This is a genomic window from Alteromonas sp. KUL42 (assembly GCF_006538325.1).
Taxonomy (GTDB): Bacteria; Pseudomonadota; Gammaproteobacteria; order Enterobacterales; family Alteromonadaceae; genus Alteromonas.
This window is the reverse complement of record NZ_BJKK01000021.1, coordinates 1-57671: the sequence shown is the minus strand read 5'-3', so window position 1 is coordinate 57671 and position 57671 is coordinate 1. Positions and strand designations below refer to the sequence as shown.

Annotated in this window: 63 protein-coding genes; 6 read left to right on the top strand and 57 right to left on the bottom strand. The window is 39.5% G+C overall.

Translation table 11 applies throughout. The annotated features are described in order from the left end of the window. The first annotated feature begins 129 nt into the window (after nt 1-129). Both EYR97_RS19445 and EYR97_RS19440 read left to right on the top strand, forming a co-directional pair. Complete coding sequence (locus EYR97_RS19445; protein WP_131095492.1) at nt 130-1104, top strand: DNA-binding protein; 975 nt, start codon at nt 130-132, stop codon at nt 1102-1104. A 53-nt stretch (nt 1105-1157) separates the two neighbouring features. Continuing rightward, on the top strand, nt 1158-1658 hold the full coding sequence (locus EYR97_RS19440; RefSeq protein WP_131095491.1) for an HNH endonuclease: 501 nt from the start codon (nt 1158-1160) through the stop codon (nt 1656-1658). A gap of 105 nt (nt 1659-1763) precedes the next feature. Here EYR97_RS19440 and EYR97_RS19435 read toward each other — a convergent pair whose 3' ends face one another. The 7 genes from EYR97_RS19435 to EYR97_RS19410 all read right to left on the bottom strand — a co-directional run bounded on the left by EYR97_RS19435 (nt 1764) and on the right by EYR97_RS19410 (nt 4743). Next, nucleotides 1764-2174 (bottom strand): hypothetical protein, encoded by a 411-nt coding sequence (locus EYR97_RS19435; protein ID WP_131095490.1) that lies wholly within the window; start codon nt 2172-2174, stop codon nt 1764-1766. 125 nt (nt 2175-2299) lie between these two features. Continuing rightward, nucleotides 2300-2740, bottom strand: coding sequence for a hypothetical protein (locus tag EYR97_RS19430; RefSeq protein ID WP_131095489.1), 441 nt, complete (start codon nt 2738-2740; stop codon nt 2300-2302). 169 nt (nt 2741-2909) lie between these two features. Further along, complete coding sequence (locus tag EYR97_RS19425; RefSeq protein ID WP_131095488.1) at nt 2910-3344, bottom strand: hypothetical protein; 435 nt, start codon at nt 3342-3344, stop codon at nt 2910-2912. A gap of 238 nt (nt 3345-3582) precedes the next feature. Then, the gene (locus tag EYR97_RS21975; RefSeq protein ID WP_165478113.1) at nt 3583-3723 is read right to left on the bottom strand and encodes a hypothetical protein; all 141 of its coding nucleotides are present in this window, start codon (nt 3721-3723) and stop codon (nt 3583-3585) included. Further along, nucleotides 3720-3923 (bottom strand): hypothetical protein, encoded by a 204-nt coding sequence (locus EYR97_RS19420; RefSeq protein WP_131095487.1) that lies wholly within the window; start codon nt 3921-3923, stop codon nt 3720-3722. The genes EYR97_RS21975 and EYR97_RS19420 overlap by 4 nt, the downstream gene beginning before the upstream one ends. A 33-nt stretch (nt 3924-3956) precedes the next feature. Then, nucleotides 3957-4187, bottom strand: coding sequence for a hypothetical protein (locus tag EYR97_RS19415; RefSeq protein ID WP_131095486.1), 231 nt, complete (start codon nt 4185-4187; stop codon nt 3957-3959). Nucleotides 4188-4260: 73 nt separating this feature from the next. Further along, entirely contained in the window at nt 4261-4743 is a 483-nt protein-coding gene (locus tag EYR97_RS19410; RefSeq protein WP_131095485.1) for a hypothetical protein, read from the bottom strand. 277 nt (nt 4744-5020) lie between these two features. Here EYR97_RS19410 and EYR97_RS19405 point away from each other — a divergent pair, with 277 nt between their 5' ends. Beyond that, the gene (locus tag EYR97_RS19405) at nt 5021-5641 is read left to right on the top strand and encodes a recombinase family protein (RefSeq protein ID WP_131095484.1); all 621 of its coding nucleotides are present in this window, start codon (nt 5021-5023) and stop codon (nt 5639-5641) included. A gap of 755 nt (nt 5642-6396) precedes the next feature. Here EYR97_RS19405 and EYR97_RS19400 read toward each other — a convergent pair. The 7 genes from EYR97_RS19400 to EYR97_RS19370 form a co-directional block, all read right to left on the bottom strand. Next, entirely contained in the window at nt 6397-7620 is a 1224-nt protein-coding gene (locus EYR97_RS19400; RefSeq protein ID WP_131095483.1) for a hypothetical protein, read from the bottom strand. Between the two features lie 179 nt (nt 7621-7799). Next, entirely contained in the window at nt 7800-8009 is a 210-nt protein-coding gene (locus tag EYR97_RS19395) for a hypothetical protein (RefSeq protein WP_131095482.1), read from the bottom strand. Beyond that, nucleotides 8010-8294: a hypothetical protein gene (locus EYR97_RS19390; protein WP_131095481.1), complete on the bottom strand. Its 285-nt coding sequence runs from the start codon at nt 8292-8294 to the stop codon at nt 8010-8012. Nucleotides 8295-8356: 62 nt separating this feature from the next. Then, nucleotides 8357-8773, bottom strand: coding sequence for a hypothetical protein (locus tag EYR97_RS19385; RefSeq protein ID WP_131095480.1), 417 nt, complete (start codon nt 8771-8773; stop codon nt 8357-8359). A 108-nt stretch (nt 8774-8881) separates the two neighbouring features. Then, nucleotides 8882-9478, bottom strand: coding sequence for a methyltransferase (locus tag EYR97_RS19380; protein WP_165478112.1), 597 nt, complete (start codon nt 9476-9478; stop codon nt 8882-8884). Continuing rightward, nucleotides 9478-10824, bottom strand: a complete 1347-nt coding sequence (locus tag EYR97_RS19375; protein ID WP_207308073.1) for a DUF3560 domain-containing protein — start codon at nt 10822-10824, stop codon at nt 9478-9480. The genes EYR97_RS19380 and EYR97_RS19375 overlap by 1 nt, the downstream gene beginning before the upstream one ends. Before the next feature lie 139 nt (nt 10825-10963). After that, nucleotides 10964-12076 carry a hypothetical protein gene (locus tag EYR97_RS19370; protein WP_131095478.1) on the bottom strand — a complete coding sequence of 371 codons (1113 nt, stop codon included), beginning with the start codon at nt 12074-12076 and terminating at the stop codon, nt 10964-10966. A 118-nt stretch (nt 12077-12194) separates the two neighbouring features. Here EYR97_RS19370 and EYR97_RS19365 point away from each other — a divergent pair, with 118 nt between their 5' ends. After that, complete coding sequence (locus tag EYR97_RS19365) at nt 12195-12782, top strand: super-infection exclusion protein B (protein WP_131095477.1); 588 nt, start codon at nt 12195-12197, stop codon at nt 12780-12782. On the opposite strand, the gene EYR97_RS19360 is transcribed toward EYR97_RS19365, so the two are convergent. Both EYR97_RS19360 and EYR97_RS19355 read right to left on the bottom strand, forming a co-directional pair. Then, nucleotides 12779-13060 carry a hypothetical protein gene (locus EYR97_RS19360; protein ID WP_131095476.1) on the bottom strand — a complete coding sequence of 94 codons (282 nt, stop codon included), beginning with the start codon at nt 13058-13060 and terminating at the stop codon, nt 12779-12781. The genes EYR97_RS19365 and EYR97_RS19360 overlap by 4 nt on opposite strands. 53 nt (nt 13061-13113) lie before the next feature. Continuing rightward, nucleotides 13114-13569 carry a hypothetical protein gene (locus EYR97_RS19355; RefSeq protein WP_131095475.1) on the bottom strand — a complete coding sequence of 152 codons (456 nt, stop codon included), beginning with the start codon at nt 13567-13569 and terminating at the stop codon, nt 13114-13116. A gap of 528 nt (nt 13570-14097) precedes the next feature. Between EYR97_RS19355 and EYR97_RS19350 the strand changes: the two genes are divergently transcribed. Beyond that, nucleotides 14098-14280, top strand: a complete 183-nt coding sequence (locus EYR97_RS19350; RefSeq protein WP_131095474.1) for a hypothetical protein — start codon at nt 14098-14100, stop codon at nt 14278-14280. A gap of 55 nt (nt 14281-14335) precedes the next feature. Here the strand turns inward: EYR97_RS19350 and EYR97_RS19345 are convergent, their stop codons facing one another. The 41 genes from EYR97_RS19345 to EYR97_RS19140 all read right to left on the bottom strand — a co-directional run bounded on the left by EYR97_RS19345 (nt 14336) and on the right by EYR97_RS19140 (nt 55424). After that, nucleotides 14336-16027 carry a conjugal transfer protein TraG N-terminal domain-containing protein gene (locus EYR97_RS19345; RefSeq protein ID WP_131095473.1) on the bottom strand — a complete coding sequence of 564 codons (1692 nt, stop codon included), beginning with the start codon at nt 16025-16027 and terminating at the stop codon, nt 14336-14338. Further along, nucleotides 16024-16383: a hypothetical protein gene (locus EYR97_RS19340; protein WP_131095472.1), complete on the bottom strand. Its 360-nt coding sequence runs from the start codon at nt 16381-16383 to the stop codon at nt 16024-16026. Before EYR97_RS19340 ends, EYR97_RS19345 begins: the two co-directional genes overlap by 4 nt. 2 nt (nt 16384-16385) lie before the next feature. Beyond that, on the bottom strand, nt 16386-17735 hold the full coding sequence (locus tag EYR97_RS19335) for a hypothetical protein (protein ID WP_131095471.1): 1350 nt from the start codon (nt 17733-17735) through the stop codon (nt 16386-16388). A gap of 16 nt (nt 17736-17751) precedes the next feature. Continuing rightward, entirely contained in the window at nt 17752-18804 is a 1053-nt protein-coding gene (locus EYR97_RS19330; protein WP_258313270.1) for a TIGR03756 family integrating conjugative element protein, read from the bottom strand. Beyond that, nucleotides 18716-19180: a DUF1525 domain-containing protein gene (locus EYR97_RS19325; protein ID WP_131095469.1), complete on the bottom strand. Its 465-nt coding sequence runs from the start codon at nt 19178-19180 to the stop codon at nt 18716-18718. Before EYR97_RS19325 ends, EYR97_RS19330 begins: the two co-directional genes overlap by 89 nt. After that, nucleotides 19170-19655, bottom strand: coding sequence for a hypothetical protein (locus EYR97_RS19320; RefSeq protein WP_141354805.1), 486 nt, complete (start codon nt 19653-19655; stop codon nt 19170-19172). Before EYR97_RS19320 ends, EYR97_RS19325 begins: the two co-directional genes overlap by 11 nt. Before the next feature lie 143 nt (nt 19656-19798). After that, nucleotides 19799-22795 (bottom strand): hypothetical protein, encoded by a 2997-nt coding sequence (locus EYR97_RS19315; RefSeq protein WP_131095467.1) that lies wholly within the window; start codon nt 22793-22795, stop codon nt 19799-19801. Continuing rightward, nucleotides 22789-24750, bottom strand: coding sequence for a prepilin-type N-terminal cleavage/methylation domain-containing protein (locus tag EYR97_RS19310; protein ID WP_131095466.1), 1962 nt, complete (start codon nt 24748-24750; stop codon nt 22789-22791). The genes EYR97_RS19315 and EYR97_RS19310 overlap by 7 nt, the downstream gene beginning before the upstream one ends. A gap of 24 nt (nt 24751-24774) precedes the next feature. After that, nucleotides 24775-25272, bottom strand: coding sequence for a hypothetical protein (locus tag EYR97_RS19305; protein WP_131095465.1), 498 nt, complete (start codon nt 25270-25272; stop codon nt 24775-24777). Then, nucleotides 25273-25743 (bottom strand): type II secretion system protein, encoded by a 471-nt coding sequence (locus EYR97_RS19300; RefSeq protein ID WP_131095519.1) that lies wholly within the window; start codon nt 25741-25743, stop codon nt 25273-25275. Between the two features lie 11 nt (nt 25744-25754). After that, on the bottom strand, nt 25755-26933 hold the full coding sequence (locus EYR97_RS19295; RefSeq protein WP_131095464.1) for a hypothetical protein: 1179 nt from the start codon (nt 26931-26933) through the stop codon (nt 25755-25757). After that, entirely contained in the window at nt 26920-28557 is a 1638-nt protein-coding gene (locus EYR97_RS19290) for a GspE/PulE family protein (protein WP_131095463.1), read from the bottom strand. Before EYR97_RS19290 ends, EYR97_RS19295 begins: the two co-directional genes overlap by 14 nt. Nucleotides 28558-28570: 13 nt before the next feature. Continuing rightward, nucleotides 28571-29275, bottom strand: coding sequence for a hypothetical protein (locus tag EYR97_RS19285; RefSeq protein WP_131095462.1), 705 nt, complete (start codon nt 29273-29275; stop codon nt 28571-28573). After that, complete coding sequence (locus tag EYR97_RS19280; RefSeq protein WP_131095461.1) at nt 29276-30574, bottom strand: hypothetical protein; 1299 nt, start codon at nt 30572-30574, stop codon at nt 29276-29278. 5 nt (nt 30575-30579) lie between these two features. After that, nucleotides 30580-32136 (bottom strand): FecR domain-containing protein, encoded by a 1557-nt coding sequence (locus EYR97_RS19275; RefSeq protein WP_165478109.1) that lies wholly within the window; start codon nt 32134-32136, stop codon nt 30580-30582. Nucleotides 32137-32143: 7 nt separating this feature from the next. Continuing rightward, complete coding sequence (locus tag EYR97_RS19270; RefSeq protein WP_131095459.1) at nt 32144-32581, bottom strand: hypothetical protein; 438 nt, start codon at nt 32579-32581, stop codon at nt 32144-32146. Then, complete coding sequence (locus EYR97_RS19265) at nt 32578-33312, bottom strand: hypothetical protein (protein ID WP_131095458.1); 735 nt, start codon at nt 33310-33312, stop codon at nt 32578-32580. The genes EYR97_RS19270 and EYR97_RS19265 overlap by 4 nt, the downstream gene beginning before the upstream one ends. A 344-nt stretch (nt 33313-33656) precedes the next feature. Then, nucleotides 33657-36509 carry a conjugative transfer ATPase gene (locus tag EYR97_RS19260; protein WP_131095457.1) on the bottom strand — a complete coding sequence of 951 codons (2853 nt, stop codon included), beginning with the start codon at nt 36507-36509 and terminating at the stop codon, nt 33657-33659. Beyond that, the gene (locus tag EYR97_RS19255; RefSeq protein WP_131095456.1) at nt 36509-36865 is read right to left on the bottom strand and encodes a hypothetical protein; all 357 of its coding nucleotides are present in this window, start codon (nt 36863-36865) and stop codon (nt 36509-36511) included. Before EYR97_RS19255 ends, EYR97_RS19260 begins: the two co-directional genes overlap by 1 nt. After that, nucleotides 36825-38288 (bottom strand): hypothetical protein, encoded by a 1464-nt coding sequence (locus tag EYR97_RS19250; RefSeq protein ID WP_131095455.1) that lies wholly within the window; start codon nt 38286-38288, stop codon nt 36825-36827. The genes EYR97_RS19255 and EYR97_RS19250 overlap by 41 nt, the downstream gene beginning before the upstream one ends. After that, nucleotides 38289-39065 carry a DUF3438 family protein gene (locus EYR97_RS19245; RefSeq protein WP_165478108.1) on the bottom strand — a complete coding sequence of 259 codons (777 nt, stop codon included), beginning with the start codon at nt 39063-39065 and terminating at the stop codon, nt 38289-38291. Between the two features lie 7 nt (nt 39066-39072). Beyond that, the gene (locus EYR97_RS19240; RefSeq protein WP_165478107.1) at nt 39073-39696 is read right to left on the bottom strand and encodes a DUF2895 family protein; all 624 of its coding nucleotides are present in this window, start codon (nt 39694-39696) and stop codon (nt 39073-39075) included. After that, nucleotides 39686-40099 (bottom strand): DUF3487 family protein, encoded by a 414-nt coding sequence (locus EYR97_RS19235; protein WP_131095452.1) that lies wholly within the window; start codon nt 40097-40099, stop codon nt 39686-39688. The genes EYR97_RS19240 and EYR97_RS19235 overlap by 11 nt, the downstream gene beginning before the upstream one ends. Nucleotides 40100-40112: 13 nt before the next feature. Further along, complete coding sequence (locus tag EYR97_RS19230) at nt 40113-40478, bottom strand: hypothetical protein (RefSeq protein ID WP_131095451.1); 366 nt, start codon at nt 40476-40478, stop codon at nt 40113-40115. A 258-nt stretch (nt 40479-40736) separates the two neighbouring features. Then, nucleotides 40737-41030, bottom strand: coding sequence for an RAQPRD family integrative conjugative element protein (locus EYR97_RS19220; RefSeq protein ID WP_131095449.1), 294 nt, complete (start codon nt 41028-41030; stop codon nt 40737-40739). A 127-nt stretch (nt 41031-41157) separates the two neighbouring features. Next, a complete protein-coding gene (locus tag EYR97_RS19215; RefSeq protein WP_165478106.1) occupies nt 41158-41865 on the bottom strand; it encodes a DUF4400 domain-containing protein in 708 nt (235 codons plus the stop codon). Between the two features lies 1 nt (nt 41866). Continuing rightward, nucleotides 41867-43969, bottom strand: a complete 2103-nt coding sequence (traD, locus tag EYR97_RS19210) for a type IV conjugative transfer system coupling protein TraD (protein ID WP_131095447.1) — start codon at nt 43967-43969, stop codon at nt 41867-41869. Continuing rightward, on the bottom strand, nt 43966-44472 hold the full coding sequence (locus EYR97_RS19205; RefSeq protein ID WP_131095446.1) for a DUF2859 domain-containing protein: 507 nt from the start codon (nt 44470-44472) through the stop codon (nt 43966-43968). Before EYR97_RS19205 ends, traD begins: the two co-directional genes overlap by 4 nt. After that, a complete protein-coding gene (locus EYR97_RS19200; protein ID WP_131095445.1) occupies nt 44447-44947 on the bottom strand; it encodes a lytic transglycosylase domain-containing protein in 501 nt (166 codons plus the stop codon). The genes EYR97_RS19205 and EYR97_RS19200 overlap by 26 nt, the downstream gene beginning before the upstream one ends. Continuing rightward, nucleotides 44901-45653: a hypothetical protein gene (locus tag EYR97_RS19195; RefSeq protein WP_131095444.1), complete on the bottom strand. Its 753-nt coding sequence runs from the start codon at nt 45651-45653 to the stop codon at nt 44901-44903. The genes EYR97_RS19200 and EYR97_RS19195 overlap by 47 nt, the downstream gene beginning before the upstream one ends. Then, nucleotides 45635-45892 carry a hypothetical protein gene (locus tag EYR97_RS19190; RefSeq protein WP_131095443.1) on the bottom strand — a complete coding sequence of 86 codons (258 nt, stop codon included), beginning with the start codon at nt 45890-45892 and terminating at the stop codon, nt 45635-45637. The genes EYR97_RS19195 and EYR97_RS19190 overlap by 19 nt, the downstream gene beginning before the upstream one ends. Further along, on the bottom strand, nt 45892-46785 hold the full coding sequence (locus EYR97_RS19185; protein WP_131095442.1) for a hypothetical protein: 894 nt from the start codon (nt 46783-46785) through the stop codon (nt 45892-45894). The genes EYR97_RS19190 and EYR97_RS19185 overlap by 1 nt, the downstream gene beginning before the upstream one ends. Further along, nucleotides 46778-47212 carry a hypothetical protein gene (locus EYR97_RS19180; RefSeq protein WP_131095441.1) on the bottom strand — a complete coding sequence of 145 codons (435 nt, stop codon included), beginning with the start codon at nt 47210-47212 and terminating at the stop codon, nt 46778-46780. The genes EYR97_RS19185 and EYR97_RS19180 overlap by 8 nt, the downstream gene beginning before the upstream one ends. A gap of 2 nt (nt 47213-47214) precedes the next feature. Next, nucleotides 47215-49053, bottom strand: a complete 1839-nt coding sequence (locus tag EYR97_RS19175) for a DNA topoisomerase (protein WP_131095440.1) — start codon at nt 49051-49053, stop codon at nt 47215-47217. Between the two features lie 78 nt (nt 49054-49131). Beyond that, entirely contained in the window at nt 49132-50082 is a 951-nt protein-coding gene (locus tag EYR97_RS19170; RefSeq protein ID WP_131095439.1) for a hypothetical protein, read from the bottom strand. A 76-nt stretch (nt 50083-50158) separates the two neighbouring features. Then, nucleotides 50159-50965: a hypothetical protein gene (locus tag EYR97_RS19165; protein ID WP_131095438.1), complete on the bottom strand. Its 807-nt coding sequence runs from the start codon at nt 50963-50965 to the stop codon at nt 50159-50161. Then, nucleotides 50952-51365 (bottom strand): hypothetical protein, encoded by a 414-nt coding sequence (locus EYR97_RS19160; RefSeq protein WP_131095437.1) that lies wholly within the window; start codon nt 51363-51365, stop codon nt 50952-50954. The genes EYR97_RS19165 and EYR97_RS19160 overlap by 14 nt, the downstream gene beginning before the upstream one ends. Nucleotides 51366-51445: 80 nt before the next feature. Next, nucleotides 51446-52663, bottom strand: coding sequence for a ParB N-terminal domain-containing protein (locus EYR97_RS19155; RefSeq protein WP_131095436.1), 1218 nt, complete (start codon nt 52661-52663; stop codon nt 51446-51448). Between the two features lie 6 nt (nt 52664-52669). Then, nucleotides 52670-53509, bottom strand: a complete 840-nt coding sequence (locus tag EYR97_RS19150; protein WP_165478103.1) for a ParA family protein — start codon at nt 53507-53509, stop codon at nt 52670-52672. Between the two features lie 75 nt (nt 53510-53584). Further along, nucleotides 53585-54688, bottom strand: a complete 1104-nt coding sequence (locus tag EYR97_RS19145) for a hypothetical protein (protein ID WP_131095434.1) — start codon at nt 54686-54688, stop codon at nt 53585-53587. Then, entirely contained in the window at nt 54681-55424 is a 744-nt protein-coding gene (locus EYR97_RS19140; protein ID WP_131095433.1) for an EAL domain-containing protein, read from the bottom strand. Before EYR97_RS19140 ends, EYR97_RS19145 begins: the two co-directional genes overlap by 8 nt. Before the next feature lie 897 nt (nt 55425-56321). On the opposite strand from EYR97_RS19140, the gene EYR97_RS19135 reads away from it, so the two are divergent. After that, complete coding sequence (locus EYR97_RS19135; RefSeq protein ID WP_131095432.1) at nt 56322-57452, top strand: hypothetical protein; 1131 nt, start codon at nt 56322-56324, stop codon at nt 57450-57452. Nucleotides 57453-57671: the final 219 nt, after the last annotated feature.

Here is a 57671-nt window from a genome sequence, read left to right as displayed (position 1 = left end):
GATAGGAAATGAAACATTAGAGCATGCATCAAATAATATCGAACAAACGAACAGCGTTCGTTCGCTTATTTGTGTTCGTTCTAAAATTGGTATATTATTTTTTCACTGGTTAATTTTGAGCTGACGATTATGACAACAACATCCATCCAAAACAGCATCCAAGAAAGAGTTAATAGCATTTGCAACGACCTTTATTCGAAAGGAACAAAGCCAAGTGTAAGACTGGTTTTATCAATGCTTCCGGATGTCAGTAGCACTAGTACAGTTCATAAATATTTCGCTAACTGGAAGAAAGAACTAGAAGCAAACCAACAGTCTCTTTACGACAAGCTTGGATTTTCTTCTGAATTCACACAAAGCTTTATGAAAGAAATCACACGCTTCGGAGTGGAAGCTGAGCAACGCTACAAAGAGCAGGCACAAGATGCTAACGAACAGCGGGATTTGGCTCTCGATGACCTAGAGCGATCAGAAGACAGGTTACATAAACAAAATTCATTAGTAAGTCAGCTAGAAAGAGAAGTGGCCGAACTGCAACAAGAACTTGCTACCGTTAAAGCAGAAGCAAAATCTGAATTGCAAAAGACCAACGAGCTAAATAGAGCAGCATTAGATAAAGAGAACGAAACACACACCGCGATTGTCACCGAGCTTAGACAACAATTAACCCAGTCTACCCAAGAAGCGAAATCCCTCCATCAGACGAATGAGGAATTACGTACTGAAATAGCAAAGGCAGAATTGAAGCTGGAAGGTAATCAGCAATATGTCGATGAGGTCAAAGCCCAAAATGCGGCATTGGTAGACGACAACAAATTATTGAACAAAGAACTTGCCGCTATCAATAAAACACTAGCTAGCCAAGAGACGGAGTTGACAGTCAACAGCAAGCTTATAAACAGTTTAGAATCTTCTACCAATGAATATAAAAAGTATATGGCATCAGCAGAAAGTGAATTATCTTCACTTAAACTGACCAATCAACATTTATCAAAACAGTTAGAAACTGTTACTGAGAAACTTGATAGAGCTAACACTAGTAACACAGAGCTACGTAAAACTCTTGAAGAGCAGTCGTCTGTTATAGCCAAGTTAACCAAATAATTATTATGCTATATAATTGCATTTAACCGTATTCTTGAAGAAGAGTTATAGTTATGGCAATGCATCATGTTACATTTCGCGCAGGTAGCAAAACTACTAGAAAAAAGTATAAAAAAGAGTCTGGAGCGCTCAATGCAACAAGCAAATTCTTAAAAACACATGAAAATACACCAATATCTGTAGTAACTATTTTTTCACCCCACCAATCAGTTCGTGTTTTTCGTTGCCATTCAGAACTAGAAGAAGGGAATTCTCAGAGCATACCTTTTTACAGCACAAAACGTTGGTTAGCACTTCGTTTTAAAGCTATAGAAAAATATGGGCCGCATTGTATGTGTTGTAATCGCAGTGCTAATGATGGAGTTCGCATCGATGTTGACCACGTATATCCAAGAAGCAAGTTTCCTGAGCTTGAACATGAGTTAGCTAATCTTCAGATTCTGTGTAACTTGTGTAATATTGGGAAATCCAACATTGTGATTAAAGACTTTCGAGGTCATGACGAGCAAACTGCATTGGCCAAGAAAATTTCAGAGCTCAATATACAAACGTAGAGTTTATCTTAACCATGTATCATAAGCGCCTTTGGGCTATGTAGGAAACGTAGATTGGACAGAAGCTGTAGCGAATGGCGGTAAACAAACAAAAAGAAAGCCACATTATTGTGGCTTTTCTGTCAGTTTAGCTAAGCACTCTTTATGCCCAAATGTCGAGCTTCTGCATCCATGATGTGTAACACTATTCTTCTTTTTTACCGGATTCCAAAACCTCACCATTTCAACAAGCATATACATAGTGTCAGCGTATTTTCCACATACCTCACATGGGCCATACTTCGCGCTACCCGCGTTAGTTCTGGATAGACGGTATGCAAAGCCCTTAACAAAATCCTGATTAGTAAAATACTTATCAGGTTCTTTCTCTATCATCGATAGCATTTTTTCTTGGGCTTCAATGGAAATTTCTACATCAACCAACTCTTCACCAGATTCCAGTTCTTGGACAACGAACCATGACTTATTGTTGAAGTGGTCAATTCTCTCTTTAACAGCTAACTCGTAAATACTCATATACGTGGTTTCCTCTTTCATAAAAAAAGGCAAACCACCGCCCCTAAAGGACAATGATATTGCCCTTTAGGGTTCGTGTTGTCGGCAGCTCATCGAGCGCCGGTTTTATTCAGTAGTGCGATAGCTTAAACTAGTGTTGGCTGAACTACCTCTGAAGAATTAATAGTTTCAATGAAACCTTCATCTTCGTCAGTGAAGCCCAACTGAAACCCCCTAATGACAACTTCATCATCAGAGCAGAATATCTCATCTTCAACGTTTAGCGATTTCAACCTCTCTGCCAACACAAACAGACTGTGCTCTCCCATATCAGCCTCATACTTTCCAGTACAATCAAAAAATGGGGCTACGCTACACTCACCGGCCAGAAGAGAAAAAGATTTAGCATGTTCACCTTTGTTTCGAATAAACAGTCTTCTGTTCCCATAAAGTACGATTTGTGATTGAACGATATCTTCTAACGTTTCAACAGTTAATATTGCACCATTCATAGTGGTTTCCTCTTTAATAAAAAAGGGGCATACCACTTCCCAATCGGGACAATGATATTGCCCCTTTGGGTTCATGCTGTCGGCAGCTCATCGAGCGCCTAATTTCTTTAATGCGATAGCACAATGCTTCGCTGTTTTTTAAATCACGTTAACTATACCAAATCGGCAGCATAGGAAACGTTCGGGCAAGAAAAAACCCCGTCGAGCGGGGTTTTGGGTATGATTAATACTCAGAATAGAATCATTACTTCGAGATGCATTCACCAGAACGATGCCCCCTTGAATCACAATAAGAGCAAAATGGTTGCTTGAGATAGGTATCACGACTTTGTAGCAAAGCCATTACTTCCCAACTCAAATAATCATCTTCACTTAACAGGCTATCACCATTTGGTCCATACATATACCCATGATACGTGTCATGCCAACTAAGTTGACTCTCTTCAGAGAGTTCGTCGAACCAGTGACCAACAGTTTTATGGGGTGCAATTGCGTCCATGAAATCGCGTTGATTTTCGCGCTCTTCAAAATAATGATCAATCGCCTGCATTCTACAATAGTGTTCCTCTTCAGATTCAGCCAAAAGCTCGACATATCTACTATTTATTTCCGTAATAGCGTCAGCGGCTAATGCGCGGATGAAACTCATATTGTCTTCGTGAATTTTCTGAATGTTCATAGTGGTTTCCTCTTTCATAAAAAAAGGGCAAACCACTTCCCAATCGGGACAATGATATTGCCCCTTTGGGTTCATGCTGTCAGCAGCTCATCGAGCGCCTAATTTCTTTAATGCGATAGCACAATGCTTCGCTGTTTTTTAAATCACGTTCACTATACCAAATCCAACAGGATAGGAAATGGTGTCGAAAAAAAAGGCCGCATGAGCGACCTTTTCTGAATTAGATAGGATTAATGAATTATCTGTTGTTAATATGCTTCCTGCCCCATTCTTCAATTTGAGGCGCATAATAATTAAGAACAGCAACTGCTATTACTACTGTTAATATAGTAATAGGTAAAGCCCATGCAACGAAGGTTGCACCACTTATACCTGTCATTCTATCCCTCCTAGAGCAAGCGCTATAAAGCCACTGACAATAAATAACAACACACCTAATATTAATAATACCACGGCAACTGTAAGTTGTGTAGGACTCAAATCTGGAACAAACCACGCAGTACCAAACCCAAGTATAAACGAAGCAACACCTACATCGATAGTCACTTCTTTCAACCAGACAATCATGCTAGTACGCATATGTCTTTTCCTTTTCCATGATGACCATCTAAATCAAAAGTCCGTTGTTTCAATGAATTCAGTGCTATCAATTCGGCCTTCATCATCATTAATTTCGTGATCCATTTCTGCAACAAGTTCTTCTATCTCCTGCTGTGTCATTGGTTTTTTGAAATCGATGCGTATTTTAATGTATGTATGTTCTTTCAAAGTAGTTACCTCTTTAATAAAAAAGGGGCATACCACTTCCCAATCGGGACAATGATATTGCCCCTTTGGGTTCATGTTGTCGACAGCTCATCGAGCGCCGTTTTTCTTTAATGCGAAAACAATAAGCTCCGCTGCATTTCTAAAAAGACTAAGAACAAAAAAAATCAGCTGTTTGACCATCTTTGTAAACATGATTAATTTGGTAACTAGACATATTTATACAAAATTCAATATAAATATCTCGCTCACCATCCCAATCTTGCTCAACTTTAACGTGATCAAGGAAGTACTCCTTTGCTCGTTCACCGTCAATAGCGTTGACAAAGACCATAACATCATCTTCGTCGCTAACACGCCCAACCACAACATATGTGTCTATCTCGATTGACTTGGCTTTATTGTATGTGACTACATAGTCTACTGAATCACCACAACTAATTTTTTCATCAAATCGAGTTACATTGTTCGCTATACCAGAATCGACAAGATACTTTTCAACGCACTTAAAAAGTTTGCCTTCAGCATAGGGATACCATGCTTCATTTTTTAAACCAGCCAATGTTTTTTCCGTGAAATGAAACATTCGGATGGATGGCATAACTATAATTGTCATTGTTTCACGTTCAGACATAGTGTTTTCCTTCATTATTTAGTATTGAGAAAACACTACCTTCGAGGAATGTGTTTCCCCAAGGGTTAATGCGATAGCACAGAGCTTCGCTATTTTTACTTCTATTTTATGATGCCATAGCAATAGAGCTGTATACCTTTAACATGAAAATAAATTCTCACCGCAAAAACGTCTTTTAGGGTATACCTTTTTTAGACCACTTAATTTTTAGTTCTATAAACCTGTTTTAGTATGTATATTAGACTGCATTATAAATACCAATGTATAAAAGACTATCATGCGTTTTTACGGATATTTAAGAGCATCATCAAAAGAACAAGATGCAGCCAGAGCAAAAAGCTCGATATGTGAATTTTCCGAAACTTTAAATTTCTCAATAACGGCATTCTTCATAGAGAATGAGACAGGAACCAAATTAGAACGACCAGAACTCATTAGACTACTAGATATCTGCGCCCCTGGAGACGCTATCGTAATAGAATCCATAGACCGGCTAACCCGTCTTAATAATAAAGACTGGCTAAAACTAAAACAGAGGTTAAGCGAGAAAAGAATTCGTATTATTGCTGTAGATGTTCCTACAACGCATACATTAGTAGACATGAATGACGAAATTACAGCGGTTATCATGGAACTAATAAACAATCTCATCATTGATCTCATGGCTATATTTGCAAGAAAAGATTACGAACAGAGGAAAGAGAGACAGCGTCAAGGAGTGCAAAAAGCTAAAGCTATGGGCAAATACAAAGGAAGACCTAAAAACGAGGAACGAAGGGATAAAATAAGGCAGTTACTTAATGCCAAGAAGTCAGACGGAACTTCTTATTCATGGACTGAAATACAGGATTTAACAGGTTGCAGTCGTGGCCTAATAGCATCGGTAAAAAAGAATTAAAGAGGGGAAAGCATACCCCCTCTTCACTTTAATCATAACATCCCATCTTTAATGCGCGACTAATATACCGGCTTTCAGGCATTCTATATCCATTTAACAAAATGTGGGAGTGTAATAAAGATTCATACAGGGTAGCTTCTAACTCTCTGTTTTTTGGTGTTCAGAGTTAAGTTTACAAAAATAAAGTCTCATACCAGAGCGATGTTTGTAGTTTTTTGCCAACATAGTTCAAGTAATAAAGTGTCATACTCAATCACCAAGAGAGTCATTTTAGCGATGGCTCAATACCGAGAAAACTTGCAACGATTTACCATTTTTCTGCAACACGGTTGCCGATAACTCACTCAACCTTACCAATTCCTGCAACAAAAAGCTGAAATCATGCAAAAACTTACCAGTTGAAGTGTCTTATGTTTACCACTAAATGTGGTGTAGCTTGCCACCATGCGAGTATGGAACTCTATTATTCAGTATGAATCTTTAATACTCTCTGACACCACCCCGACATTGTGGAAGCCTTTCACGCTTCATTGTCATTACTCAAAGCCAGCACAAAAACAGGAAAGGCAATAAATACCGTTCGGAAGGTATACGCGGCCCTGAAGGAAAGCGCCAGCACTTAGTTTTACTAATGCATTCTCAATTAGCGCCTTTGGGCCATGTAGGAAACGTTCGGGCAAGAAAAAACCGCCACAAGGACGGTTTATATTCATAGCAATTTAATTAAATTAAAATATCCATTACTTTAAACTCTTTTATAAGCTCAATACTCCAATGATATCAACTGCGTTATCTACATTAAGGCTCTTTATACCTTCTCTAATTTTTATGTAATAACCTGGAAGACTTGGATTTTCATAAACAACAAAATACAGATCACTTTCTCTTTCAAAGCTTATATATCCATCAGGGCGAAGAGGGGTGATTTCTTCATATATTTCTACAAACAATTTCTCGATCAAAGGCATCAAGTTCTTGTTGACAGCTAGAGCAAGCTTTTCCTTCTCTAGTCTCTCAACGTCCTCTCGCTTAATACTATTTACATAACGCAATTCACTCTCTAGGTTAATGACTTTTTGCTGTACCTCATCTAGTTTCCTCTTGTTCATAGAGTGTTGTTTACGTACATCAATAGCAATTATATCGGGGAAAACTCTAGCAAATTTCTTATTCTCTGAAAGAAGAAAGCTATTTAGTGTAGAGACTGCTATTTCTTTTTGAGTATTTGAAAGATTAGCTTTGTACGCCTCCCTATTTTTTATGGGTATCCAATTGAACTCCAACACAGGGCAATATAGCTTTTCATCGTCACGCTTCCCTTCGCCTACGTAAAGTTCACGCAGCTTTTGAAGTTTAGACTTTGACTTTCCTGCATCCTCAAGTATTGCTGCTCGACAATCATTGATATCCGTTCCCTTAATTTTTATAACCTTGAAAAATGAGTTCCTTTCATAGTTCCTATCGAACTTTTTTTTAGCTCTTTTATCATCAGCATTAGGTGTAAATACACTCTTAAACCTTTCTCTTGAGTTCTCAAACTTTACTTTAGCGTTCTCTATAGCAGCCTCATTTTCCCTATCTTGCGCTTCATAATCACTGACCACTGATTTCAACGGCTCCAGCTCTTCGTTTAGGGCACTAAGGTTCTGCTTTATTCTCGACAATTTATCCTTAACACTATTGAACTCGACATCAACTAAACTATCAAAATCCTTTCGTTCTAAAGCGTGGTCAATAATAGATGTTCGAGACATTTCCCCCTGCGCTTCAAGCAACAGGTTTAGCTCGCCATTATTATTTAAATATCGCTTAACCTTCCCTCTCCATTCTTCATAATCTTCGTAATCAACACCAACCAATGATGCGTTTGACGTAAATACCTGTATATTTGCTCTTACCGAATTAAGCTGGACTTCTTCTGCTCTTACACTTGCAATCGTTAGAATGCAAAACATCAAAATGCACATTATATTTTTCACATCTCTTCCTATTATCTTTATATTCATTGGCCAGTTAGGAAAACAACAATCACGTTCAATAACGGGGATTTTTCAAGGATTGAAACCACGGATAAACTATGGATAACATACACGCCATGTTGCCCACAGCCTCTCCCATTACCCCACCGTTATCACTTAAATAACAACAAACTATTGGGCTAGATTTCATAATAAAACCGATCTATATCTGGAAAAAGTTGAAAGCAATACGCATTTTCACCTTGCATAAAAAGCACAACTTCACCATCCTCTGTGAAAGAAACTTCCCCTCCCTCGGAAAGGACAAAGTTTTTGGCAATTTCTATACCTTCAACAAACCCAACCCTACTATTTCTTAACTGCATTAGATAAATATCTAGTGCAGACATTTATTGTCCTTCACCACAGTGATTATGATCCTCAACTCTCAACAGTCCTAAGTCACCTTTGTTATGCTCTAACAAAACTAGATGATTCCCCCCTTCATAGACGCTTATCTTCTTTCCTTTGTATTTTTTTAATAAGGGGATCGAATACTCAAATGTAAGGGCAAACTCAATCATCTTCCGTAACTCAGTAATGTTCACAACAGACCAATCTAGAGACAACTCCTTTAGCAATTCCCCTCTTACGACTCGATATTTACCATTTTCTAGCTTTTCTACATGAATCATCTTGTATTCCTTATGATATAAAAAACAAAAGCACCAATATGTTGATGCTTTCATGTGTGCTTCTATTTTAAAAGTTCACGATATCGCTCTATACCTCGCTCTGTCCAACCAGCGGTACAGAAACCTAATGTTTGTGCATATCCATACATTTCAGCTTTTTGCACTAAGCTTCTCTGACCGTCATTTGGCGTATCATTCCACCGATTGTAAGCGTTGATAGCCTCCTTCAGCTCGATAAACTCTTTAATAGAAAAATCGTCACAATTAAATTCGACCGTGACACCCCATATCGCTTTGGGCCAATCCGGTGAAATAGGACTGAACTTGGCCTTACTATCGTTTACCTCATAGCAGGAGTATTTCATTCTTCCTCCTGTAGGTGAGGGATATATCACTTCTAGCCCAACCTCGATCTCACCTTTCTTTACTTTTCTCCCATCAGAATGCGTCATTCTCATTAAATTTGTGTGTACCATCATCTTCTCCTATGCGAAAGCACCAAACTTCGCTTTATTAGTTGAGTAATGACCTTATCAAATTTCTCTAATAATAATGTACGGAACAAAAAAAAGGCCTTACGGCCTTCTTTATCGGTTCAAAACCATTATCTTTGTATGAACGTTTGCTAGCGCAAAAGTGTTTTCCGGTAACTTCTCTACTTCTTCAAACAACGGATGGTTGTATGAATCAGGCACAAGAATAACCATACTACTTTCATCGCTATCATTAAGCAGAGACAAAGCTGTGTTTATATGTTGTTTACAACGTTTAAAAGGAGGGTTCATCAATATATGACTAAAGACTCCTTTATTTTTCTGTGCAAACTCCAAAAAGCACATATTGTGGATTTCTACATTACCCACAATATTTTCACGTAGGCTTACTGACAATTGGCAATGCTTTTCAACAGCAGTGATATCCAAGGGGCTTACACCACTATCTAGTAGCGCACATATCAATTTCCCAGTTCCAGCCGATGGCTCTAATACTTTTCCATAAAATGGGTTTAAGTATTCAACCATACGCTTTGCTACATCATCTGGCGTTGTGTGACATTCAGTACTCCGATCTACATACATAGGTTCGTCAACTTCATTCACGTTCGCAACAACAGTATCACGCCTTCTCTTTTTAACGACTCCGTAAAGCGGCTTATTAGGCCGCATATAAACAGAAGCATCCATTACGCAACAGTTTCTAATGGTGATGGATGTACTTTTGAGTCTGTCAAAAATACACAAACCCATTCAGCTCGCCATCCTTCAACCGCACTATTAGGGTTTTTGCAGATTTTTACGCGATACTTTCCACACTCAGAAGGTTTCACACCTCGATAGTCAGAATGAATGTCTGAATATTGAGACTTAGAAAGTTCAATTTGCCTAAGCGTTTTAGTTTCACTCCACATCATGACCTTTAGCTCATCAGCCTTGAAATTCAATATTGGCGGTTTAGCCGCTTTTTTTAATGGAACTTCATAACCAATTGAAACCATCAGATCACACCATTCACTATCTGACATCGATAAAGCTTCGCCATCACCTAAATGTACAGGTAACGGAACAGAAGAAGATAAAACCCACTGCCCCTCTACTTTTTTACATTGAGGATCATGTGTTCCATGTTCTCTAGCAAAACCTTTAATGACAGTCGCATTAACTGTGCCAGTGTATCGAGCTGTCTCACCAAGCATATAACGCTCGTATCCAAGCCTATTTAACAAATGTTGAATCGACCTTGAACAATACTCATTACAGGTAAGATTTTCTGCCCATTTTAGCGCACCACTGATCACATCGTCGGTAGTCATTCCACCTTTGCTCAATAGCGAATAGTAACCGTTAGGCGATGTGGCACCGGTTTTCAGCTGAGCGCCAACATAACTACTCACCAATAGGTCTCGCTTTTCTATGTCATCAATAGCTTCTAGCTTGCCCCAGAGAGATAAGCAGATAAACCCATGATTAATACGACGCTGATAATCACGCAAATCCTTCAATAACGTTTTAATACGTCTTTGACGTACACCCACATCATTTTTGTAGTTAGCATGCCTTTCAACACCCTCTGCGCGATAAAGCCAGTACGACACTGAAGAGGCTTTTTCATTAGCCTTTTCAATTAACCGTTTAGCCTTTTCTACATCTTTTCTCGCTTTACGTTCAGAATGATGTCCAACCAAAATTGGCTGGCCCATATTCATTCTTTCGGCAATACGATTTGATGCAAGAACAAATGCCTCAGATTCACGCTCTCTTTTTGATGCTAAAGCTTCTAACCTATCGGCCTTTGCTTCAGCACGCTCCAAAAGCGTTGTTTCTTCAGCAACGATTTCTCCAGCCAAATCACAGAGCAGATCTTCGCGACCTGGAGACCATGCCGCCCAAAATAGCTTTTGAAGCGGCGCCCAATTAAACTTGTGTTCACTCAGTTTCTCATAGGCATCATCACCAACTCTATCACCATCAATGTACAGCCTAAGTTTGTTATCTTCAGGACTGTATGTTGCTTTACTGATATTTATATTCATCTTCTTTTCCTTTTTACGATGGCACTAAGCCTCGTGATTAATAACTTCACAATCACAATAACACTTTATTTCTCTTCTATTCGGCAGATAAAAAAAAACCTCGCTGAAGCGAGGTTTTTGTGTGTTATCCCGATTGAAATTAAGAAGCTTTTAAAAAGTGAATATCACCCTTTAAATACTCTTGCTCTTCATCACTCATATCAACAATTGGATATCGATTATTGAGATCAACAATCAATGAACGTCCATCATTACGATGTGCGCCAAAATGAAGCTCAATCATGCCGTCTGCCTCGCGACTCCAAACACGCTGAGATGTGCATGTTAAAATATCACTATAACTTTCGAGGGGGTTAGAAAAATAACCTTTCCGATAGTTATCAGCTGCATCACGGCTATAGTCGTCTGTATAATAATAGTCCTGCTTATATGATCTGAATTGTCCATTGGCTAAAATCTTTCTCAAATGGACTACTGTCCATTTTTTCGGAATTTTAGCCACAGGCTTTACTCGATCTAAATCAAAAGGCGAGAACTGTTTGTTCCCTGGCACATTATCACGATACACACGCACCGTATGAGTGCCTATAGTGACCTCTGCTCTAACCCCTTGATATTGCCCTCCATCAACAAAATCCAGTGATTCAAGCCATTTCCAAACCCCTTTAGGCGTTTGAGAATTACATAGCTCGTTCAATATTTCAGAAAATGCTTCCATGAAGTGTCCATCTCCATTTCTGTCATAACAAATACGATAGCCCGTACTTTGTTTTCCAGTCTTAAAAGCATTTTCCAAGCTATAAAGGGCTAAAACATCGCCACCATAGTAATAGCGATACTCTAAATTTAAATCCTTTATAAAGGTTGAATGTTTACTCGGATTGAACCAAGTAAAATCACCGGTTTCTCCACTATCTACAATCTGCCATGCTTTCTCAGCCATCGTATCGACTGAATAAAAGCTTGGGACAGTAGCTTCATGAAGGGGATCATTCATCCAGCTATCGCTAAATGCACGATTTCTTCTTGAGACAATAGAACCTTCTATAAGTCCTAGCGCTCCTTCTAAAGATTTTGATACTAACTCCCACGCCCGATTTACATCGGTCATCGTGTAAGTAATACCATGCGCTTTAGCTCTATCAGAGTGAACTAGCAAAGCTGCTTTTTTATACAACTTCTTTAGACCTTTACCATCTTCAGCACTACCAAAAGACAATAAGCAAGTTACAGCATCATTTAACGTTTTCATTTTCTCTTTTCCTTAAATACGATGGCACAAAGCCTCGTTGTTTGATTATTCATCTTTAGATTATCATTACCGGCATATGTAATTAGCTGACTGAAAAAAACTACTTAAGGAATACGTAATGGAATGGCTGTCAAAAGTAATCGAAATGGTAAAACTACCAACAAAGTTCATAGTTTTAATATTTTTAGTATGTAGTGCATTATTATCGCTCCCTGCAACGTATTTAGAACGATTCAAATTAGCCGAGTTTTCAAAAGAATATGACTTATATATCGGTTTTGTTGCTTTAGTTACAGGTGTCTTAATTGGACTTGAAACGATAATTTTAGTTTGGAAAAAATCTGGGGCTTATTTATACAAGAAAAAATATACGAAAATTATTAAAGAACGAGTGCATTACTTAGACCCACATGAGCAAAGTGTGCTTCGTGAGTTCATGCTGCAACAAAAACGTTCAATACGTTTACCAATAGATGATCCAACAGTATCAGGTCTGATAGAAGCAGGAATACTGCGTACAGTAGGGAATTACGGCTACCAAAGTCACGTTGGAAAGGTTTTTAGCCTTGCAATTACAAATATTGCCAACAAAACCTTAACACTTGAGAATATCGAAATGCCTGATGATTTAGATAATCCCGATTCTCTTGTGTTTTTAAAGAATAATAGACCTCCATACATACAAGAAGTACTCTCAGAGCACTAATGCATATCAATACATTCAAAATCTCTCTCTATTAAAAATACTTGCTCTTTGTCTATCTTAGAATAAAGCGCTTTGTCATTGGCTAACTGTACATTAAATACGAAATCCTCCCATGCCTCGCGAGGTGTATCTGATACCCCTTTAATAACATTTGGTTGAACTGCTATTGATGCGCCATGTAGATTATAATCTTCTTTTTTACACACACAGTAGCAACGCATTGATTTACCTTTCAGCGTAAACGGGAATCTAATAATATCTTGTATATCTGAACACATATATTTTTGTCCTACATATAAAAGAAGCCTCAAAAGAGGCTCTTCGTTTACCTTTACTGGGTTTGTATTATATCGTGCCACATGGGAGCCAGCTGACAATCAGATAATTTTAACCCCTCGATGTCATGAACATTATCGTTACCGTAATGCTCCCTGATAGATTTTTCCGCTTCATTAAAGTCACTAGCAATGATAACGGGTGATCGTCTCATCAATTTAGAATTAATATAGCCATTGTCCGATTTGGAAATAGTTACAGAAGCACAGTAAATAAAGCGCTCCCTATTACCGCCCAAATTCTTCCATTCTTGAATAGTTTCTGTGTCTATTGTCTCTTCAGACTCCACCCAGTTACTATTCATAGCCAAAGCTTTTGCAGGTATTTCGTTAAACCATCGTCCATCTTCAAATACCACATCAACCAAAGGTCTCTGGCCAATGTAATACCGTTTAGTTACTGCTCCTTTTAATACACCTTTACCACCACACCATAAGATAGTGTTATGCATACATCTTCTCCTTAATACGATGGCACAAAGCCTCGTGTTATTTAGTTCTCCATTAGCTTAACAAGTGGTGCAGACAATATTTCGCAGCAAAAAAAAAACGAAGTCCCTTGGACTTCTTTTTCTATGTCGTAAGAAAAAACTACAAAAGTAGCTCACGTGCAAGCACGATTAGTATTTTAAGACACTTCAGTCCCACCCCTCGGTGCAAAATCCATTTAGTAAAAACATCCTAGCCATATAAAACGAATACATTATATCGCTTGTAAACCATTTTCGTACATCTGAAAAATATTAATCCCAGAACAGTTTCAGTCTATTTTACATATACATCTTGTTTTTTAGACTCAATATGTAATATTCTACATGTAGAACCATTAATACGTTTATATCATCTCCCCTGCCTTATATGAGGTAGGTAGTCTGTGTTCAGCCATAAATATATAGAAGAAATGCTGCTACGCATTGCTTCTTTCCATATATTTATGGCTGAACATAATAAAGTGATAATAAAGGCAGAGAGGTAACATAATGAATACATTACTAATTTTTTTACTTAAACTTCCATTTAAAGTATTTTTCTTCTTAATCGAGGTTAGCTGTAAAACCTCTTTTGAAGATAGCGACCAGTATGAAAGAAAATGGGCTTTTGAGCCACGAGGCGAAAATGGCGATATGATTGCAGTCGTTAGAAAACACATAAATAAAATGTGAAGTCGACATTATCATTAATGACGACCTCGCATTAGTCAGCTAAAGAGATATACCCTTATTTCGCTTTACCCTTAGTAGCATCAACTTTATCTGGTTTTTTCCCCTTACTCATAACTTCTTTTTGGGTTTTACTACCGGCTTTATTAGCGGCACTACCTGCACTTCCACCAGGGTCACTTGCAACATTCCCCAATTGAGCACCAACTTGCATGCCAGCTGCTGTAAGAAGAGCTGTGAAAATTGTTGGAAATCCTAAAAAAAGGCCGTCTGTCAAATATTGGCCCAGTAACATAGTATTAGGCCGCGTGATATCCCCCACCCACAAGTCACCGCTTCGCATCGTACTTTCTATCAAGCTTTGTTGGAGAAGCAATGATATTTCCCAAAGAAATGGCCAAAACATTACTGAACCAATAAAAAAATGAATACCTACGGTAAACTTAAGTCCAAACTGTGACACTATCAGTGCTAAAGGAAGGCAAGCAACAATCGCAAAGATCAATGCACCTTTCGCTATCGGGGCTGCTAACTGAATCATACTAGCTCCGGCAAAATTACCGAGAACAGCACCAAATGTTCCAACAGTTCCAACAATACGAGAAGCTGTAGCAACTAATCCATTCGACTCACTCTCCCAACCATAATCTTTTACTTCCGCACCTCGTATTCTATTTATAGATACCGGATTAAAATAGGCTAAGCGCAGCATTTTATCTTCTGTACTTTCTGACATTAACCAATCTGGACCATCGAGGATACCAGCCAAACGTTGAACAATCGGATTGTTCTCACCAAGTGCAACTGGAAGATGGTCGACCAATCTAGATCTAAGCGATAAATCATTCGTAGTTACACTAACCCCTGAAAATCCAGAGCCAATACCCTGCCACCATTCACGACAACTAGGAAATCCACCTATTTCGTGTATGCATGCTCCACCACAATCACCTTCCATCTCACTCATTACCCACTTAGACACATTTTGGTTGTTTCTCGCTCCTTGCCAACCTTCCAACAGAACATGAGAATAAAATCCCCTACCTACATTTCCATAATACGCATCATTCATAAACCCTGCATGACCTGGCCAAGGTTGGTCTGACGTATCTGGATCTTCAATCCACGGCATACCTCTATCGCCCTGTCGAACTACCAACGATTTTGCAGGAACAAAGCATTGCCGAATAAACTCTTTTGTCTCAACAAGTAAAAAAGGATCTTTTATTCGAGTATTAAGTAACTCCTGACTCACTGCCGTTACATTAATTGAACAAGGCAATCGATTGATAGCTTCAACTGAGTACCCCGTCATATATGACATCACCATTTGCAGACCAACTGGCATTCTTAACGTACTACCCGATACTTCAACCAGTATATCGTTTGGGTTTAGCTGTATACGATAAGGGCTCGCAAGGCTGATATCTTCTTCTATATATACTGCCTCAGTGTCTTCACATTGCTTTGTATATTGAGTCATATTGTCAACTTTGAAAGGAACAAGAGGCCACGCAAAAAACAATATAGAAAACATCGCCAAATAAATCTTTACTTCTAATCTTTTCAACATAAAACCAGAGTCAGAAAACGCTTTTCCAGACTCCGATGTATCTTTCATCACTTCTAAAAATATGAATATCAACGGCAATAAAAGAAGCTGAGAATCGACTATGATTCCCCATAAAATATTGAGGGTATATACCCCTACGCTGATAAAATAGAGGTCTGACACACTCGTAAATGTCATAACCCACCTCGTGAAACAATGCCTACAATCTCTATAAATAAAACCATCGTTAAGAAGGTTGGCCACCGAGCTACAAGCTGTTCAGTGAACTCTGCAATTTGTTCATCATTACCGCTAAACTTCTTTCTTGCCACATACTGGCAACATAAACGCCAACGAAAACCTATATAAATAAATGCTCCATATTTCAGAAATCTTAGATAGCTATACAAACTCGTCCACGCACTATCCATACTTCCCAACGTTCTTGTCCATTTGGCTACATCAAGACTAGCAATCCCTACCAAAACTATTAGAGCAATTGTTATTAGGATAAGAAATTTAAGCGAATATTTACCAACTACTCCTAATTTCATATTTAACCTCTACCAGACTCTTTTAGCCCTTGTGTAAAGCGGTACTCGCTAACTCCCGAACCACTATCCTCACCACTTCTAATCGCTTTTCTCGTCTCATAACGTCCAAGCAATGTAGCAACTGCATCGCCTCTAGCAACACGTTTTAGTTCAAGCTCTTCTTTGATCATCATGACTTCATCCGAAACCATATTTATTTTGGCATCGATGATTTCATTATTTTTTGGAACAGAAGAAAAATTTGCATCGCCTCTACCAGCGATAAGTATTCGTCTTGCAGCAAGGAGCTGATCTACCACTCTCAAAAGCGCTACATCTTGGGAAACTCTATCAACGAAAAGCCCACGCATGACCGTTTCATCTCTGAGCGCCATGATTACACCTTCTCCAATAAGGACATCGTTAGAGCTTACACTTTTTAGATCATCAATAGATGGCGTTGCGTCACTTTCGACAATTTGAATAAGCAGCTCTCTTACTGTGGATGCCTCATCAGCAATATATCCATAAACACCATAACCTGGTATTTCCGAAAGCTTCGTACATTCCTGACATGTTGCGTATTTAACATCGCCCACTACACTCACAATCCAGTCTTGCGCATCACGCGCAGAGGCCCATATCTGCTCTACCCATCCGATCATCGGTTCACCAGAATTACTCTGCGTCCCTCCACTACTATTTCGCGCATAACCTTCTTGGATAACATCAATAACAGGAGTACACATTTTTATGCCGAACGCCCCACACATTTCGCCGCCCATTTCAACAACACCGGCTTCGCCTTTGTTCTCGTCAGCACTGTCGACCTCTTCAACCAAATCAAGGTCTTCCTTGCCATCCTCCTCTTTTTTCGCGAATTCCATCCATGCGCTCGCATCCAGAAGCTCACCAAGACCATCTGAACTATCCATATAACGCTTAGACATATCCCTGCAGTGCGCAGCACTGACATCAAATATGTCCTCTCCACTCAAAATGCTATGATTTAGCATTTCATACAAACCTGGATCTTCTCTTTGTATAAGTAACATAGGGTAGTTAATAATAAATCCTGTAACACTGCTAACTACATCACGATACAATTTCCCAAACTTACTTTTGGCATCATTCATCATCCCTGAAACTGAAATACTCGCATCCCAACCGCTGCAACTCGCACCTACATTCCATCCAAATTCTGGAGCATTAATATCAACAGTAGGCCGCATCCTCCTATTAGTAACACCTCTATTGCTACCGATGTGATAATCTAATAGTGGATCAAGCTCTTCCATCACAGTGTTTAAGCCAGATGCATTTCCTGACTCCTGTGCAGTGGTAGAAAATGCAAATGTAATACAAATACACAATGCTATTTTTTAATTTTTACCATTTGACCTTCCATAAGAAAAAATAACCATCAGGACGTTTGCAGCACTCATATTTTCGCCAGTAGTGCCATACGTAATCTCCGTCTTCTGAACGATAATCGCTCCATCCTTCAATATCTGTTTCAGTTGGTTCTTTCACTGTTTTATCTCCAAAAATATGGCATTCAGACTCATAGTTTGGATAAAGCATCTGCCACTTACCTTTATCAGAAGACCACTCTTCTATTTCCATTTCAGGTAAATAATACTGACCTTCGGGGCCATCTAAGCTAGCTCGATACAATCCAAACGCGCCATTAAAGACGATATCCATAGACCTTTGAGCAATAACAGAACTCGCTTTGAAGTGGTCATGATTTAAAACAACACCGGCTCTTGGGTAGAGAAATCCCCATCGCGTCGTGTCATATCCTGCATTAAATTGACCATCTTCCCTCTCCCCAATGAATCGATTACGACCAGTAAAATTGAGAAGCCCGTCCACCAAGCCGGTATTCCAAAACCAAGGGTTAGAACGACTTATAAAGTAAGGCTTGAAAGGGGTACTCCCTGGTTCACACGCCAATCCTAGCGGTAAGCTTTCTAAAAGATTTATAAGGAGTTGGGATGAGGGACTACCGTAGACATCAGCAAGGCGATAAGTATTTGCAACGCGGCTATGATCACCTTTCTGTGCATGCTCAGTTCCCGTTGTATTTGATATCCAACCGGTAGCGAAATCTGAAAAGCCACCGCTAATTGGTTCAGGGGATTCTGAATCGTAAATCGATACGAAAACATCTGGAGTGTAATGCTCTATAACCGCAGTAGTTTTAACACTACAACCACTGAGGTCACACTTCATCCAAAAGCATGTCCCTTTTAATTCGAAGGCGGCACAACTTAGAGTATCTGTAGAACCTGCTTTGATAAAATCGTCAAACGAAACATCTGCTCTGACGGGAGGGGAAATTAAAGCACTAGCGCCTATTACCAACGCGATAGGCGTTGATTTGATTAAGTGCTTTAGTAATGTTTGGCTGGCCGTATATGACAAAGTTATTATCACTTTCACTATATATGACGGCTGGTATTTTCTTTATATCGTAATCTACCACTTCGTTTAGGTATGCATACGATAAAGGGAGATCATCGACTAATGATTTTAACGTAGAGTCTGAGGCAACTTTATTTCTACCCCACATCTCCATCTCATACTCACTTAATCGAGGCCCTTTGTATACCAAGCGTCTGTTAATTTCTTTCTCTATTCTACTTGGCTTTGAAAGGTCAAAGAGCCTCACATTATAATTCTTTGGAACACCACTTAATTGCTCATATCGAGAGTCGTATAACACGGTTATGACTCCATCAGCGGCATATGTACTCGATGCTGACACTATGCAATAACACATCGAAATTAGTAAATAAACCTTACTCATCATCTACTTGCCCTAGACTAGAAATAAAGCCAATCGCATCATCAAATGACAGGTTCATTCTATTCATCACAGACTCAACCGCATCACGGGCTGTAACGAGATCAACTAAAAACTCACTATTACTAATTTTTGCGTATCCCAACTCTCTCTTATAGTGGTCAAAGTGATCTTTGGTCTTATCTAACACGCTGACCATTTTGTACTTCTTCTTAGCGCCACCACCTAACTCCTCACGGTTACGTGCCGAAAGATATTTAATTAACCCTAACCGCATACGGGTATGTAATTTGACATTGTAAACATCATCCACTGCATCTTGGAGCTCTCTCGAAGTTGCTGCATTAATGATGGCATCTCTGTGCTGAAGAAACGCCTCATCATTCAACTCAAGCTCACTCAGATTAAGTTTCATATGATCAACAATTGCCTGTCTTTCGCACATATCCCAACGACGAAGACTACGACCCTTACCTACCACATCAATATTCCACTCTTCTGTAATTTTATTCATTATTTTAAACGTATTTATTCCCATTCTAATAGTCTATTTTTCTTCATGTAGAATTTATTAGCCTAATTGACTAAATTTCTACCTAATTTATAGGTGAAATACTTCCCGAATCATTGAACTACTATTACAGCTTGTGGATTTGTGTCATAACTCAAAGTCCGACCTGTCGGGATGTGCGTGATCTGTGGTCTCGCATTATAAATGCGGTATCCTTGTAACGATGAGTTCACAAATATAGTCTGTGAGCACGTAAGGCCTAGGCCTGAACATGTGGCGGCATTTGGTTGAAAGAATATCTGCCAATCGGCAGGGTTGCTAAACTCATACCGCGTTCCATCTGCCGAAAGGCGGTCACCAACAGAAAAGATTACAGTACCTCTACCACTAAATCCTCCCACCGGAATGGTCTGCGCACAAAAGCTTTCAGAAACCGGTGTTTGGTATGTAGTGAAAATACTGCATCCTGATAGAAGATCAGAAAACGGATCTAATTGTGAAGAATTCTCCCAATAAATGGTTTGTGAACTATTCACCAAAATGGTTGGATATTGTGAATTAGTAACACGTATAGTTACACCATTACGTTCCACTTCCCCTGCCTGTAACGTACCGGTCACCTCACAAGTTAAAAAATGTGCTTCGTTACCAGGCGGAAGCGTACCAGAAGAACAGACTTGCCCTCCTGCATTACGACTCCATGTGTAACTACACCCCTGCAAACAGTTTCCTACCGTAGCATAAGTAGTACTGGAGAACGATGACTGAGAGGCTACTTGATAACAATCACTACAACTTGTTCGCACAGAAGGCCTATCACCCAATGGCGTTGAATTGAAGAAATCAGTAGCTATAACATCGCTCGCTGAACGCGCACCATAGTGTGCGTTTTGAACAACAAGAGATACTTGTCCAGTGGCGCGCTGCTGTGCCGTCAACCCTCTTTTAACTACAACACAACTAACACTTGCACTTCCACTCTGACCAACGACACCAGACGTACACCCACTGCTTACTGAAATATCACCAGTAACTACCCATGAATAATTGCACCCTTGTCTACATTGACTAACTACTCCTGATACTGTCGCTGTGAAGTCAGTTCTCATAGCACTCTGCTCACAATCCGAACAGGTAATGTTAGCCGATGGGTCTTGAGGGATACAGTACATAGTATCGTACATGCAATCATCTAAACGCTCTTGCCACAACCCCAACTCATCAGCCGCATCGTTCAAATCAAGCCGCACAGAAGATATATTCCCTTCGTTTTGATTTATTAATACTGCGTTGTTACTCATAGTATTGCGGTTACTAGCAATCGCATCTCTATTTACAACAATTTGGCTTGAATTATTCCGCGCATTATCAAATGCAAGGGATACCCTATCTTGTGTATCTAAAATACTGGCACTGTTAGTGTCTAGGGCAGTTCTATTACTACTAATACGTGTAGTATTAGTAGCTATCAAACTCCGATTACTAGTAACACGTTGACTATTTTGTCCAACTAAATCAAATGCATCCGATATCATGTCACCGGTTTGAGCGACATCATTGTTATTTCCACTAATATTGAATGCATTAACCCCAATGCTAGTAGCATTAGAAGCAATGTTATTGCTATTGTTTTGACGCTCTCTCTCATTAGCTGATGACAGTACATTGGCTGACTCTATATTCCGCTTTGATTGCGCTATTGCTTGATAATTAATGTCACTTTCCGACTGATTAACATCTATCTGATTACTATTGCGAAGAATATCCCCTCTATTAACGGCTATCCGATCCCTATTATCGTTACTTATACCTTGTGCTATCGCTATGTCTGATTTTGATTTTTCAATAAGAGAGCCATGACTTTTGATGAGACCACCATTAATACCTAAGCGATTAAAATTTGTATTGACGGAAGAGGTATCTGTAAAAAAATCTTCTTGTGCATAAAAATCCGCGCCACTATATGTACCGCGAACATCTGCTTCCCCTATCTGGCCTGAACCACTCACGATGCTAATTCCATCAATAAAACCAGTAAGCGAAAGTCTTTGTCCGGTAGCAATCCCAATAATACTACTGTCACTGCTCAAACTATTTGTTTGTACATTCCCTAGTAACCAGCTAGTTCCTTGGCCCTGTGTAAAACTCAATTCCGTAATCGTGGCACTATTAGCTCTAACATCAGAACCTAAAGCACTAACATCAATACTCTCTGACACCAAAGAACGTGCCATCATGGAATTCGTCGTCATTGAATTTGATTCGACATCCCCAAATCGGGAATTTTGGTAATTTACACTACGTCCAGAACTACGTGTTAAATTCCCCCTCTCTGATCTCAAAGACTGAACACCTAAAACAGCACTACTAATATTTTCAATCCCACGAATATCATTTCCGTTTAACGAAACATCATTACGACTATATAAATCACCGTTCATAGCCAATGAATCTGAAACAAATGAGAGCTGTGAACCGTTATCCTCAATCGCGTTTGGGCCGAGTAAAAGTCGCTCTGTAACATTGAATGTTTGTGTTTCTAATGCTCGACTTTCTATGCTATCAAAACGGCCAGTAACCGCTTCAGCTTCATTGATATTTGGCACATCATTTCCGGCCATATCAATGCTTTGCTCCAGACGATTTCTATTAAACTCATTATCTTGCCAACGTTGAATAGAATCGACTAAATAGTGCGAACGGGTCGGAGGCTCAACCAAAAATGTTACTTGATTACCATTTACTACTGGATTAACAACAAAGCGGGAAAATGCCCTAGCCATTACTTCTGTTGGTACTTGAACCGTCAATAAGAGATCTTCACCTTGCGGTACTTGTGAGACAAAAAGAGAGTTGGCGGCATTGACACTCGTAACCCCATACTCAGCCATACTATTAACATCACACCAGCTTCGCGTATCGTTATAACAAGCATTTAAAGCGTTAATTCTTTCCATCGCTTGCGCCCGATATCCATCAACTAGCGATAAGCTCCCTCTCTGACCTTCAGTGACGATACTCTCTAAACCAATCCACGCTAGAAGCGTGATAGTAACAAGGATTGCAGCTACGTTAGGATATATACTACCTACTTGTCGCATGTTTACCACGAGCATCCCCCTTGACTTCGACACGTTTCAAGTTGTGTACGAAGAGATGCCACACCCGTTTCGATCTGTGTCGCTCGGTTTTGTAGAACACCAATATCACTAGCGTTTGTTGTGATACGTCTTGCATTATCTCTGGCCAGCGCTTCATTACTGACAATATTGGTAGCGTTAATACCTATAGCATCGCTATTCGATACAATCTCAGAATTGAGATCTGTTAGTCTTCTCGAATTACTTTGATTTAGCACCTCATTGGCTAATATTGCATCAGCATTAGCTTGCACTTGAGTAGCATTTGTTGATGCATTCTGCGTATTTACTGCAATAGCATCAGTGTTTGTTTGTATATCCCCTGATAGGTTATTCAACCTATTACTATTGAGTTGGTTATTATCAGTGTTTGTAGCAATATCTGTTACATTCCTCTGAATCTGTAAACTATTTGCCGCGATGTCATTTTTATTACTATTAATGTCATCACTATTTCTTTGGATATCGTCAGAGAGGTTACTAAGTAGCGTAGCATTGACTTGTATAGCATCTCTATTAGACGCTATGTTGGCCGCATTATTTTGAGCTCGCTGTGTATTTCCAGCAATGTTTTGCGCATTATTGCTTATTTGTTGTGAATTGGTTTGAATATCCTGATCGAGACGCGCAAGGCTGTCGGCATTATCTTGAATCGCATCTGAATTCTCAGCAATATCCGCTGTTTGCTGATCAATTTGCATCTTATTACTGTTAACAGATGAATCCGATGTCGAAAAATCAGTACCTTCGAAACGGTTAGCCGTAGTAGTACCACTCACATTAAGTGAGCCAAACGAGCCACTGTTGAAACCTGCACTTCCAGAATTTATTGCACCAGTTAAAGAAAGCGAAGTCCCACTTGCAACGCCAATATCCGTAAATTCCGAAGATATACTCGAAGTTGTTATCCCTCCAGATATAGCCAATGAATTGCCAGAAAGTACCTCACTACTTAAGTTACCAATGATGGCGTTATCGCTATCGAGAGAATTTGTTGTTGTCTCAGTCGCATTAACAATCTCACCATTGAAATTTGTAATTTCAGCGGTTTCACTTGTTATATTTTCTGTACTAATGTCACCAAATATCGCAGATTGATATTCTATAGAAACACCGTTTAACTCTTCAATATCTCCAGATACAGCGGATATATCAGTAATATCACCTTGCATTGCAGCAAGGTTGCTAACACCGCTTATATCTGTGTTGTTTCCATTAAAATCACCTAAAAGAGTTAATCCACCACCTATTGATGTACTCTGGGCATTTATTTCAATCGTGTTACCACTGAACCCAATACTATTAGCACCTAAAAGAATCTCTTCAGTGACATCGAGATTACTCACTTGCAAATTATTGGAAAACAGGTTTTCTATTCGACCAATATTACCTTCTATTTCATCAGCACCAGAGATATCCTGTCCTCCGGCATCTAACGCCACCTCCATCCTATTACAGTTCTCAATTCCAATATCTCGACGACAAAGCATTTGGTCTGCAACTGTTTCTATTGTTGAAATTGAAGACGTTAGAGTAACTATAGAGCCATTGAAAGAAGCACCATACTCCAGCAATTTCCCTGCTAATCGCTCGGCTTGCAAAGGGTCACGAGCTGGTATTGTTATCACATATGAACGCCCTGATGGTGAAGATGCACCTGAGATATTACTGCCCCAAGGCATAGTTCCATCGCCAGGATAAAACTCTGTTCCAAAAAGCTCGTTGAGCGTTGCTGGATTTCGTCTATTCACAGCTCTATATCGTTTAAAACCACTTACGACATCCTTGACTACAGCAATCCCTTGCTCATCAAGCCTGTTTTGCATGTCACTTCTCAGAAACGGTAACGAAGCAATACCAATGACACTTAACAAAGTAAGTGCAATTAACACCTCAACAAGTGTTAAACCTAACTGCTTACGCATACTTTTCCTCCACAATTAAAATGTTTAACATCCAGAACCACCGCCAAACGCTCGCAAGTACTCATTTGTTTCGACCTTTGATGCATTGCCATTAGCTTCAATAGGTAACATCCATGTAGCTTGATTTCCCGAAACCGTAGTATTTGATTGATTAGATGCTGCAATTTCGGCATCCGACTCACTTTTAAATGTTAACGTATAATATGTAGCCACATGCGACCCCAAAATAATTTGTATGTCACTCAAAATGGCATTGGAAGGAAACTGAACACTTGTTGCAGATGGAAGAAGGCCATCTGCAACTAAACTTGTAATTGTAGGATTGGTGACTCCACCAGATAAACACTGACCGTTGTAATAAAGCTGTACTGCTATGTGCAATCGCTCTATTACTACCGGTGTTTGCCTTAGATATGTATCTCTATTACTACCTATTATCTGCTTCATGATAACAATAGAGAATAGACCACTTATCAGAATAACCAGCAGAACTTGAATCAGTGAATATCCATGTGGTTTCATTTAGATATTACCGAAGGTAACAGCTAAGCTACCGCTTGAACACGAAACAGACCTTACTCTGCCTGTGTACATCGCAGAAAGCCTTGCACAATGCGCTTCTGATGTAACACCGGTCGCATTAACCGTAAACTGATTAGTAGCAGCACCACTAATGGAATAATCACCACCATATGGATTTGACCCTGTACCAGTACCCCATGTGGCACTGTCTAGATAACCAAGACGAACTAACTCAGCAAAATCACAAGTAGAGAAATTTCCACCTTTCAACGCACCACACTTCATAACTTGCTGAGATAGCTCGCTTACTTCTCGTGCCAACTCCTCAGCTTTAGTATCGCTCAACTGATCCATAACAGCCTTAGTAGTGATAATTGCTAAAATGCCAACTACGACCATTGCAATCAACACATTAATAAGTGTCACACCTCGTTGTTTTTTCAGATTTTTTGCTAACATTTGCTTTCTCATCTTTAACTTCCTTAATTGATAGTAATAATATTTTTAAATTGTAAAGGGGCCAGTGAGAGGCCCAAGCCAGTAACACCACCAAAGACGATGAAAAGTAACCATAGAACAACTAATACCCCATAAAGCATCGTATCTAGTCGTTTTTTAGCAACTGTACCGCTGTCTCTGCTGGCAGCTAAAATCGCTTTAATTTTTGTATGTTCTCCTTCTTGCCTTGCAACGCCACTCAATCGCTGAAATATCTCTGCGTTAAGGAGTCCAACGTTCAAATAATCAGCAACAGAACCCGTAGAGCTTCCGGTCTTTATGCTGATCATTTGATAATACTTTTGCTCATATGGAGTCGCAGATTTCATCAGAGTCTTTACAGCGGCTCCCAAAGGCATGCCAACGCTCGATAACAACCCAATACGCTGAACGATCCCCATAGCGACAAACTCTTTATGAATTGAATAAGGAAATATTTTGTCAAATGCATCTCGTGACGGGAGAAATCCCCACTGACTCACGTAATGATTTTTTGTGATCTTATAAAATATGTATAACACGAAGAGTAGATATACAACTGGCAACAGATATGTAGTAACTCCTCGTGCTAGATTAATCGTTGTGCCAGGAATTCCACTTAACAGTTCAAGGTTAATTCCCATTTCTTTTGCTTTCGGAATGCCAATGTAGTCGAGCAAAACAAGAATTGAGAAAGTTAAAAGCAGTAATATAGATGGATAGACAAGCCTCTTAACACCACCTTTGAAAACAGCGCTCCGCTCGTCTTCTTGTTTGATGAAATTTTCAAACAATAACGTAATACTTTGAGTCTCTTCCCCAACACGGAATAAAGAAACTAAATCTTGACTGAATATTCCTTTCATCCCTTCAGATACTGTCAAACCATTAACTAAGGCTTTCTCAATCGAAACAGACGCTCTATATGGAAAACTTCGCTTTTTACCCAAACGCAAAGCAGCTGTCTTCATCTCTCTAACAGCATCCAACAAGTTCGCACCGTCCTTTACCCACTGGTCAAAATCAATCAAATACTGGACTTGTTGCTTACGTGGGCTCCTGAATGCCATCAACATTGCCTTGTAAGCATCATCAAAGAAAACACGTACACCCAATCTGTCACCAAAATTGACGAGAATATTCACCATAGGGCCAACAAATGGAGTCGAATTAAGCTTGCTCATTCAGAACCTCCTCTCCGGCAGCCTTTTCTAATGAAGGACTCTGATAATGCTCTAAATGCACATCAACTTTCTTGAAAAAGGGAACGCTATCTGCGCAATCGTTGTAGCAAACTTTCCGTTCGGTAGATAATTCTAACGCTCGCAAAGCTTGCGTTTTGAACCCTTTCGAAAGAAGGTACTTCCTCCACTCCAGCCATGCTTTATTTTCAATAAAACGCGCATCGTCTTCATCAGGAACAAGAAGTTCCGCTACCGCTATACGCCCATCAACATATCCACTATTACAATGCTCACATCCCTCTTTGTTTCTTATGAAAACTGTCCTTCCATGCTTTTCAACAGGTGAGCTGCAACGACTACACATATTTTTCATAAGTCGCTGCGACATAATCCCTAAAAACAAATCTGTATTACTCAACTCCTTTGGACTTATGCCTAATTCACACAATCTATCAAAGCTAGTAATAGAGTCATTAGTGTGAAGCGTCGACAACATGACACAACCTACACGAGCATGCCCAAGTACATCTTCCGCGACTTCCGGTGTACGAATTTCAGATACATTAATGAAGTCAGGATCTTGTCTTAATGACGCATGAAGTAACGCTTCTAAGGTAGATGCCTCATCTTTGTTATCTACTTGAATCGCATGTATATTAGGATGCTCATAGTCGAATTCAATTGGGTCTTCGATAGACAATCCGCTTTTCGTATATGGTATCCCTTCCATTAGCGCTTTTATTAAAGTACTTTTTCCTGAACCAACTTTGCCTGTACCTATAAATATTCCATACGGTTCATTTAATATTCCCTTAAGTTGTTCCTGCATACTTTTTTCATATGAGAGAGATGAAAGATCACTGTGCTTTCGCTGCCTTCTTTGAATACGAAGTGTCGCTTTGTACCCAAGCCTATCGGAACTTCCTGTTCGATTGAGACGCAAGCGAACGCCTTCTTTAACCTTGATACCTGTATCCGGATTTCTAACATCTACTTCAATGTCAATGGGAAGGTTTATCTGACGACTATCACTTTCATACCCCCTAAAACCTGGTGCATATTGCTGGAGTACAGCCGACAACATTTCACGAGACTCAACTTTGTTCAGCCCCTTTTCTTTCTTCATTTCCCCGTCTATGCGGAGCGCTATTCGCCCACTAATGGAATCAACCCACCAATGTATATCTGATGCACCACTTTCGATTGCATCTGCCACTAGCGCCTTAAATTGTGAAATAGCAGTGGTTTCTGTCACTTCAACATTCTTGGCTGAAGAATCATTGTTTTTTATCTCTCTGGCATCTCGCAAGAAACTTTCTAATGTTTCTTTTCTTCCAACACAGCGAGATATATGTACAAAACGATGATTAACATCCAGCTTGTTATGTATGTTCTGCAACTGAGTTGCAAAATGCTCTGCTGTGGCAGCTGTAGATAAAATCATCGCCTTTTCTTTCTCATTCTTACCGCATAAGACGATCAAATAACGTGTATTAAGATTTTTAGCATCACCACTTCCAAAGTAGCTCAAACACTCAGAAGCTAAGGGCGAAAATACAGACCAGCCATCGTTTTTGAGGCTTTGATAATTGACTTCATCAACCGTATGAGACGCGTTCATCATAGTTATGTACCCACTACATTACATTGATAGTACGTTCATCAGTACCATCACTAATGACAACGTATTTTTCATCGATATGTGTTACGACTAAACTCCCTTTAAACTTCTGACCACTCTTTACCTTGAAGGAATACTTTCCTTCAACATCAGTAATTACTGCATAAAATCCAGAATCGTCGCCCACAATTCCCTTTAGAACGATGTCATTTAGCAACGATTGTTCTGTCTCTACTTCCCCCATAACGATTCGCTGTGCGATACTTTCATCTGTAACAAAACTATCTTTTCTGCCCTCTTCTTCATTTACTCCATCAAGCTCTCTTATAAGCTTTTCATTTTCTCTACCACGTAAAAAAAGTTCTGTTGTATCTGCATATAGCTTTGCATTCTGAAGAGAGACATTAAGTGTTTTAAACTCTTCTGCGACCACTTTTTCAGTAATTGTAGGGAGACTGTTTACATACTTTGCATATGCATCTTCCGAGGTTTGCGTTACATTTGCTCTCGGTGGCGGCTGCTTTGTATAGTTATGAACAATTTCAGTTCCATCACTTTTCGTACCCATGTGAGAAAATCCGTTTGGTACAACAAGTGAATTACTTTCAGATGCTGTAACGCCACCAAGATCAACTTCTAGATACCAAATACCAAACGCACTAACTGAAAATAAAACCAACATAACCAATAAAACATTTACTAAAGCATTCTTCTTTTTCATCTAGCTATTCTCTTCTTCTGAAATACCTACTACCGTAAAGCGTATCTCACCTTTAATTTCACCATTTGGCGAAACATCATATGAACACGGTCTACCATCACAGTAGCTGTAATAAATTGGGTAAGGTGCCGGATAACCGTCTACGACAGCAGCAACTCGCATCAACTCATGAGGTGACGCGACTTTCATCTTTACGCCCATGACCTGAGATGACCAATGCCTGTTAACCGTTTTTCCCATAATCTCTACACCTGCGAATGGTGTGACACCGGCTAACGTATCAACGATATTTACTGTTACGTCATCTAAGTCATATCGTCTAACCTCTTCCTCAGACTGAAAAATAGGCTCATGGACAATGCCAGCAACAAGCTCAACAGCACCATTCTGCGTTACAACCGCCATACCGTACTTTTGGGCGAACTTATAAACCTCTCGCAAGGTAGACAGATGAGTTATTTTTATTACGCTATATCGAATTGATTCATGTTCATGAGTGACTTTGTATAATGCCCATTGCTTGAGCTCTGATTTGATCAGTTTATGAATGGAATAGTCTTGAACCAGCCGTGACGATAGCGCTGATTTCGATGTTAACTGCGTTGTAAAATCACTGAATTCATCAATCAGTTGAACTCTTTCAACAAGCTTTTTGGTTTCAAAAAAGCCGTTTGTCCAAAGAAACAACATCAATGCAATAAACGCGACTACGCTAGCAGTCAGCTTTTGGGTTTTAGAGTCCGATAACGTCCTAAACGCTGCATCAACATCAACAAATTCATAGACTTCATTTGGAGATAATGACGATATATCTAAACTGTCAAACAAACTACTTGAAAGCTCAGAGCAACTACCCTCTTCTCCAGTGATAATCTCAATGTATTCCAGTATTGTCGTCGCATGTTCGAGGCCGTAATGCTCTACATCATAGACAACACTAGATGAGTGACCATTTAGACCAATGAGGAGTCTTAGTGAATCGACCAACCCCTGTTGCTCTTGAATTATTCTGTCTTCAATAAGGTTGCCATTTTTTACATGAACGAATACATAACCTTCTTGGCGGCTTTCAATATATAGGTAATTTTTAGATGAGCGAACAACCGTAAGAGTCCGACCAAAGTCAATACCTTCATAAATACTAAACGCGCAATGACCGTCTTTAAGACATACATATTTCGCATGATAGGATTTCGCATGCTCCTGTAACCACGCTCTTACCGCACCAGAATTAAATTTTTCGCGGTAAGGACTTATAACCCACAGAAAAGATTTGTTACTTGGTTTAACACTCTGCATAGCACTTACCTATAACTCGGGCGAATGATACGAGGTGTAACCAATATTAATGTTTCGCTCTGCTCTTCATTTGAAGCTCTTGAACCACCTAATAACCATGAAAGAGGGCCAGCATCTTCGCTCAAATACTCAGACTTATTGCTAACGTTGCTAGCAATCAATATTGTTTCCCCACTTTGAGCAGAGAAGTTTATTACAGAGTTATATTTGTTCGTTCGTGGGGTTTGCACACGGGAATCACCAGATTCGAAAACATCTTTCGAAACGAGATCGCTTTGACGAATATCAAGCTGAACAAATACGCGGTCACTACGATCCATAATTGTTGGAACAACGGTAATCTCTGTTCCTAGAGACAAGACGCTAGTAGATATGTTGTTCACGGCCCCAGCTTGGTTAATACCGCCACCGGATGACGTTGCTACAGCCTCATCCTGTCCTCTTACCAATTTTGCAGCTTTGTTGTGCGCACTGATGAGTGTAGGTCTATCTAAAATAGTTGTTGTACCAGAGCGATTCAGCGCCTCAATGATCGCCTCACTTCCACTCCAATCTCCACTTAACACGTTCGCGCCCAACGACACCGGATTAAAATCACTGAGTAGAGATGTTGCAAAAGGTGTATTCAAACTCAATGATGTGCTTGCCGAGCCTACATTGATATTGTTTTTTATAAGCTCAAGATTAAGTGAGCCCTTTGCTCCATCTGTATTCCTATGTTCTAAAAACTGAAAATCGAAAACAACCTGAGTCATAGTGGCTTCTTCTAACGCCCTAACATAACTCTTGATTTGCTTAACGACATGAGGGTATGCCTTAACCATCATGACAGACGATGAACGGTCAAATGAAACGAAAGCTTCACTTACATCACCAATCATTGTCTTAAGATTCTTTTCCATAGATGACCAAGCATCTAACTGCTCATTGTCCCCTGTAGTTGTCTCAACATAACTATCATTTTGAACTAACTGCAAAGGCATCTGAGTAGCGCCAAACCCACCAAAGCTTTGCTGTTGCTGCTGCTCATTATCCCTATCTCGCTCCCCAATTCTGAAACTATGAATTGAGGAAGGAACACTCACACGGAAGAAATCCGTCTCAAACTCACTCCACGTAACTAAATCACCATCAACACTAAACGCCAAACCAGTAAGCACAGACATCTTCTCAAGTGCATTGCCGATTTTTCCACTAAACACAAAGGGGAACTTTTTGTCTTTAACGCTCGCACTTTCAATCTTACCAAGCACGTTATGATCGCTTTGGAGAATAGCCATAATTTCATTCAAACTAGTTTCTTTAAATGAAAATGACTTAGTTAAGTAGTACCAATCGGGATACGTAATATCGTCATGGTGTGGAGGAACAAAGTATTTATTTGTTACCGCACCATTTGAATATTCACGCTTCTTAGGAATATTCCGATACGCATTATCAAAAAGTCGCTTCGCCTCGTTTTTATATTCTACTTGTTTCTCGCCGCTCAATGTTTCAAGCACATTTGAAGCGCACCCTGCGATGATGAGAATCGACGCGAGTAAAATTGTATATTTAATCATCTTGTTTTTATCTCTTTGGCTTTCTGTAGACGAACTCAACAACATTTGTATGGATATACCACTCAATGCCTTTTGGTGGGGTTCCGTATGAGCTAGTTATACTGTTCAAGAGCTCTTCGATTGACTCTGCCTCAATCGCACTATTGCCATACCATTCGTGATTGCCCTCATAGTTACCCCAAAAAACATCTTTACCAGGGAGGTATTTATTAACTACAGCCTCTAATTGGGGTTTTAATAACCCATCTTTCAAAGCAGCACAGTAAACCTCACGCAAGTCATGTTCACGAACCGGACATTCATCCACATTAGTCTTAATGTTCAACCCTCTCTCTTCCATCAAAGGCTGATTATCCAGACGCTTCATTGTAATCACCGGCCCATTCTGCTTTGCAAAAAGCGCTGATGCATTCAGCATCAAAATTAGGAATACAAGATATTTCATAACTCGATTAAAACTCCTTTCTCAACGACATCTGCTGACACATGATATTCGCTGGACTCTCCGACATAGAGACTCAACCACTCATTGACTAACTGAGTAATTTCCATCTCTGTTAACATTTCTCTATCACCAACAACTAATGTCATCTCAAAACTGAATGATCTAACCAATACTCCATTACCGTCCTTTAATTCCGGACTACCTAATAGCCTCCAGCCAAACTTTTGAACCAACTTTCCTAACTGTTCAACGGGGGTAATATCACTTGGAACAACAACAGTAAGTCTCGATACATCACGCTCTAGACCTCTCACCAATTCTTCTGAGAAAAGTTTTCCTATTGAAAGATCCAATGTCTTTGCTTGAACAGTTGAAAGTATGTCGTTGACATCCTCACTTTCACTCAACGTGAACACTTCCACATACCCAGAATCTTCTCGATGGTTTGTGTAACGATATGCAACGTAAAGATTTTTCGAATCACCCACTGCGCCTACTATTTTTTCAGCACGACGCATCGCTAGTTCTGAATTACTTTCATGCGCATTAACAACGATGAGAGCGGAGCTATCACCAACAATATTTTTCCAGCCCACTACATTATTAAATTGCGTTGAATCATCTTGAAAAGAGATGACACCGCTTGGCTCTCGCTCTCTCGAATGAAACCTATTATCTGTTGCTTCACACCCAAAAAGAGCAAGCAAAACGAATAAATAAAGACACTTCATGTGTTCACCTCTTAATCAATGAATCACATTTTACTGACAAAAAACGTTATTTTTTTCGGCAAAAAAATATTCTTTGAAAGAGGTAATTAGTGCAGTTTAGAGGAAGGAATAAATTACTTAGATTTATATCAAGACTGATATATAAAGCTTTTTTGGCATGGGTCGTTCAACAACAGGGACTTTTCGCGCAGCGAAATCGGTGAATAACTGACGGGACAGTTTAGGGACAATCCTAATGGACTTGACCACAATCTGTCCCGTCAGTTATTTTCCCCTAGCCCACAATTGTCACTCCCAAACAATAGTAAAGACACACATTTCTACATGAAGAATTTTTTAATAGATTACGCAACGTCAGCAAACCCTCTTGCTCTATCCAACTCTTGGCCCATATATATCGCTGCATCAAGTTCGGATATATTGTGCTCTTTCATCACTGATGCCCTTGCTAACTTTTCATCAGGGTCTGACATCGCCAAAGCTAGTATTATTGAAGGGGGAATATTTCTAAATACTTGATTGTTAATCTTCTTATTCGCGCACATAATAAAACCCTCCGTGTACTTTCTCGGGTCTTTAGTGACACTGGATAAAATAGCTTTTTGATCATCTGTTAGGCGCTTAAACCGAGCAATGTCATCGTCTTCGCCTTCAGGTACTAGAAGTACTTCCCACCATTCGGCCAGTTTAAGCAATGCTCCTGCCTCATCTGAAAAGTCTTTAATATTCTGTGTAGCAATCCAATACCAACAGCCTAGCTTACGCATCATCTTAACGATTTTAACAATAGCTGGAACTAATATGTCTGATGCTTTTGATGTTTTGCTAACAACGTTGTGTCCTTCATCTGTAATCACGATGATTGGTCTACCCGAGTACTGATTAACTTCCGCTAGATCTGTTACTGAATTAAGTACTGATGCGTATGCAACTGCCAACTCAGCTTCCTTTCCTGCCTTAACGGTATCCCCCAAATCAATATGTGTTATATCAACATTAGGGAACAACTCACCGTAACCATTGAATAGTTTCCCAGCAAGCCCAAGAGTGAAGTTATTCATACCTTCACCCATATCATAAGCACGTTCTAAATGCTTTTCCCTCATCCGCTTATCTGATTCCATCAAACGTTTCATTTCTTCCGCAACATCAGAAACCAAAGGATGAGGTTTACCTTCTTCACTACACCGTTTTGCTGCGTTAAGAATAGCTCGACGGATAAATGACTGATCAGCAGGTGTTAATTTATTATTCTCTTCAGCGTTACCGCCTGTCACAATAATACGGGTCATTAACTCCATTTCACCCAAGTAATCTTTTTCGCCATCATCATCATCAATACCAAAATTTACCAAGTCGTCTGGGGGGGGAGTTGACGCATGCGGAATTGAATCTACTTCGGCATAGGTATCAGCCACAACGTCTCTCGGATCATTTATCGCTTCTTCTATGTCTTGTTCTGCGGCTAGGGCTTTATAAGCGTTAGCATAGGGAGGAAGAATAGATTTACTACGTGAATCTAATTTAATTTGATTAGTGGATTTACCAAGCCTCTCTAAATACTCGACTGCAAGCTTAAGAGAGTCACCTTTCTCGATAATAAACACTTGCGCATTATATTGGGCGACATATTGAAATAACTCCTCCACCAACTTAACTGATTTTCCAGCTCCACTCCCCCCAATTATTACCTTGTGCGAATTCGACAACCTATCTCCAATCGAGTCAAACGACATTACCTCCCCACCCCGATTGAATTGCATTTGGACTGGACTTCCTGAACCCTTACCTCGCCCCAGCAAAGGAAAATAATTAGCTACGTGCTGAAGAGACGCTTTTAATGTCGTAGACCTAATTTTGTTAAGTTCAGGTCGATAGTTACCTGGTAACATCCTAAAATAATTATCGCAGGCTTTTATGTCGTACTTATCTTCGACAATTTGTAGTTGAACACTCGCAGCTGCTGTTTTTACTTTGTTTCCTGTTCTACGTAAATCACCATCTGTTTTAGCACGAACATAAAATCCCATTTCAACTGGTAACAAGGTTTGCCCTCTTAGCAGCAGCTCCTTAACGTGAGCTGCTTCTTCTCGCGCTTCACTTGCAATCGCACCATCACCCACTGCGGCCTTTTCAATTTGGCCAATGTCTTTTTCAACATCATCTTTACTCACAAATGTGATCTTCATGGCAAACGTAGTACCACTAGGAAGTTTGTCGAATAACGATGTTCCATCTGTCGGGCTACTGAAAACACCAATCTTAGGAGCGCCACGTATTAAGGCAACGGGGAGATAACGATGCAAAACATCATCGAACTCCCAAACTCCTTTACTTACATCCGATTTAGGAGGAGTAATAGTCAGCATGCCAGAAAAATCTCTTCCTGCCGGTACATCTTCATCACCTGGATAGGGAAACAAATCAAGAGCCGCTTCGGTGTCACCATTTGTCACTTCAGGGTTAGGATTAAACCATCTGAACATCCAGTCGTAATACCCTTTCCCATCCATGTTTTTGATATCGACACCTGTCCCACCAATATCTTTAATTGAATGAACTAGCCGATCTCTTATGATGTTTAATTCTTCTATGGGTGATTCATCTAACTTAATCTTTCGATTTCTCTTACGATAAATGAACATTCTTCCAATTGTCTCTTTACCGCCAAATGGTAACTTGGTAACTTGCTCATCAATGAATATTCCCTTTTCTCCTGCCATACCTTTTAAGTGACGCTCATACATTTCATCAAGCGTTCTTTTAACGCCATCATGAACCGTACTACGACTTCTCGACTCAAAGCTTTTAAAAGCACCAACCGCTTTATCTAGACTATATGTGTTTGAAAAGAATACTTCGACAACCCAAGGGTTATTGCTTTCTTGAGGTACAGTGTCTCGTAACACTCGCATCATCTCATCACGCAACATTGCTTTGGTGTTTATTGGGAAACCTTCTGTATTAATAGTATTAATTTCAAATGCCGCCGCAACGCTGTGACAGTCATGCATCAAAAACATCTGCTCTGACGATATATATTCGATAAAAGGAAGGCGATCAGTAAATGATGAAGGTTGCTGGTATTGTGCTCTGATATCAGCACTAGTAACCATATCTCGTGGAGATGTATCATGTATTCTAAATGCATCTAGAAAACTATCTGCTTTCTCATTTATAAGGGTAAATAAACTCACTAATACCCTCCTACCTGATAGTGGACACGTTCATACATACTGAATTTTTTTACCAACTCCGGACTGACAGAACCATCTCGACTTCGATGTGGAAATACGACCATATTAAGCTCTGGATTTGGCAAACGTAGATCATCTTGGAAATCAATTCGTTCTTCCTCATGATATGAGTCAATTATTCCAAACTGGTAACGGGCCTTCTCAATCCTCGATCCATAAAGGCCACTTTTATGCTTTTCATGCATCTCAAGCATGGTGGGTTTACCTTCATGGTCGAATATATTGGTATCTGAAGAAGCGCATCCAACAAGACCACTAACCACTAATATCATTATTAGTTTTTGCTTGTTTAGCACGGTATTCCTCCAACTCTTTATCAAAATCGTCATTAATTAACTTACGACCATTTGGGTCATAGTCGATATTTAATTGGGTAGTCATGTTAATTACATATTCACCGGCAGGAGCGACAACAATATCCCTAACATTCGCGTATCTCTGTGCTATTACGCTATTGATAGACTCCAAACCTCCACTAATACCACTACCAGCTGCAAGTTCTAACTGACTACCAGTAAACGCTTGTGCAATGCCGTTAGGCGATGATTGAACATCAAACTGCGCATTACTCAAAGCTTGGCCAGCACTGGCAACACTAGCTAAACTCCCAGCTACAGTCGCGTATTCCTTTAACGTACTGTGCTTTTCACCTCTAATACAAGGTGTCCCGTATTTATCGCTTAAATAACCAATCGCGCCATTCGCGTCTTTATTGCCCATTGGTTTTACGGGTGTTATTACCGCTATCGCACCATCATTGAAAACAAACGTGGCGCTTGTAATTTTTCCCTCTACACATCCAGTAGACCACTCACCTACAGCAAAGCCTGTAAAACGCATTAACGCTATATCGGGCATATACACACCGGACGTAGCCAAGTTCTCTTGACCTAACTCAACTTTAAACTGAAAAGGGGACGAAACCCCCCCATCAGAAGGTGTTACACCGATTAGAGAATTCAGAGCAACCGCGCCAAAAAAAATGGCATCTGCATCAATTGTTGCGTACTGTATTAATCTCTCCCTTCTTTTTTCTCGATCACTTTTTAACGGCTCACTTTCAAAAGGTAAGTTAACTTTAGCTTCTTCCAAAAATCCTGTGATACCACCTTGTTCAGTTTCATTCTCACCTTCAGGTAGTATCCAACTGACCTCTCCGTCTGGGGCATAATCCCCCTGTACATGATAGTCATAGCCCTCTAGCCCAATTGTTCCTTTATTGCCGCTACGTGATTCTTGAGCCCCACTAAAATTAAGAATTGCTTCGTCAGCAGAACCATCCACCGTCATGTTCTTGCTACCCAACGAACCTTCACTCTGCTTTGCTAGCAAGCTGTTCAGCTTCGTTTCTAACATCTCTGGAGTAACGTACATACCTTCATCATGTGGCAATACTTCACCACCTTTACCTGTTTTTTTAAGTAACTCCACTTCATTTTCTAAGCTTCTATACTCTTTATTCATTTCTTCCAGTTTGGTATTTGCCTCTGTCAAACGGGCAAAAACTTCTTTCACATCACTTGTCAATTGACCAGGTTCACTCCCTGCACTAGGCCCTTGCCCATCAGCTGTGCTTTTTGCTCTTTGGGAGCCAGTTTCTTTACCACTAGGCTCAATGTCATCCGTAAATAAATATGAAGAGCCAACAATTAGAAGAAAAAAACTACCAATAATCGCAGTAAGTTTAAGTACCGGTGATGTTGTTAATTTCTCAGACATCTACCACCCCACTTTAATATTTTCAGCTAGCGGCCCCTCTGTAATCACATAGACAACAGAGTGATTATCGTTTTTGTCGACGCCTAAGTACTTATGCTGCGCAACGACACCATAAGCGTTCAATCGTGGATAAAACTTCATTAATCCTTTTTTATCAAGACTGTAATTAGTGATGGAACTTTTATTCACTACTTTCAACGCAGTTAACGTCCATTTTCCCCCTTCATAAGCAACCAATGGTGATACTTCTAAACCGTCGCCTTCGTGAATAAAATCAATACGCTCGGGAAGTGAAAGAACTGTACGTCTAGCTCCTAATAAGGGCTCTATTGCGTAATCAGGGGCGTAAAGATTTTGGGATACAAAGCGCGTCAAATGAATTGGAGTGATCTCTTCTGAAAAACCGCCTCCACCTTGAACACTAACTTTTGCACCTTGAGGGATAATACGGATGTCTTCAGCATCGCCTTGGTCATCCGTTACATAGACTAGAAGAACATATGTCTTTTTTGACTCTCTTCCTTTCGCAACTAAACGAAAGCGTCGATCTGTTTTGTTAATGGCGGTTAGATACAACGTGTTTCCAATGTTTTGGGTACGAATCACCTTTTGAAATGATGATGTCACGCCTAACGCAACAGGTTCATCAAAAACCACCTTTTTATCAGTGTTTTTAGCAAAAGGAACTTTGACGACAATATCACTGCCTTCCCCACCTTCTACAAACAATGTAGAAGAAGATGGTGTTGAGAATATAAGTAAAAGAAAAAACATCATCGGCCTTCTACACATGTTTTTTCTCCAATATATAGCGTTGATATTCGCCCATTATTTTCATCTGATACGGATTAATGTTTCGAGGCACTAAAGATGCATTAACAGAGAAGAAATACCTTCTCTCTTCGTCAAAGATGGTCGTTCCACTAATTACATCTCTAATACGCAAAACAGCTTCGACCTCAAAATTATTTTTCCCTATGCGTTTCACCGAAAATTTAGGATTTCCGGTTTCATTAACAACGAACTCTACAGACCTAATACGATTGCGATAGCTCCCTTCGTTATTCTGAAGTTCATTTAACTTATCAATACGATATTGCTCTGAAAGATAATGCTTGAACTGAGAAAGCTTTTTCTTATACTCCGCAGCCCCGTTAACGCGCCAATTGTTAAGATTCCCAAATATAAGAAAAGCAAAATTAAACGCTTCTACTTCAGGGACTACACCGACCTTGGAACTTCCTCCGACATCAATATTTGGTGGTGTCCAAAACGTCCAATCACGGGGCGCATTAGATACTTGCATATGAGCTTGAACGACTAATATACAGAGCATCGCAATAACGATTGTGAGCCACCGTATCACCTTATTTTTCTCATCAATGATACGTTCTGAACTAGTTTTCACTTTGATTACCTCTATTCACCGATACATAGAGCGAATCTGTTGTTCTCCCTATTGTCATGTCTTCATCGAATAAATAAAAACCTTGCTTGTTAGCGACCTTGCCTAACCACTTAATTGCAATTTTCTTTAGTTTAAACGTCATATAGCCACGAGGTTTGTTGTGCTTCATAGCTCTAACACTTTTAGTCAGCATAACCGCAGCTAAAACCCAAAACGCAAGAGCACCCAGAAGCCCAGCTATCCAATGCCATAAAATACCGAGGATAAGTCCACTTAATACCCCGATAACCAAACCTATTGCGACACACATAAGTAACTCAAATTGGGTTAATCCTTTGATAACTTCAGGTTCATCGTTTACAAAAGTAGGTACAAATTGGTCGGTGTAATCGGACTCATCCATCTCAATAATTCACTTAACTATCTGGGAAATTAACGTAAGCAAACCCTATAATCACAATGATTATTGCTAACAAGAATATCGAAACCCCCACTTTCATGAACATCTCACTGAGATCTAACTTTTGCTGCTGCCACTCACGAAACGCAGTTAATGCAGATGCAACTGATTGAATAAATGCAAAACCTGTTAACGCTAACAAAAACAGACCAACGAGACCTCCGATTATATATGCTCCAAAATCCCATAGGTTTGAATCACCAGCTTCCTCAGTGAGGTCATCGGTGAGAGGTAAAACAGCAGAATCTTGCGCAAACACTTGCACATTCACAAACAACATCAACAGCAATGCGTTCGCTTTTACGAACATTTTCTTAAACATAAAAATCACTCCAACTTTCATAAAACAATCAAACAATGCCAAAAAGCACTAAAACAACTGCATAAAAAACAAATCCTCTAATAAGATAATTTGTCAACTCATCTAATGAGATACTACCCTTTGTCCACGCCCCCCACGCTCCAAAAATTACTACTACAAGGGCTATCGTAGCGACCATAAAAAACAACCACCCTAGCCCTAATGAAACTGACCCAAGTGATATACCAGCCCCCGTTTCAAATCCGCTTCCCATTAACTTTAATATTCCAGTTTGAGCTCTCTAATATCGCGAGGTGTACGCGATGGAGAAATTGAATGCCGTTTAACTGCCGACTGAATCTCCTCCAAGTCAAGCAGAAGCTTATCCCACATAAATTTTTCGCTATCAGTCTCTACTCCTAAACGCCCACCTTCTCGCACCAATTGCTTGGCAACTTCAATCGTACCTATTACTTGTTGAATCTTTTCTCGCTCATGTTCTGTCAATGCCATAACCTCGCCAGAAAGCAGCGAAAGCAGTATTAACGTAACTAACACAATCGTATTTCGCATATATCCTCCTTATTAGCTTCATATAATACAGGCTTGTATCAGGCATTTTTTTCATCAAAAAATTATTTATTTCACATAAAAAAAAACGAGAACCATTGGTTCTCTCTTCTTACTTTAAAAACTACTTCTACATGTACTTTCTGTAGCTTGCTGTCGCATATGCAACCATAATTCCAAAAAACGCGGCAAACGGATAAATAATAAATAGCGGATCAATACTATCTGGCCACGCTAAATATAGAAACAACGGGATACCAACAGTAAAAGGCACAGAACGACGAGTAAATTGGAAAATCGCTCCTGATTCTCTACCAATACCCGCTCGTCGTTTATCACGCTCAAACGCACCGATTACAAACCCGACCCACGCATTGATGAAAAACAACGGTAACGCAAACACAAATACCAAAAAACGAATGAACGTAAGAATCACTATGTTAACAAACGCACCAATATATGCCCCTATACCGCCACGGTAATCTCCTTGTGCGTACTCACCCACACCTATAAAACCAAAAAATTCAGCAACGCTACCCACCGAACTATCAAACACTTCCTTAACGGAAACACCTGACATCCATTCAATAACAGATTTATCAAGCCTATCATTCAAATATCCTAATTCACTGACTACCATTTTCTGGCTGTGCAATACACCAGGTAAGTCCCACCATTCAAAAAACATCCCTACAGCCTCGATGAGATAGGATATAAACGCACTTAAAAACAACGCACTGACAATAGCTATCGGGAAGTCGATTAAAAGCCAAAGCCCCCCTCTTCGCCCCTCGTCATTCTTCTTGACCCTGTTATCTTTCTTTTCTTCCTTTGACATGCTAAAGCCTCTCCGCCCAACCATCACTAGTATGGTATTTAGACTTCATCTCTTTAGCCATAGCTTCAACTTCTACAGGAAGTTTTAACCTATCTTTCGCAAACATAGGAAACCTAACCTTCCATACCTCTCCGCCATTTTTTAGAAAAAACGCTTGGCCTTTTGGTAGCGCCATGATATCCGACGCTCGCAACATATGGTCTTCTTTTGTTGTAAGACGATCTTGATTATCGGTTTGACCACTAAACAAATCGCCAGAGTCCTTCGTTCCTGAAACACCAGTATTACTCTCTATTTCAACCATAGGCAATTTGCTCACAAGCAGCTCTGCTGTACTTTCCTCGGCAACTCGCATCATAATCAAGTTTTGTAAGTTACCAATAATTTGCGCAGCTTTAGCAGACGAGCCAATTTTAGCCTCAATGTCCTTCAAAGTCTGAGAATAGACTTGAGCTATTAGTCCTGCGCCCCCAGCTTTGTTAAGAAGTTGAATTATTTCATCACCCGTTATCAGTTCATTGAATTCATCTAAATGCAGTAATATCGGCACATTACCTTGCCACTTTTTGTTTAATTTACTTTTATGTTTTTTAAATGTTGGCTCATCAAAGTTAGACCCTGTTTTGTATATTTCACCCGAAACTGAAATCAAATCAGAAAGCGCTGCGCTGGCCACAGCAACAGCTACAACCGGATCGGTTAATGCATCTAAGCCAATATAAACCACCCCTCTACGTGAGATAACATCTCTCCAACGTAGTCTCTTTTTACCTGGCGTAGGTTTGATAGAAGGATTTAACAAACGAGAGGCTTTTCCAGTAGTCATCTTGTCAAGAAACGGAAGGAACGAAGCGACAATTTTATCGTAATACGATTTATTATATTCAAGCATACCTACCAAATGCCTTAATATATTGTCACTTCTGGCAGAGAGAAGATCCTTTGAAAAATGAATCATTGCGATTACATATTTTGTTCTATCTTTGAATGAAGCCGCTCTATCATCAATCTCAGCAGCAATTTCATTAACAGTTTGCCTCCAGTCAGGATCTTCTACATGAAGAATTTTATCCAGATACCGCTCAGTAACATCTTCAGGGTTAGAAATATAATGAGATAAGGTTTCATAACTCACTTCTTCGCCAACCGCTTCCATCGCCTGAGAGCAAATATTTGCAAAGCGCCATGCAAACTCTTTGAACGCAGCTGAATTCCCTTCCCCTGCAACTTGGTTAGTGGAACGACCTGCAACTTCAGTAATTTTCTGATAATCAGCAACAGGGTTGTAATCACATGAGTATTCAGGAAAACCTAAATGAAACATGTAAAAATCATCTAATCGACCAGCCTCGATACACTCTATAACACACCTTCTTAGCAACTCTCCATCGCCTTTGGGATCAATGACTATTACTACATTTCCATCATTGATGTTACTACGGAGCTTTTTAGCACCGGCCCGAATGTCTGAGCTAATTATGAGTTCAGCGGCTCTTGTTTTACCAACACGACTTTGACCAAATATCCCAGTATGGCCTACGCGCTCATCATAGCGCCAAAGAAAGTCCTTTTCTTTTGGTTCAATGCCATGAATGGCTGGATTACCACCGATATCGGGTAAAGGACGAAATGGGTTTAATGGGCTATCTTTTTCAAGAAATGAAACAAGGTGTTTGAGAAACGGAGTATATTGGTTCTGAATACAAAAATGTCTTACAGCAGTATAAAGGCTCCCATCAACAACATACTCTTTATTATGAGACTTAAATGTATCGCGTAAACGTTGTGTATGTATTGGCAACCAACGAAAGCCTCTCCCCAACGCAACATAACTTGGATTGAACGCCACATTACTTGGAGATATTTCATAATAACGTAGCCTTCTTATGTTTCTTTGATAATTAGCCAAACTATTCCCTTCAGTAAAATAAACGATACCTATAAAAGAAAATACCGCTGTACTAAAATAGGAGAGAGACTTACTTAAAAACATATACTCATAAGCCATAAATGTAAGAATAGCTGCACCAAAACACGTATATGCCACATACCACTCTCCAATAGGTCTCAACAACCCCTCTGCCGGTGTTTTACTTCTAATCACTGTGACACCTCTCCATTAACAATAAGAGCCGGATAGCCCTTCAAGATATGCTCAAACATGGCTCCACTCACCTTAGCTACTCTGAGTCCAGAGTGATTTAAGGTTCGTTCAAAGGACGAGTACTCGGTAATGTTTTTCGCCTCAATAACCAGCACAACAACACTATTTGTCACTAACTTTTTATAATTTTGCTGTAGCCATGTTTTACTAACTCTATCCACTCCAACCACCGCAATATTATACGGAAGCGAAATATCAATCTTATAAGTAGGAAAAGCACGAAGCGGAATGTTTGTCTCTAGAGGATATGTAGCGTTCAGCGCTTCTTGAACGTCCGATGAAGTAAATGGAGCAGGTAATTTAGTCTTTTGTGTTTGCTCGACATATTCCTCAATATTTCTCGGTTTTCCGACTTCGCCCACTACGTATACGTTCTTGCAAAACGCTGAACTACTCACCAAAAGGAGACTAATGGCACTAGAGGCCAAGAACTGTCTGCGCATATTTCCTCGCCTTAGAATCTAAAACAGGCCTGTGGTAATACGCAATTGCATCTTCCCACGTAATCACCCGATTTTTGTTTGACTTTCCCTCTCTTAAAATTCTGCATGCCGCATGAATATTTCGTCGAGGATCAAGAGCGTTCGCCAACTTATCGTCAAACCTATGCGCATGATATTTCCACGATATCTGTGCAATACCAATATCAATATTATCTGACGAATCTAAGGCAACTCGCGCAGCAACGAGCGCTGAAACATAGTCTTCAAAATAATGGCCTACACCATCAATGTTTAACGTCCAAGGCCAAGGCTGGGCCTTTCCATTAAAAAATGTTTTTGATTCATGTGTTATTACTTTCTTAACTACCCATGATGGTACACCACTACATTCCTCTTCTATTATTTCGTCGAGGACAGACGCCGATGAATTAGATACCGTTAAAACGAACAGTAGGAAAACTATCAACCGATTCATTCTCGTTACTTCTCCTCAATGACACCACTCCGCGCCTATGCAACTCTTTATTTACACCGGTGTTGTAAGCCCAGAGCTTTATTTCCCTATCTGTCAATTCGGAAGGAAATATTATCTCGATATATTTTATGTCCCCTTTACTAAGCTCACCCAAAAGGCGCTTGTAAACATCAATACAAGCATCACAATCTACTGTGACGTATAACAAACGCCCTTCACTTAACTCATCCTGAATACCAACACCATTGTCTAACGCTACCAGTGGATTCAATTCACGATTAAGTGACTTCGCTTGCCCCATATCAACCGCACTACCGGCCCCATATAACCGCTGAACAGCTAAACGTACTTCACGATTGAAGGGTTGGATTTTGTTCTGCACATTTTCAAATTCTAATCTAGCGACTTTCTCAGCATACTTCCGTCTTTCCTTGGCTGTCCTTGCTTCAAGACCTAAGTAATATATAGGATTTGCAGTTGGCGTTAACACTCCACGCGGCGTGTTATTTTTTAGATATATAAACCGCTTATACTCTTGTTCGGTAATACCCCAAGCTTCAAGATATGCTTTATCGACACTAATCGAATCAACTTTGATATCATTTATCTTCGTTGAATCAATTGAAATAGCCCCTTCTTCAAAAGAAAATGCTGAAGACGACATCATAAGAAGCAAAAAAAGAACGATTAACGTGTTGACTTGCATACCCATCCTCCATTTTCGACATCAACTTTAACTTGAAGTGTTGGAAGCCTATCTAGACGAGTAACAACAATGTCCTCATTACAATCTGGATACGGGTTCTCTACCATCGCAGGTATAGCCTTAACACCCTTAGAATAATTTACATAGTTGATGCTATTAAAATTGTTACCATGCTCAGCTGTTGATGAACATGCTGATACACACACCAATGAAAATACAAATATGAACATCTTATGCATTAAAACTTCTCCACATGTTTTGAGCCATCTTTATGCATAAAGACTGCTTCGTTTTCATTGATGGACAATAACTTCCACAAACCCACTTCATTGCCCTCATATAGTTTCAATAGTGTGTTTGGCATACTTCTGTCATAACCTAGAAGCCTGTGCTTCCCTGCATAATATTCGGAATGGGTGACTTTGAAGGTAAACGCTTGGAGCTTTCTTTCTGTTTCTACTCTAAAACCATCTACACCATGAATTATGGTTTGAATTTTCTTGCCACTTGCATCTAGCAAATTAGTGATATTGTCTACCTTGTTATCCAAAGCTCGAACTTGGCTCATTCCGTCTAAGTTTTGCTGGCCCAATGCTCGGTGAACAACTTTCAATTCCCCCCTCACAACTTGAACATCCGAACTCAATGAATAAACAGCTCCTTTCAGTTCACTAATCTGAGATAAAATAGACCGCAAGGTAGCTGAGTTAATACTTACTGTACTTACTGGTTGACCTTCGTTTAAATTAGCTTCTTCAACTGTTGTTGACTGTTCTCCTACTGTCCCCACATCAACGATTACGTCTTCAGTTGTAAACTCATCATCAACGCTCGAACCACTTTCTCCCTCTATCGTATAATCTACATTTAAGATTTCACTGCTGGGCATTGCGGTTTCTTCAACAAAATAATGTGTTTTTGACGAAGCTGGTACGTTAGTCTCTTTGGTTAAAAGATTGTCTAAGCTGCCCGAAAAAATAAAATAAATCAGACCACTCAAAAGTGTGAGCGCAAAAATAATAAAGAGAACAACTGGCCACGCTTTTCTTTTTTCACTCTGAGAATCTTCTGGAACAGTAAATTGAGGTTCATCAGATTGTGGTTCGACATCAATTACTTCATTGTTATCCATTGATCAAACCTCTATAGTCTTTCTTGAGCTCAAATGAAACTAAACGTCGGAGGGGGTCAACAATGACGTTAAACGGTTCTCCAGCAACTACCTCAACCACATTTTTGATAGTCATTGGACTCCTAGAAAGATCGCGTTGAATTAATGGCAATGTCATATTCAACATAATCTCCATTTCTTCTGTCCAATACTGCTTAGAGACAAGTGAGTAACCAGAGTCATCAAGCACGTAATTTATCGCATCATATATAGTGACCACATCGAGAGGGAACTGAATCTTTGCTTCACTATAAAGAGGATTTACTTGCTCAATAGATGGTTTCAGTACAAGCATAGTATAACGGTCTGTTTGCAACGCCTTATAGTCAGGCTTTGCTTGAACACAAAAACTGAACAAAATAAACAAGAGAGTTACTTTTATACGCATTATTAATTCCACCCCTCAAGCGTCTTGGTAATAAAGCGTTGATGTTGTTCCAAAACGCTTTCTTCCGCTGAATCGCCATTGGTCGCTGACTTTACAGCCCTTTGAAGTAACGCTGTAAAACCTGCATCCATGTTCTTAAAATAATTGGCATTCATTTCAAACATCTTCGTTGCTTCAAGACCCTTACCAACTTTGCGAATAAGTGACTTTTTAATAGCTCGGTCAATCGTATCGCTGCGTGTAGCAGCAGTTCCAATACCATCGCTCTCTATCAACATTTTTTTTATTTTTTCATCAGAAACATAAATCCCTGGCTTCTCCATCGCAGCGACTAGCTTAGCTTCACTCATCAAATCAGGCTTTTTGGTTTTCCCCTCAATAACTTCTGCATCAACAATTAATACTGACTCTCCTTCTTCTATATCAAGATATTGCTCTTCTTCCTCCTCTTGCCCCTCTTTTCCAGTTATCATTTTCTCGGCTTCTTTCCAACCAAAACTAACCACCTTTGTGGCTTTACAATGCGCTGTAATTGCATCGCTCAAGCGCAACGTTACAGCCTTACTATCAAAGCAATAATCTCCCATAAATTGCGCTACGTATCGCAGCGCAACAGCCAAGTAAACACATATTTGCTTATCTGTAAGCTTTCTTAAATTTGCCGACTTTAGAGATGGAATAATGCCGTGATGAACATTGACTTTTTTATCATTAAAGCATTTAGGGCGTTTACCAAAATCCAACTCCAAGCTTTTAATGTGCGGGATAGTATTATTAAGATGATTAACGATTCTTTTTGCATCGCCCAACATACTTTCGGGCAAGTGCCTTTTATCTGTTCTTGGATAGGTGACCGCACTTAACGGAGGATCATAAAGCGTCTGCAAAAGCGACAATGTTTCTTTTGCGCCAATATCAAATTTATCCATTGCTATCTGTAAGCTTGATAAATCAAAAGGTAGAGGGGGAGATACGTTTTTACGCTTCTCATCAACTGACGACACAGACATCTTTGAGCCAACAGCCGCAGCAGCAAACGACTCAGCTACTTTTCTGGAGAGTAAACGACCAGAATTTGGATCTAAGTATTGTTCAGGCATGTTTAAGGTGCAATAAAACTCATCACCAGATGCTTTTTTACACTTTAATTTGACACCAAAATAACTTGTTGGTTTAAAGTTACGACGAGCGAGCGTATTAGTTAATACGATAAGAGACGCAGCGGTAATAACACGACCAACGGGAAATGCACCTTTTTTCAATTCGCCTTTCTGACGCAATCGTGTCGTCATCCCCATAGTCAAATTCATACCAACAAGCCAATCTAATCGCCTACGTAAATCTGCCTCCTTTGCCATATAATTAGTTACACTTTCATCAACGGGATTCGCCCACGCTTTTCTCAATGAGCCATCATCCGTTGCCGAAAATAGAACGCGCTTCATTACCCCTTTATAACCAGCATGTTTAACAATATCTCGCGCTATTAGCTCCCCCTCATTATCAGGGTCAGTGCAAAGAAACAATTCATCTGTTTTAGCAAGAATACTCTTAATAGTTTTAAATATTCCTTTCTTGTCTTCACTTAATGAAACATGAAATGTTTTTGGGTACACAGGAAGGTGTTTAAACTGCCAAGATTTCTTTAGCTCGGGAACGTAATGCTCAGGGCCAGCCAGCTCGAAAAGATGGCCTACAGCTGAAACAAGGTATATCCCTTGCTCCTTATTGAAGTAAAAACCTCTTTTCTTGTCTTGGCCCTTAAAACCAAGAAAACGCGCCCAATCAGCGGCTTGGGAGGGTTTTTCAAATAAGCATGTTCGGATATGTGTTGTAGCCATCAAAGAAACTCACGTATTAACTAGATGGCTAAAATATTAGCAAATAAGATTAGGGGATTATTTCGCGGAAAAAATTATTTATTCGTTAATTAAATCAATAAGTTCATCATACAAACAATCGTCATCATCATCTTCTTCTAAAGTCTCTTCCTCGATACACTTCTGAATATATGTATACAATGTCTCAATGCGCATTTTAAACTTGCGATGTAACTCAAAATAAACATCAATAACTGCCATATTTGCAGACATGAGCCTATTGAATAAGGAATAAATATCAACTCCTAGTGATGGCGATATCTTTTCGCGTTTTCGACCAATAGAATGAAATTCTCGCCACTGCCGATAATATTGAACATCAATGTAACGTTCTTGATTGTAACGCTCTATAAATGTCAAGTGAGCACCGGCCTTTATTAAATCGTGCAACAGTTTTCGCCCTCGTACATGCGCCTTGCACCCAGCAATGACGGTATCCACAGCCACCTTATCTACCTTCACAGATAAAACGCCTTGCTTAATTAATAAACGGGAAAACAAAGGTAATACACCGGTTCGAAGATCTTGAAATGCAGAAAACAATTCAGGAGGAATACCGTCCAGCCCACGCTGACCAGGAGCATGCTCTACAGAAAGCATCATGCCGGATATATAATCTAAAAAGCGACTTACCACAACCTGCTTGTACGCTGATTCACCGCTGCTTAGGGAGCGCATATAAGACTCTGTAGACTCGCGTAATATGATTGTTTGCGTCTCATTAATACTACTGAGGATCTTTGCTATTTGCGTGGTTTTTTGATAGTCAATAACCAACTGAGCAGCCTTTCTCCCCTCAATCCGTGAGCATAAGTCAGGCATATCATACGTAGACATATCACGAATAGATAATGCAGCTTGACGACTAATCCCCAACACCTTAATGACATCATCAACACCATGTAGATTCATAAGCTCTGTAGCACCATGAACAAGCATCGAAGCAGCACCAAACTTGATGTCTAAATTGCTGTAGCTATTGTGATTCATATAAATACCTCACTGTCCCATCAATTTCATTATAATGAAATTAATGGCCAATGGAATACTTATTTTTGTTTTATTGCTAACCAATAAGCTTTGCAATATCAAGGACTGACTCAGACTCTGTTTCGCTATGAATATCAATTGATTCATCATCAATTACTTCCGATTTTTCATAAGGCTTTTGACCGCCTTTTCCTTTTACTTCTGGATTGTCCGAACTATCGTCTTCGCCATTCATCATACTGAACACCTCTTCATCAGACGTAGCCGCTTCACCCTCGCTAACAAACAAAGAACCAATTTCAGAATTGGTAGCTTCGCTGAAATCCTCTTCAACATCGTCATTTTCATCTTCATCACTGGTTCTCGACAGAGATGAAGCCAATTCAATGCTTTCTTGAGTTTCTTCATGTAGAATTTTTATATGAGGTGAAAACCTTCCCCTCTTTGACTTTAAATAAAGCCATGCTTCGTGCATTAAACCATGAAAGGAATTTATCCACTTATAACCCTCTTGTGTTGAGTGAATAAACGAGTAAAACTGCGTTATACAAAGTAATTCTAGATGATGATGCACACCATTATCTTTATCCGTTTTGAATATTTTACTCGCTCTCAACTCTGAAACTACAAGTAGCAACACAAGATATACACTTGCTTTTCTGGATGCGTGATAAAAATACTCATCACCGATAACTGAAGACACCAAAGATAGTAATTTAGCATCATCAATCAGATCTATATTGTCTGCTAAATGAGCGCCTATCATAACATCAAACATCACATCAGAAATTCCACTCATATTTAATATCTGTGAACGCAGAATATTAAGACGCCTAATAATGTCATCTGGAAAAGTTCTTTTTACGGCCCTACCCCACAGCATACTCTCTTCCTTTGGGGGAAACTGGTACTCCTCTTACGGAAAAGCGTCGACACCAATGCATACAGCTAGTCATCATTTCATGTTTCAACGACTCAGAAACATCGTCTCCTAAGTAATCAACCCTAATAACTTTGTTGCGCCTAAAATCATTGAAAGAACATGAATCGATAAAAGGGCTCCAAAGCTTTATCTCTCCCTCATCCTCATATTGAAATCGATACCGCCACAGAGGACTATTAGATATAGCTCTAGTAATACTCATGGCGGTAATATCTGCTCGAATACGAAGCGAATTAGTTAGACGTCTAAACTCAACTTCGTGAAACCCCAACATATAAGCATCGATATCTTTCACGTACTCACTCACTGCGACAGCTAATTTACGATTAGTAATTACCATCTTCCCTTTCAAACTTTTAAATATTGGTAAAAAAAAACCCTAGCTTATAGCTAGGGTTTTCGTTCATCTTGCAGGTTATTCTAACTGACATAGCCTATATTGACTTCAGATGGACTAACGACAAGCTTGTCACCACTTACACTAACTATGACTATCTTATCCTCTTCCACTGATACATAGTTGAGGTCGAGAAAATAATTAGAACCTTGGTACTCTACTGATATTTCCGCAGCAGCCAAAGCGCGCTTTCGGCATGCCCCCCCAGCAACTTCAATGAACTCTGGCTCTTCGTGGACGTCTTCAATATGAGACTCTTCTGACAACAGGGACAATCCAGATGAGCGCTCAGATACTTCCTCCCCCTCTTCCTTCTCACTAACTTCAGGGGTGGCATACTCACTCGCCCCGTCAGAGTTTGATGAGTCTTCGTTTGATACGTCTGTAGATATCGGAACTACTGGACTAGATTCGCGAGAATCTTTCCTTGTATCATTTTCATTAGAACGTTCTTCTGGGCTGATAATTTCATTCAGTGCTTCTTTAGTAAGCCCAGCTGCATACCACTTCATTAAATCTTGTTCTATATCCGCATGACTCATTTTGTATGCACCTAGAACATAATCACGATTGAAGCAATTATTAGCCTTTCCAAAAGCAACTATTGAGCGAGCCGCTGATTCACTTCTTCCATAAATCATAATCAGGTGCTTATGAATTAGCATATCTTTAACACCGTCATCATCATGTAATTTACGAGTAATATCTATCTCTCTAATCTTCCATAGATGATTAATATAATCACTTATATACCCCGATGAGTGTTTATACTCTTCAGCCATCTCTTTAACAGAGACATTGTACGTTTCCTTGTAAACTTTTAGACGTTTTGCATATGTCGGTAAATCTTCCTGAACAGTCTCTGTGTTCGCTTTAATATTTAAACGATGCGCTTGGCGTGGCGTTAAATCCTCTCGAATACGCGCTTTTATAAGCTTCTGACCGCCGTATTTAAAAGCCCTCCAGCGCTTCTCGCCCGACATGACTATATAATCTACAATATTCTCATCGTCCGGAATGAGGACAACGGGATTCATCAAATCCCAGTTTTCGGCAGCTAATTGCTCAGCTGCATCTACGATCTCTTGCTCACTCAACTCTCTATTGAGTTCAAATCGCCTGATAGTATTAACGTCAACATCTGTTAAAACCTCACCATCAAAATCATTAACACTTGGTTCTGTGCTGGACAGGAGCGATTCAAAATCCAACTCCTCCATTTGATCACTAACTTTTCCCATTCGTTACTACCTCAGACGACTATAAATATCAGCAACAACTCTACGAATTGCCGCACCTTTTGTTCTGTCATTACCGCTAGAAGGTCTAAACCAAGCAGCTCGCCGCTCATTTTTTGCGTTATTAACAGACTGTGAATATTCGATATACTTCTCAGTCATGTTCTTGCCGAACGACTCTCTGGCCCACTTAACATATTGATTGACTAACTTCCCCCGCGCATCGACCGAACTCAATACAACGACAGGGATACCCAATTTAGGGTTATGAATTTTCTTTGCCGAGTTATAAAGTTGAAAATACTTTTTCACTTTCTCTGGGCCACATACATCATAGTCAGCGATAAGAGGCATTACCGAGCCGGTACAAGCACATACTGATGCATATTGTACCAGCCCTAATTGAGGAGGAGTGTCTATGAAAATATGATCATAGAACTGAGAAAGAAAAGCCAAGTTTTGCTTGAAGTTGCTAATGAATGCAGAATTCTTACTATCATTTATATTCGCCATTGCTCCAGCATTAGCAGGAACTAAGTGCATTACACTACCTATATCATCTACCCCACTTGGCAAACGACAACCCCAACCTGAAACAGGGAGAAGAGGCTTACTGTTAGAGCTCCAAATTTGTTTGAATTCATCTGGTGCTTTTTGAAATAATAAATCAGAGCTAGGGCCATTGTAGTCAGAAGGCATACCCATTATTCGACTTACGTCCACTTGAGCATCACCATCAATAATTAAAACTTTATCGCCCTGCTCAACTGCATATAGCCCTAATAGGATTGTTATGGTAGTTTTATTGACACCACCTTTCTGAAACCCTACGTTAGTTATCTTTCCCATTAAATCCCCCAAAAATTCTTCATGTAGAACTTTTTTCATTATAATGAATTTAATATTTTTAGAAAGGCTTTTTTCTTAATTATTAGAAAAAGCATGCTTGAGAAGCTTCGCGAACTCCTTTTTTGCATGCTCATAATTGTAGCCAACAACCATTGCTGATAAGTCACTTCGCTCAAAACACGCAACACTTAATCTAGAACATATTTTTCTACAGACTTCTGAAACCATCAAACCTTTTTGGGAAACATCATTGTCATAAATAAGTAAAACACGAGTTATATCAGGCAACTCATTCTCTATAGTTTCAACAAGTACTGGCAAATTATCTGCAAACAACCCAGCAACGTTAGCTACTCCTTTCAACCCCAATTCCTGTGTCATTCTATGAGCAAAAAACATATCAACAAACGACTCTTGAAGAATCATAGTCTTAACATTTTTTATATCTGAGGCTGACTCATCAGATGGGAGATAATGACAAAGCCCTGATGGATCAAACTCCCTCATCTGTATTTTCTTTCCATCTTTGTATATGCGAACAAAGCCCATGAAAGTATCTTGATGAAGATAACGCATTGGAATAGCAGACCATCGGCCATACCTTGGCGAATAACCAAGGCGAATATCTAAATTTGGCTCTTCTACTACCCAATCCATATGAATACCTTTATTTACGAAGTATTCGAGTTGACGGCCCTTGTTGCCGTAGGCTTCCAATTTTGAGAACCAACGGCGAAGTTCATTAACCATTAACATTCGGTTGGGAGCTGGAGCAACATCGTTAATTCTTGCCTTAAAACTTTTACGTCTAAGGTCGCAACCTTCCTTATATTTTTCAAAAAGAACACCCGTTGTATTAACCACAGACGGACACGCTTTCCCCGTCATCTTATCTGAATAACCGACTCTAAAATTCTGAAAAACAAAGTGAGGAAATTCATCGCCATTGTATTTATTAATATTAAAATACACACGGCAGCGACCTTTACTTGCCTCTTCATAAACAGATATATCTCTACTCTTCAACTTACCTTGACTCAACCTGCATTGAGCAAAGTTAATATCAACTACACTCGCAGCTTGAACTAACTCGTCAAAACACAAGTTGATTTTATCCTCCAGAGTAGGGCAGTTATGCGCCACCCACTCTTTAAATGTTTTTGATTTAGTATCAGACAATTTCAGTTACCCATTTTCGCTTAATGTGATTCTCATTATGTAACGTATCCTGCAAGCTATTTCCTCGGCCAAAAAGCCAGCCCTGGTAATAATCAGCACCTATTCGCTTAGCAAAGTTCATAATATCTACGTTTTCAACCCCTTCTATAACCGTCAAAAAGCCGTGATTTTTAATGACATCATGAACAGCACACAAGAGGTTTTTAGTTAAGCTATCATGTTGCATGAAGACCTTATCAAATTTGATTTTATCGAAGGGATAGTCCAAGAGCGATTCGACGTTGGAGTAGCCTGCACCGAAGTCATCTAACACCAATGAGAATCCCATATCTTTAGCAAGTTCTAACGCAGGTTTAAACAACTCATCTCTCGACTTTTCAATAACTTCTAAATCAATCAAATTTCTAGGAACTCTGTATTCGTTTGCTATTTCATAAATTAATGCCAGATGCTCCATACTACAATTTGAAGGCTCTATATTGAAAGAGTACCTATATTCCCCACCATACAAATAAAATAACTGAGAGACAGATGAGAAAAATTCTATACATTGCTTTTCAAATGGAATTAGACCAATCAGTTTTGAACTACCACGATATACGCTAATATTTTCTCTAACACTACATCGAGCTAACGCTTCAAATGCGACAACATTCCCACTTAAGTCAACGATAGGCTGAAAGATGTACCCAAATGACTTAACCGCAAGTGAAGCGGTTGAAGCGGAATAATTCATGCCTTAATACCCATTGATAAACGAATCAAAATAGTAACATCTTGGCATGCCCAGAAATCTGTTGAAAAAAATAACGTTTATTTCTTCATGTAGAAACAGTCGCTCAACTATGGTGACTTTTCCATTCGGAAAACTGGGGATAACTGAATGTATAAATCATGGACAACCCTACGGGATTTGACCACAACTTATACATTCAGTTACCTCCCTTAGACATCCATAGTCACTCCCTAAGTCACTAACAAATTATTCTTCATGTAGAATTTTCAAATTACACTTTTTGGGGGAGCGCACATTCATGGAGTGATTAAACTTCCGTCTATTAAACTAAGGTATAACACCACATACCACTGAGGGTAGGAACAATTTTCTTCATGTAGAACTTTTGAGAAGGAAAAAAAAGTGAGCACTGAAATCAGTAACTCACTTCTTGGTATCTTAGTTGTTAGTTGTTGCGTAATGCTCAAAATTGAACAGCTGGCAACAACCACACTACACATAGTTGCTCCTCATATGCGATGCCATAGTAGCTCGCTGTTTGGAATAATCTATCTGCCTCCTTGCCCGTGACCAGAACAACATCCAAGTAAGAGTTCCTATAGGCAAAGCGCATTCAAAGATTATGACGCTTAAAAATTCTGCGGTGTATATACCTAAATTAAACATTTGATTTGACCTTTATTTGACTAACACATCCGATACTTCCCTCTAGAAGGAAGTATCGTGATGTGTTAGTCAGCCAAATTACGTTTAACTAAGGCTTACAATCTTTTACCACGCGATAACAAAATTGTTTCGCTATTTTTTACTTCACCCCGATAGTATACATAAATTACTGTATGATTCACCTAATTGCGGGAATTTTGATTATTCATCGCGTATAACAGGAGATACTTAATGAACGAATCACTATCTACATTTCTTCACAGTCACTTTAATCTTGGAAGCGAAAGCGAAGTTTTTAAGAATTTCAACCGTGAATGCCTACAGAAGCCTTTTTACTCAAACCCGAAAGGGATAATGAAGCCAAATCCCGAATACTCAGATCCAACTCCGAGTGATATTGGTCATTTCAAAGAAGTGACAGGGATGTCAACAGGTGATATGGGCAGATTTCTGTCTGTCAAACGTGTCAAAATGAACAGCTATATCTCACAAAAATCATATGCTAAGGGAAATAAGTTCCCATCAGCACTATGGTGCATGTTGACTGAAGCGGCTGGGCTGTCAGAAAAGCTTATTTTAAAACCTCGATACATAGATGTGAGAGAAGAAGTTTTAGAAACCACAGCTGTACTGCCTACTAAACATGAACTTTTTCTATTGTGTGGGCTATCAGGACTGTCTCTTGAAGACATCGCTAATAAATCTAATATTAATTTTGAAACGTTAAAACACAATGTCCATAGGGGTGGGGTAGTAATCAATGAAAACCTTGAGTATGTAAACCCAAAAAATGATCACTCTAAATCAGTAATTCACTCCGCAAAATGCACACTAACTCTTGATGAGTGGCGTGTATTTAGAAACATTCTTGGTATTAATAATACAAACTATATTCGGCGCGTTCCAACAATAGCTGAAGCAGCACTAAGTGCCGAGGTCAAAAATCCAGGTTATTCAGATACACAGTCTATATCGAATACAAACATCCCAATTAATGAAATAAAACAGTTTTTTGCTGAATCATTTGAAATTGAAATTGGTTCAAAGTCTAGAATTTACAAAGATAGAGTAAAACCCCACTTCGAATTAACCACTGTTGAATATGCGCCTCCGACACCATTCGAACTAAGAGCCATGTTATTTTGGACAGGATATACGTTTGGGGAGCTGTCAATGTTGATGAGCGTAGACCGGTTGACTCTTTCGTATCTATCAAACTTCAGAGCGGCCAGTAAAATTGAGCGTGATGGAGAGACAAAAGTAAATTACAGGTTTATTAAATATGCGCATTGGAGACGATTTCTTGAAGCATTTAATTTAGTTCCACAAAAACAAATAAGAAGACTTGGAATACTTGACTAAATTATTTCTACAAACATAAAAGCCAATTACCAGTGATAATATAAACCTTTATTTAACCCACGGTAGAGAAGGCTTTTATGTCCGATAAAAATCATCAAAAAAGTAGTGGAAGGGGAGCTCCAACTAAACCAGATGGACAAAAACTTCAACCACGCTTCACACTTAACATGACTGACCAACAGAACGAAATTTTCGAAAAAGCTGTAAATATCGTCTCCG

Bases quoted from the DNA above. Each gene is read 5' to 3' on its own strand.
- EYR97_RS19445 (WP_131095492.1), top strand. From the start codon at position 130: ATGACAACAACATCCATCCAAAACAGCATCCAAGAAAGAGTTAATAGC.
- EYR97_RS19420 (WP_131095487.1), bottom strand. From the start codon at position 3,923: ATGCGTACTAGCATGATTGTCTGGTTGAAAGAAGTGACTATCGATGTA.
- EYR97_RS19185 (WP_131095442.1), bottom strand. From the start codon at position 46,785: ATGGATAACAATGAAGTAATTGATGTCGAACCACAATCTGATGAACCT.
- EYR97_RS19230 (WP_131095451.1), bottom strand. From the start codon at position 40,478: ATGTTTAAGAAAATGTTCGTAAAAGCGAACGCATTGCTGTTGATGTTG.
- EYR97_RS19390 (WP_131095481.1), bottom strand. From the start codon at position 8,294: ATGATTCATGTAGAAAAGCTAGAAAATGGTAAATATCGAGTCGTAAGA.
- EYR97_RS19245 (WP_165478108.1), bottom strand. From the start codon at position 39,065: ATGATGTTTTTTCTTTTACTTATATTCTCAACACCATCTTCTTCTACA.
- EYR97_RS19430 (WP_131095489.1), bottom strand. From the start codon at position 2,740: ATGAACCCAAAGGGGCAATATCATTGTCCCGATTGGGAAGTGGTATGC.
- EYR97_RS19365 (WP_131095477.1), top strand. From the start codon at position 12,195: ATGGAATGGCTGTCAAAAGTAATCGAAATGGTAAAACTACCAACAAAG.
- EYR97_RS19300 (WP_131095519.1), bottom strand. From the start codon at position 25,743: ATGAGAAAGCAAATGTTAGCAAAAAATCTGAAAAAACAACGAGGTGTG.
- EYR97_RS19280 (WP_131095461.1), bottom strand. From the start codon at position 30,574: ATGCAGAGTGTTAAACCAAGTAACAAATCTTTTCTGTGGGTTATAAGT.
- EYR97_RS21975 (WP_165478113.1), bottom strand. From the start codon at position 3,723: ATGACAGGTATAAGTGGTGCAACCTTCGTTGCATGGGCTTTACCTATT.
- EYR97_RS19345 (WP_131095473.1), bottom strand. From the start codon at position 16,027: ATGACATTTACGAGTGTGTCAGACCTCTATTTTATCAGCGTAGGGGTA.
- EYR97_RS19155 (WP_131095436.1), bottom strand. From the start codon at position 52,663: ATGGGAAAAGTTAGTGATCAAATGGAGGAGTTGGATTTTGAATCGCTC.
- EYR97_RS19425 (WP_131095488.1), bottom strand. From the start codon at position 3,344: ATGAACATTCAGAAAATTCACGAAGACAATATGAGTTTCATCCGCGCA.
- EYR97_RS19370 (WP_131095478.1), bottom strand. From the start codon at position 12,076: ATGAAAACGTTAAATGATGCTGTAACTTGCTTATTGTCTTTTGGTAGT.
- EYR97_RS19235 (WP_131095452.1), bottom strand. From the start codon at position 40,099: ATGGATGAGTCCGATTACACCGACCAATTTGTACCTACTTTTGTAAAC.
- EYR97_RS19160 (WP_131095437.1), bottom strand. From the start codon at position 51,365: ATGGTAATTACTAATCGTAAATTAGCTGTCGCAGTGAGTGAGTACGTG.
- EYR97_RS19165 (WP_131095438.1), bottom strand. From the start codon at position 50,965: ATGCTGTGGGGTAGGGCCGTAAAAAGAACTTTTCCAGATGACATTATT.
- EYR97_RS19350 (WP_131095474.1), top strand. From the start codon at position 14,098: ATGAATACATTACTAATTTTTTTACTTAAACTTCCATTTAAAGTATTT.
- EYR97_RS19295 (WP_131095464.1), bottom strand. From the start codon at position 26,933: ATGAGCAAGCTTAATTCGACTCCATTTGTTGGCCCTATGGTGAATATT.
- EYR97_RS19360 (WP_131095476.1), bottom strand. From the start codon at position 13,060: ATGTGTTCAGATATACAAGATATTATTAGATTCCCGTTTACGCTGAAA.
- EYR97_RS19265 (WP_131095458.1), bottom strand. From the start codon at position 33,312: ATGAAGTGTCTTTATTTATTCGTTTTGCTTGCTCTTTTTGGGTGTGAA.
- EYR97_RS19395 (WP_131095482.1), bottom strand. From the start codon at position 8,009: ATGTCTGCACTAGATATTTATCTAATGCAGTTAAGAAATAGTAGGGTT.
- EYR97_RS19415 (WP_131095486.1), bottom strand. From the start codon at position 4,187: ATGAACCCAAAGGGGCAATATCATTGTCCCGATTGGGAAGTGGTATGC.
- EYR97_RS19140 (WP_131095433.1), bottom strand. From the start codon at position 55,424: ATGAATTATTCCGCTTCAACCGCTTCACTTGCGGTTAAGTCATTTGGG.
- EYR97_RS19190 (WP_131095443.1), bottom strand. From the start codon at position 45,892: ATGCATAAGATGTTCATATTTGTATTTTCATTGGTGTGTGTATCAGCA.
- EYR97_RS19285 (WP_131095462.1), bottom strand. From the start codon at position 29,275: ATGAAAAAGAAGAATGCTTTAGTAAATGTTTTATTGGTTATGTTGGTT.
- EYR97_RS19405 (WP_131095484.1), top strand. From the start codon at position 5,021: ATGCGTTTTTACGGATATTTAAGAGCATCATCAAAAGAACAAGATGCA.
- EYR97_RS19375 (WP_207308073.1), bottom strand. From the start codon at position 10,824: ATGAATATAAATATCAGTAAAGCAACATACAGTCCTGAAGATAACAAA.
- EYR97_RS19410 (WP_131095485.1), bottom strand. From the start codon at position 4,743: ATGTCTGAACGTGAAACAATGACAATTATAGTTATGCCATCCATCCGA.
- EYR97_RS19325 (WP_131095469.1), bottom strand. From the start codon at position 19,180: ATGATGAGTAAGGTTTATTTACTAATTTCGATGTGTTATTGCATAGTG.
- EYR97_RS19440 (WP_131095491.1), top strand. From the start codon at position 1,158: ATGGCAATGCATCATGTTACATTTCGCGCAGGTAGCAAAACTACTAGA.
- EYR97_RS19290 (WP_131095463.1), bottom strand. From the start codon at position 28,557: ATGATGAACGCGTCTCATACGGTTGATGAAGTCAATTATCAAAGCCTC.
- EYR97_RS19175 (WP_131095440.1), bottom strand. From the start codon at position 49,053: ATGGCTACAACACATATCCGAACATGCTTATTTGAAAAACCCTCCCAA.
- EYR97_RS19205 (WP_131095446.1), bottom strand. From the start codon at position 44,472: ATGCGCAGACAGTTCTTGGCCTCTAGTGCCATTAGTCTCCTTTTGGTG.
- EYR97_RS19355 (WP_131095475.1), bottom strand. From the start codon at position 13,569: ATGCATAACACTATCTTATGGTGTGGTGGTAAAGGTGTATTAAAAGGA.
- EYR97_RS19270 (WP_131095459.1), bottom strand. From the start codon at position 32,581: ATGAAATATCTTGTATTCCTAATTTTGATGCTGAATGCATCAGCGCTT.
- EYR97_RS19135 (WP_131095432.1), top strand. From the start codon at position 56,322: ATGAACGAATCACTATCTACATTTCTTCACAGTCACTTTAATCTTGGA.
- EYR97_RS19150 (WP_165478103.1), bottom strand. From the start codon at position 53,509: ATGGGAAAGATAACTAACGTAGGGTTTCAGAAAGGTGGTGTCAATAAA.
- EYR97_RS19180 (WP_131095441.1), bottom strand. From the start codon at position 47,212: ATGCGTATAAAAGTAACTCTCTTGTTTATTTTGTTCAGTTTTTGTGTT.
- EYR97_RS19435 (WP_131095490.1), bottom strand. From the start codon at position 2,174: ATGAGTATTTACGAGTTAGCTGTTAAAGAGAGAATTGACCACTTCAAC.
- EYR97_RS19220 (WP_131095449.1), bottom strand. From the start codon at position 41,030: ATGCGAAATACGATTGTGTTAGTTACGTTAATACTGCTTTCGCTGCTT.
- EYR97_RS19250 (WP_131095455.1), bottom strand. From the start codon at position 38,288: ATGTCTGAGAAATTAACAACATCACCGGTACTTAAACTTACTGCGATT.
- EYR97_RS19170 (WP_131095439.1), bottom strand. From the start codon at position 50,082: ATGAATCACAATAGCTACAGCAATTTAGACATCAAGTTTGGTGCTGCT.
- EYR97_RS19195 (WP_131095444.1), bottom strand. From the start codon at position 45,653: ATGCAAGTCAACACGTTAATCGTTCTTTTTTTGCTTCTTATGATGTCG.
- EYR97_RS19310 (WP_131095466.1), bottom strand. From the start codon at position 24,750: ATGCGTAAGCAGTTAGGTTTAACACTTGTTGAGGTGTTAATTGCACTT.
- EYR97_RS19340 (WP_131095472.1), bottom strand. From the start codon at position 16,383: ATGAAATTAGGAGTAGTTGGTAAATATTCGCTTAAATTTCTTATCCTA.
- EYR97_RS19275 (WP_165478109.1), bottom strand. From the start codon at position 32,136: ATGATTAAATATACAATTTTACTCGCGTCGATTCTCATCATCGCAGGG.
- EYR97_RS19305 (WP_131095465.1), bottom strand. From the start codon at position 25,272: ATGAAACCACATGGATATTCACTGATTCAAGTTCTGCTGGTTATTCTG.
- EYR97_RS19380 (WP_165478112.1), bottom strand. From the start codon at position 9,478: ATGGATGCTTCTGTTTATATGCGGCCTAATAAGCCGCTTTACGGAGTC.
- EYR97_RS19200 (WP_131095445.1), bottom strand. From the start codon at position 44,947: ATGAATCGGTTGATAGTTTTCCTACTGTTCGTTTTAACGGTATCTAAT.
- EYR97_RS19215 (WP_165478106.1), bottom strand. From the start codon at position 41,865: ATGTCAAAGGAAGAAAAGAAAGATAACAGGGTCAAGAAGAATGACGAG.
- EYR97_RS19385 (WP_131095480.1), bottom strand. From the start codon at position 8,773: ATGATGGTACACACAAATTTAATGAGAATGACGCATTCTGATGGGAGA.